Source organism: Brevundimonas naejangsanensis DSM 23858, from assembly GCF_000421705.1.
GTDB classification, from domain to species: Bacteria; Pseudomonadota; Alphaproteobacteria; order Caulobacterales; family Caulobacteraceae; genus Brevundimonas; species Brevundimonas naejangsanensis.
Map to the genome: position 1 here is coordinate 56,668 of NZ_ATXN01000006.1, position 56,814 is coordinate 113,481.

Annotated in this window: 52 protein-coding genes, 3 tRNA genes and 1 other RNA gene (2 of these 56 cut by a window edge); 21 read left to right on the forward strand and 35 right to left on the reverse strand. The window is 67.9% G+C overall.

The features are described from left to right. The 4 genes from H556_RS0112600 to H556_RS0112615 all read left to right on the forward strand — a co-directional run. Positions 1–1,515, forward strand: partial view of a catalase gene (locus H556_RS0112600; RefSeq protein WP_024354777.1) — the 3' portion only. The gene continues 567 nt to the left of window position 1, outside the view; the window shows 1,515 of its 2,082 coding nt (coding positions 568–2,082); its start codon lies beyond the left edge, outside the window; it ends in the stop codon at positions 1,513–1,515. Positions 1,516–1,639: 124 nt separating this feature from the next. Continuing rightward, positions 1,640–2,719: a site-specific DNA-methyltransferase gene (locus tag H556_RS0112605; RefSeq protein WP_024354778.1), complete on the forward strand. Its 1,080-nt coding sequence runs from the start codon at positions 1,640–1,642 to the stop codon at positions 2,717–2,719. Positions 2,720–2,819: 100 nt separating this feature from the next. Then, on the forward strand, positions 2,820–3,911 hold the full coding sequence (locus H556_RS0112610; protein ID WP_024354779.1) for a glycosyltransferase family 4 protein: 1,092 nt from the start codon (positions 2,820–2,822) through the stop codon (positions 3,909–3,911). Positions 3,912–4,002: 91 nt separating this feature from the next. Beyond that, complete coding sequence (locus H556_RS0112615) at positions 4,003–6,150, forward strand: amylo-alpha-1,6-glucosidase (RefSeq protein WP_024354780.1); 2,148 nt, start codon at positions 4,003–4,005, stop codon at positions 6,148–6,150. Here H556_RS0112615 and mutY read toward each other — a convergent pair. Further along, positions 6,147–7,169, reverse strand: coding sequence for an A/G-specific adenine glycosylase (mutY, locus tag H556_RS0112620; protein WP_024354781.1), 1,023 nt, complete (start codon positions 7,167–7,169; stop codon positions 6,147–6,149). The two genes, H556_RS0112615 and mutY, sit on opposite strands and share 4 nt — an antisense overlap. Positions 7,170–7,190: 21 nt before the next feature. Between mutY and H556_RS0112625 the strand changes: the two genes are divergently transcribed. The 4 genes from H556_RS0112625 (at position 7,191) to H556_RS0112640 (ending at position 12,701) form a co-directional block, all read left to right on the forward strand. After that, positions 7,191–7,748, forward strand: a complete 558-nt coding sequence (locus tag H556_RS0112625) for a DUF721 domain-containing protein (RefSeq protein ID WP_024354782.1) — start codon at positions 7,191–7,193, stop codon at positions 7,746–7,748. 104 nt (positions 7,749–7,852) lie between these two features. Then, entirely contained in the window at positions 7,853–8,488 is a 636-nt protein-coding gene (locus H556_RS0112630; protein ID WP_024354783.1) for a thioredoxin domain-containing protein, read from the forward strand. Between the two features lie 105 nt (positions 8,489–8,593). After that, the gene (locus H556_RS0112635) at positions 8,594–9,250 is read left to right on the forward strand and encodes a DsbA family protein (RefSeq protein ID WP_029673625.1); all 657 of its coding nucleotides are present in this window, start codon (positions 8,594–8,596) and stop codon (positions 9,248–9,250) included. A gap of 10 nt (positions 9,251–9,260) precedes the next feature. After that, the gene (locus H556_RS0112640; protein WP_024354785.1) at positions 9,261–12,701 is read left to right on the forward strand and encodes an AAA family ATPase; all 3,441 of its coding nucleotides are present in this window, start codon (positions 9,261–9,263) and stop codon (positions 12,699–12,701) included. A 143-nt stretch (positions 12,702–12,844) separates the two neighbouring features. Here H556_RS0112640 and H556_RS0112645 read toward each other — a convergent pair whose 3' ends face one another. Further along, positions 12,845–13,705, reverse strand: coding sequence for a WecB/TagA/CpsF family glycosyltransferase (locus tag H556_RS0112645; protein ID WP_024354786.1), 861 nt, complete (start codon positions 13,703–13,705; stop codon positions 12,845–12,847). 85 nt (positions 13,706–13,790) lie between these two features. Between H556_RS0112645 and H556_RS0112650 the strand changes: the two genes are divergently transcribed. Next, positions 13,791–14,237 carry a hypothetical protein gene (locus H556_RS0112650; RefSeq protein ID WP_029673626.1) on the forward strand — a complete coding sequence of 149 codons (447 nt, stop codon included), beginning with the start codon at positions 13,791–13,793 and terminating at the stop codon, positions 14,235–14,237. A gap of 16 nt (positions 14,238–14,253) precedes the next feature. Here the strand turns inward: H556_RS0112650 and H556_RS0112655 are convergent, their stop codons facing one another. From H556_RS0112655 to H556_RS0112725, 16 genes are all read right to left on the reverse strand, one after another. Then, positions 14,254–15,381: a mechanosensitive ion channel family protein gene (locus H556_RS0112655; RefSeq protein WP_024354787.1), complete on the reverse strand. Its 1,128-nt coding sequence runs from the start codon at positions 15,379–15,381 to the stop codon at positions 14,254–14,256. A 63-nt stretch (positions 15,382–15,444) separates the two neighbouring features. Then, positions 15,445–16,530, reverse strand: coding sequence for an undecaprenyldiphospho-muramoylpentapeptide beta-N-acetylglucosaminyltransferase (murG, locus tag H556_RS0112660; RefSeq protein WP_024354788.1), 1,086 nt, complete (start codon positions 16,528–16,530; stop codon positions 15,445–15,447). Between the two features lie 14 nt (positions 16,531–16,544). Beyond that, entirely contained in the window at positions 16,545–17,726 is a 1,182-nt protein-coding gene (gene ftsW / locus H556_RS0112665; protein ID WP_024354789.1) for a putative lipid II flippase FtsW, read from the reverse strand. Beyond that, complete coding sequence (locus H556_RS0112670; RefSeq protein WP_024354790.1) at positions 17,723–19,252, reverse strand: Mur ligase family protein; 1,530 nt, start codon at positions 19,250–19,252, stop codon at positions 17,723–17,725. The genes ftsW and H556_RS0112670 overlap by 4 nt, the downstream gene beginning before the upstream one ends. A gap of 4 nt (positions 19,253–19,256) precedes the next feature. Continuing rightward, positions 19,257–20,366, reverse strand: a complete 1,110-nt coding sequence (gene mraY / locus H556_RS0112675) for a phospho-N-acetylmuramoyl-pentapeptide-transferase (protein ID WP_024354791.1) — start codon at positions 20,364–20,366, stop codon at positions 19,257–19,259. Positions 20,367–20,378: 12 nt separating this feature from the next. Further along, positions 20,379–21,821 (reverse strand): UDP-N-acetylmuramoyl-tripeptide--D-alanyl-D-alanine ligase, encoded by a 1,443-nt coding sequence (locus tag H556_RS0112680; RefSeq protein WP_024354792.1) that lies wholly within the window; start codon positions 21,819–21,821, stop codon positions 20,379–20,381. Continuing rightward, a complete protein-coding gene (locus H556_RS0112685; RefSeq protein WP_024354793.1) occupies positions 21,814–23,283 on the reverse strand; it encodes a UDP-N-acetylmuramoyl-L-alanyl-D-glutamate--2,6-diaminopimelate ligase in 1,470 nt (489 codons plus the stop codon). Before H556_RS0112685 ends, H556_RS0112680 begins: the two co-directional genes overlap by 8 nt. Then, a complete protein-coding gene (locus H556_RS0112690) occupies positions 23,280–25,058 on the reverse strand; it encodes a peptidoglycan D,D-transpeptidase FtsI family protein (protein WP_024354794.1) in 1,779 nt (592 codons plus the stop codon). The genes H556_RS0112685 and H556_RS0112690 overlap by 4 nt, the downstream gene beginning before the upstream one ends. Next, positions 25,055–25,450 carry a cell division protein FtsL gene (ftsL, locus tag H556_RS0112695; RefSeq protein ID WP_024354795.1) on the reverse strand — a complete coding sequence of 132 codons (396 nt, stop codon included), beginning with the start codon at positions 25,448–25,450 and terminating at the stop codon, positions 25,055–25,057. Before ftsL ends, H556_RS0112690 begins: the two co-directional genes overlap by 4 nt. After that, on the reverse strand, positions 25,447–26,409 hold the full coding sequence (rsmH, locus tag H556_RS0112700) for a 16S rRNA (cytosine(1402)-N(4))-methyltransferase RsmH (RefSeq protein ID WP_024354796.1): 963 nt from the start codon (positions 26,407–26,409) through the stop codon (positions 25,447–25,449). Before rsmH ends, ftsL begins: the two co-directional genes overlap by 4 nt. Further along, positions 26,406–26,882, reverse strand: coding sequence for a division/cell wall cluster transcriptional repressor MraZ (locus tag H556_RS0112705; protein WP_024354797.1), 477 nt, complete (start codon positions 26,880–26,882; stop codon positions 26,406–26,408). Before H556_RS0112705 ends, rsmH begins: the two co-directional genes overlap by 4 nt. 487 nt (positions 26,883–27,369) lie before the next feature. Then, an RNA gene (gene rnpB / locus H556_RS15930) (RNase P RNA component class A) lies at positions 27,370–27,748 on the reverse strand. A 32-nt stretch (positions 27,749–27,780) separates the two neighbouring features. Beyond that, complete coding sequence (locus H556_RS0112710) at positions 27,781–28,542, reverse strand: N-acetylmuramoyl-L-alanine amidase (RefSeq protein ID WP_024354798.1); 762 nt, start codon at positions 28,540–28,542, stop codon at positions 27,781–27,783. 10 nt (positions 28,543–28,552) lie between these two features. Then, positions 28,553–28,876, reverse strand: a complete 324-nt coding sequence (locus tag H556_RS0112715; RefSeq protein WP_024354799.1) for a hypothetical protein — start codon at positions 28,874–28,876, stop codon at positions 28,553–28,555. A 119-nt stretch (positions 28,877–28,995) separates the two neighbouring features. After that, positions 28,996–30,795, reverse strand: a complete 1,800-nt coding sequence (sppA, locus tag H556_RS0112720) for a signal peptide peptidase SppA (protein WP_024354800.1) — start codon at positions 30,793–30,795, stop codon at positions 28,996–28,998. A gap of 147 nt (positions 30,796–30,942) precedes the next feature. Continuing rightward, on the reverse strand, positions 30,943–31,701 hold the full coding sequence (locus tag H556_RS0112725; protein ID WP_024354801.1) for an SIMPL domain-containing protein: 759 nt from the start codon (positions 31,699–31,701) through the stop codon (positions 30,943–30,945). A 190-nt stretch (positions 31,702–31,891) separates the two neighbouring features. Here H556_RS0112725 and H556_RS0112730 point away from each other — a divergent pair. Both H556_RS0112730 and H556_RS0112735 read left to right on the forward strand, forming a co-directional pair. After that, positions 31,892–31,967 (forward strand) — tRNA-Ile (locus H556_RS0112730). Positions 31,968–32,047: 80 nt separating this feature from the next. Then, on the forward strand, positions 32,048–32,713 hold the full coding sequence (locus tag H556_RS0112735; RefSeq protein ID WP_024354802.1) for a ribonuclease HII: 666 nt from the start codon (positions 32,048–32,050) through the stop codon (positions 32,711–32,713). Between the two features lie 18 nt (positions 32,714–32,731). On the opposite strand, the gene H556_RS16390 is transcribed toward H556_RS0112735, so the two are convergent. The 13 genes from H556_RS16390 to H556_RS0112800 all read right to left on the reverse strand — a co-directional run bounded on the left by H556_RS16390 (position 32,732) and on the right by H556_RS0112800 (position 45,169). Continuing rightward, positions 32,732–32,872, reverse strand: coding sequence for a hypothetical protein (locus H556_RS16390; RefSeq protein ID WP_155802485.1), 141 nt, complete (start codon positions 32,870–32,872; stop codon positions 32,732–32,734). 171 nt (positions 32,873–33,043) lie between these two features. Then, entirely contained in the window at positions 33,044–34,084 is a 1,041-nt protein-coding gene (locus tag H556_RS0112745; protein ID WP_024354803.1) for a DNA adenine methylase, read from the reverse strand. Positions 34,085–34,093: 9 nt separating this feature from the next. Then, positions 34,094–35,560, reverse strand: a complete 1,467-nt coding sequence (pyk, locus tag H556_RS0112750) for a pyruvate kinase (RefSeq protein WP_024354804.1) — start codon at positions 35,558–35,560, stop codon at positions 34,094–34,096. 138 nt (positions 35,561–35,698) lie between these two features. Continuing rightward, entirely contained in the window at positions 35,699–37,399 is a 1,701-nt protein-coding gene (locus tag H556_RS0112755) for an alkaline phosphatase family protein (RefSeq protein WP_035303063.1), read from the reverse strand. A 104-nt stretch (positions 37,400–37,503) separates the two neighbouring features. Beyond that, a complete protein-coding gene (locus tag H556_RS16570) occupies positions 37,504–37,635 on the reverse strand; it encodes a putative transporter small subunit (RefSeq protein ID WP_003169726.1) in 132 nt (43 codons plus the stop codon). A gap of 12 nt (positions 37,636–37,647) precedes the next feature. After that, complete coding sequence (locus H556_RS0112765; RefSeq protein WP_024354806.1) at positions 37,648–39,348, reverse strand: sodium:solute symporter family protein; 1,701 nt, start codon at positions 39,346–39,348, stop codon at positions 37,648–37,650. Between the two features lie 574 nt (positions 39,349–39,922). Next, a tRNA-Leu gene (locus H556_RS0112770) sits at positions 39,923–40,007 on the reverse strand. A gap of 10 nt (positions 40,008–40,017) precedes the next feature. Further along, a complete protein-coding gene (locus H556_RS0112775) occupies positions 40,018–41,424 on the reverse strand; it encodes a M20/M25/M40 family metallo-hydrolase (protein ID WP_029673630.1) in 1,407 nt (468 codons plus the stop codon). 123 nt (positions 41,425–41,547) lie between these two features. Beyond that, positions 41,548–41,787 (reverse strand): DUF3297 family protein, encoded by a 240-nt coding sequence (locus H556_RS0112780; protein WP_024354808.1) that lies wholly within the window; start codon positions 41,785–41,787, stop codon positions 41,548–41,550. Between the two features lie 99 nt (positions 41,788–41,886). Continuing rightward, the gene (locus H556_RS0112785; protein ID WP_024354809.1) at positions 41,887–42,747 is read right to left on the reverse strand and encodes a MotE family protein; all 861 of its coding nucleotides are present in this window, start codon (positions 42,745–42,747) and stop codon (positions 41,887–41,889) included. A 79-nt stretch (positions 42,748–42,826) separates the two neighbouring features. Beyond that, entirely contained in the window at positions 42,827–43,447 is a 621-nt protein-coding gene (locus H556_RS0112790; protein WP_024354810.1) for a DUF6468 domain-containing protein, read from the reverse strand. Between the two features lies 1 nt (position 43,448). Continuing rightward, positions 43,449–44,519, reverse strand: coding sequence for a flagellar motor switch protein FliM (gene fliM, locus H556_RS0112795; protein WP_024354811.1), 1,071 nt, complete (start codon positions 44,517–44,519; stop codon positions 43,449–43,451). Continuing rightward, complete coding sequence (locus tag H556_RS0112800) at positions 44,519–45,169, reverse strand: flagellar basal body-associated FliL family protein (RefSeq protein WP_024354812.1); 651 nt, start codon at positions 45,167–45,169, stop codon at positions 44,519–44,521. Before H556_RS0112800 ends, fliM begins: the two co-directional genes overlap by 1 nt. A 179-nt stretch (positions 45,170–45,348) precedes the next feature. Between H556_RS0112800 and flgF the strand changes: the two genes are divergently transcribed. The 8 genes from flgF (at position 45,349) to H556_RS0112840 (ending at position 51,911) form a co-directional block, all read left to right on the forward strand. Further along, the gene (gene flgF / locus H556_RS0112805) at positions 45,349–46,086 is read left to right on the forward strand and encodes a flagellar basal-body rod protein FlgF (protein WP_024354813.1); all 738 of its coding nucleotides are present in this window, start codon (positions 45,349–45,351) and stop codon (positions 46,084–46,086) included. A gap of 14 nt (positions 46,087–46,100) precedes the next feature. Further along, entirely contained in the window at positions 46,101–46,889 is a 789-nt protein-coding gene (gene flgG / locus H556_RS0112810) for a flagellar basal-body rod protein FlgG (RefSeq protein ID WP_024354814.1), read from the forward strand. Between the two features lie 3 nt (positions 46,890–46,892). Then, positions 46,893–47,675, forward strand: a complete 783-nt coding sequence (gene flgA / locus H556_RS0112815) for a flagellar basal body P-ring formation chaperone FlgA (RefSeq protein WP_024354815.1) — start codon at positions 46,893–46,895, stop codon at positions 47,673–47,675. Between the two features lie 14 nt (positions 47,676–47,689). Then, positions 47,690–48,412, forward strand: a complete 723-nt coding sequence (gene flgH, locus H556_RS0112820; RefSeq protein ID WP_024354816.1) for a flagellar basal body L-ring protein FlgH — start codon at positions 47,690–47,692, stop codon at positions 48,410–48,412. A gap of 124 nt (positions 48,413–48,536) precedes the next feature. Further along, positions 48,537–49,013, forward strand: coding sequence for a hypothetical protein (locus tag H556_RS0112825; RefSeq protein ID WP_024354817.1), 477 nt, complete (start codon positions 48,537–48,539; stop codon positions 49,011–49,013). A gap of 37 nt (positions 49,014–49,050) precedes the next feature. Continuing rightward, positions 49,051–49,554: a hypothetical protein gene (locus H556_RS0112830; protein WP_024354818.1), complete on the forward strand. Its 504-nt coding sequence runs from the start codon at positions 49,051–49,053 to the stop codon at positions 49,552–49,554. A gap of 8 nt (positions 49,555–49,562) precedes the next feature. Continuing rightward, positions 49,563–50,063 carry a hypothetical protein gene (locus tag H556_RS0112835; RefSeq protein ID WP_024354819.1) on the forward strand — a complete coding sequence of 167 codons (501 nt, stop codon included), beginning with the start codon at positions 49,563–49,565 and terminating at the stop codon, positions 50,061–50,063. Between the two features lie 63 nt (positions 50,064–50,126). Then, a complete protein-coding gene (locus tag H556_RS0112840) occupies positions 50,127–51,911 on the forward strand; it encodes a DUF885 domain-containing protein (RefSeq protein ID WP_024354820.1) in 1,785 nt (594 codons plus the stop codon). Between the two features lie 19 nt (positions 51,912–51,930). On the opposite strand, the gene H556_RS0112845 is transcribed toward H556_RS0112840, so the two are convergent. Together H556_RS0112845 and msrA are read right to left on the reverse strand one after the other, a co-directional pair. Next, positions 51,931–52,284, reverse strand: a complete 354-nt coding sequence (locus H556_RS0112845; protein ID WP_024354821.1) for an MmcQ/YjbR family DNA-binding protein — start codon at positions 52,282–52,284, stop codon at positions 51,931–51,933. A gap of 1 nt (position 52,285) precedes the next feature. Further along, a complete protein-coding gene (msrA, locus tag H556_RS0112850) occupies positions 52,286–52,936 on the reverse strand; it encodes a peptide-methionine (S)-S-oxide reductase MsrA (RefSeq protein WP_024354822.1) in 651 nt (216 codons plus the stop codon). A 146-nt stretch (positions 52,937–53,082) separates the two neighbouring features. Between msrA and H556_RS0112855 the strand changes: the two genes are divergently transcribed. Then, a tRNA-Ser gene (locus tag H556_RS0112855) sits at positions 53,083–53,172 on the forward strand. A gap of 28 nt (positions 53,173–53,200) precedes the next feature. Here the strand turns inward: H556_RS0112855 and H556_RS0112860 are convergent. Both H556_RS0112860 and H556_RS0112865 read right to left on the reverse strand, forming a co-directional pair. Further along, entirely contained in the window at positions 53,201–54,178 is a 978-nt protein-coding gene (locus tag H556_RS0112860; RefSeq protein ID WP_024354823.1) for a tyrosine-type recombinase/integrase, read from the reverse strand. A gap of 100 nt (positions 54,179–54,278) precedes the next feature. Then, a complete protein-coding gene (locus H556_RS0112865; protein WP_155802487.1) occupies positions 54,279–54,815 on the reverse strand; it encodes a recombinase family protein in 537 nt (178 codons plus the stop codon). Between the two features lie 879 nt (positions 54,816–55,694). Between H556_RS0112865 and H556_RS0112870 the strand changes: the two genes are divergently transcribed. After that, positions 55,695–56,814 carry the 5' portion of a TonB-dependent receptor gene (locus H556_RS0112870; protein WP_024354825.1) on the forward strand. The gene runs 1,049 nt beyond the window's last position, so the window shows 1,120 of its 2,169 coding nt (coding positions 1–1,120); it begins with the start codon at positions 55,695–55,697; its stop codon lies off the right edge, out of view.

Consider the following 56,814-nt stretch of genomic DNA (forward strand, 5'->3'; position numbering starts at 1 on the left):
TTCGTCGGCCTGATGCCCGAGACCACCCACACGGTGATGTGGGCCATGTCGGATAGGGCCATCCCGCGCTCCTTGCGCATGATGGAAGGTTTCGGCGTCAACACCTTCCGCCTGGTCAACGCCAAGGGCGAGTCGCACTTCGTCAAATTCCACTGGCGGCCCAAGCTGGGGACGCAGGCGACCTGCTGGGACGAGGCGGTGAAGATCGCAGGGGCGGATCCCGACTTCCACCGTCGCGACCTGTTCGACGCCATCGACCAGGGCGACTTCCCGCAGTGGGACTTCGCGGTGCAGGTGCTGACCCAGGCCGAAGCCGACGCCCTGCCCTTCGACATCCTGGATGCGACCAAGATCATCCCGGAGGAAATCCATCCGCTCAAGGTCATCGGGCGCATGACGTTGAACCGGAACCCCGACAACTTCTTTGCTGAAACGGAGCAGGCCGCCTTCCTGCCGACCAACATCGTGCCGGGCATCGACTTCTCGGACGACCCGCTGCTGCAGGGGCGGTTGTTCTCCTATCAGGACACCCAGCTGTCGCGGCTGGGCACGGTGAATTTCCACCAGATTCCGATCAACCAGGCCAAGGGCTGCCCCTTCCAGAACTTCCAGCGCGACGGCCATATGCAGACCCAGGTCCCGACCGGCCGCGCCAACTATGAGCCCAACAGCCTGGCTCAGGCGGGAGAGGACGGCGGCCCCCGCGCCGACGCCAAGGGCGGCTTCACCAGCTTCCGCGAGCCGGTGGAGAAGGAGAAGGTGCGACTGCGCTCCGAGACCTTCGCCGACCACTACAGCCAGCCTCGGCTGTTCTTCGCCAGCCTGGCGGCGCCGGAACAGGCCCACCTGGCTTCGGCCATCGTGTTCGAACTGTCGAAGGTCTCGCTGGAACACGTGCGGAACCGCGTGATGGGCAATCTGCGCAACGTCGATGAAGACCTCGCCAAACGAGTCGCCGAGGGCCTGGGCATGGCTCTGCCCGAAAAGACTCCAGCGACGGCCGAGCCGATCGACCTGGCCCCGTCGCCCGCCGTGCGTCTGATCGGCAAATACCCGGACAGCCTGAAGGGGCGGAAGGTCGGCGTCCTGGTCACCGACGGGGCCGACGGGGCCGTGATCAAGGCGGTGCAGGACGCGGCCAGGGCAGCCGGCGCGGCGGTGGAGATCATCGCGCCCAAGCGCGGAGGGGCCAAGCTGAAGGACGGCTCTACGCTGAAGGCGGATCATCAACTCGCGGGCGCGCCCTCAGTCCTGTTCGATGCGGTGGCCCTGGTGCTGTCGGCCAACGGCTGCAAGCAGTTGCTGACCGAAGGCGCGGCCATCGACTTCGCCAAGGACGCCTTCGCCCACTTGAAGGCCATCGGTCATACGCCCGAAGCCCAACCCCTGCTCGACAAGGCCGGAGTCGAGGGGGACGCCGGCGTGATCAACCTCTCGACCGGCGCCGACGCCTTCATCAAGCCCGCAGCCACACGCCAGTGGGACCGTGAGCCCAAGGTCCGCACCCTGGCTTGACGCCATGAAATGGGGCGGCCGCCGCGCGCCGCCCCATTTCCTTCGCCTCTTCTGAATCTTGGTTACTCTGCCTTAACCGTAAGGATTCACCATAAGCGCCTCATCTGTCCGGGGCCGCTTATCCATGTCCGAGTTGAAGACCGACGTCATCCTGCGTGGCGACTGCATTGAGGTGCTGAAGGGCCTGCCGGACAAGTCGGTGGACATGGTCTTCGCCGACCCGCCCTATAATCTGCAGTTGGGCGGCGACCTGCTGCGTCCCGACAACTCCAAGGTCGACGCGGTCGACGACGACTGGGACAAGTTCGACAGCTTCGCCGCCTATGACGCCTTCACCCGCGCCTGGCTGGGCGAGTGCCGCCGCGTGCTGAAGGACGAGGGCTCGCTCTGGGTCATCGGCAGCTATCACAACATCTTCCGCCTGGGCGCGGCGATGCAGGACCTGGGCTTCTGGGTGCTGAACGACATCATCTGGCGCAAGTCGAACCCGATGCCGAACTTCAAGGGCACGCGCTTCACCAACGCCCATGAGACCCTGATCTGGGCCGCCAAGTCGCGCGATCAGAAGCGCTACACCTTCAACTACGACGCGCTGAAGGCCTTCAATGAAGACACCCAGATGCGCTCGGACTGGACGCTGGCCCTTTGCACCGGCCACGAGCGGCTGAAGGACGACGACGGAAACAAGGCCCATCCGACCCAGAAGCCCGAGGCCCTGCTGCACCGCGTGCTGCTGTCGGCCAGCCGCGTCGGCGACGTGGTGCTGGATCCCTTCTTCGGCACCGGCACGACGGGGGCGGCGGCCAAGCGTCTGGGTCGCCATTTCATCGGCATCGAGCGCGACGAGACCTACGCCAGGCTGGCTGAAAAGCGCATCAAGGCGGTCATCCCCGCCGCGCCGGAAGACCTGGTCGTCACCGGCTCCAAGAAGGCCGAGCCCAAGGTGCCGTTCGGCGCCCTGGTCGAGGCAGGGCTGCTGGCGCCGGGCGACAAGCTGTATTGCCCCAAGGGCGAGCGCGAGGCGCGAGTGCGGGCCGATGGTTCGCTGGTGTCCGGCGCCCTGACCGGCTCGATCCACAAGTTGGGCGCCCTCCTGGAAAACGCTCCGGCGTGCAACGGCTGGACCTACTGGCGCTTCAAGACGGACACTGGCCTGCGCCCCATCGACGCCCTGCGCGCCGAGATCCGGGCCGGGATGCAGTAAGCGGGACTGGAGACTATCGTTCCAGCAACGCTGGAACCCCGGAGAACCTGGGCGGATTGAGGTTTCGGCGCCGCGTATCAACGCGGCGCAGGAGCCTGTCATGAAAATTGCTCAAGTCACGCCTTTGTATGAGGCCGTGCCGCCCCGGCTTTACGGCGGCACGGAGCGGGTGGTGGCCCACCTGACCGACGCCCTTGTCGACCTTGGCCACGACGTCACCCTGTTCGCCAGCGCCGATGCCCGCACCCGCGCCCGCCTCGTCCCTGTCCGCGATCAGGCCATCCGTCTTGACCCTGCGCCGCTGAAGTCAGATCTCGCGGCGCATATGGGTCAGTTGGCCGAAGTGCTGGACCGCGCCGACAACTTCGACATCATCCATTTCCATACCGACATGATCCACTTTCCCTTCTTCGAGGGCTGGGCGGACAAGACGGTGACAACCCTGCACGGACGGCTGGACCTGAAAGACCTGGCGCCTGTCTATGAGCGCTGGTCGGAGTTCGGCCTGGTGTCCATTTCCGACGATCAACGTCGCCCCCTGCCCCATGTGAACTGGCGCGCCACCGTGCATCACGGCATGCCCGGCGACCTCTATCGATTCTCGCCCCGTTCGCAGGGCTATCTGGCCTTCCTGGGCCGCATCTCGCCGGAAAAGCGGCCGGACCGCGCCATAGAAATCGCCGCCCGGCTGAACAAACCGCTGAAGATCGCAGCCAAGGTCGACGCGGCCGACCGCGTCTATTGGGAGACGGTGATCGAGCCGCTGGTGCGAGACAATCCTCTGGTCGAGTTCGTCGGCGAGATCGGCGATGCGGACAAATCGGCCTTCCTCGGCGGCGCCGAGGCCCTGCTGTTCCCCATCGACTGGCCCGAGCCCTTCGGCCTGGTGATGATCGAGGCCATGGCCTGCGGCACGCCGGTCGTGGCCTTCGCCTGTGGTTCAACGCCTGAAATCATCGAGGACGGCGTCACCGGCTTTCTGGTCTCGACAATGGAGGAGGCGGTCGCTGCAACCGCCAAGGCGTTTCAACTGAACCGCGAAGAAATCCGCAGCCGTTTCGACCTGCGCTTCTCGGCTACGGCGATGGCGCGTCGCTATCTGGACGTCTACGGCGGGATTCTGGCGCGGCGACCCTTTGCTGCGCCTATGCGGGTTCTGGAGGAAGAGAAGACCTTCGCCGCCCTGGCCTGACGAGCCTCGCCGTTTTCATCTGAACTGAATTGCGGCCCCGACCGTTCGCTTCGAACCAGGCGGGGGAGCTGAACCGCAAGCGGAGACGCTTATGGACGACGCCTATTCGGTCCAGGCCACGGCCGCCGACACCAATGATCAGGACGGGCTTGAGACCCTGATGGCCCTGAAGGACGGCGACGCCTTCCTGGTCGCCGATCACTGGGGGGATGTAAAGGCGGGCGCCGACGGCCTGTTCGAGCGGGACACGCGGCTGCTGTCGCGCTTCGTCCTGACGGTCGGACGGACGCGGCCGTCGCGGCTCAGTTCGGGCGTGACCAAGGACAATGTCTTCTTCACCTGCCACTCGACCAACCGGCCCCTGCCGCCGATGGGCGGGCGCTCGGCCCCGGCGGGGGTGCTGCATCTGGAACGGCGGCGCTTCATATGGGACCGGAGGCTGTTCGAACGGGTGCAGATGGTCAACCACGGCGTCGAGGACATCCTGCTGCCGTTGACGTTCGAGTTCGACGCCGACTTCGTCGACATCTTTCAGGTGCGCGGCACGCCGAGAAGCAAGCGCGGCGAAATCCATCCGCCGGTGATCGACGGCCGGCGCGTCACCTTCAGCTATACGGGGCTGGACGGGGTGAAGCGCACCAGCTGCCTGGCCTTTTCCGAGCCGCCCGCCCGCCTCAGCGCCAATCGGGCCGAGTTCATGTTCAGCCTGCCACGCGGGCGCAGCCTGGACCTGTTCATCGAATGCGGTCTGGACGCCTGCGACCAGCCGGACGAGACGCGCTGGCGCTGGCACGGCATTCTGGCGCGACTGGCCATGCGGCGGCGGCTGCGCAGGGGCGCGATCGTCGAGGGCGGACGCAACCAGGGCTTCAACGACTGGCTGCGGCAGTCGCGCGCCGATATCGCCCTTCTGGTCACCGACCTGCCGACCGGCCCCTATCCTTACGCCGGGACGCCGTGGTTCTCGACCCCGTTCGGCCGCGACGGCATCATCACCGCCTGGCAGATGCTGTGGATCGACCCCGGCCTGGCCAAGGGGGTGCTGACCTATCTGGCTTCGCGTCAGGCGACCGAGACCAACGCCTTCATGGACTCCGCCCCCGGCAAGATCATGCACGAGACGCGCGGCGGCGAGATGAGCGTGCTGGGAGAGGTTCCCTTCGGCCTCTACTACGGCGGGGTGGACACCACCTGCCTGTTCATCGCCCTGGCCGGCGCCTACGCCAGACGCACCAACGACTATGAGACGATCCGCGTCCTGTGGCCCAATCTGATCGCGGCGGCGGGCTGGATGAACGACTACGGCGACAGCAACGGCGACGGGTTGATCGACTACGCCCGCGCGGCCGACACCGGCCTGTCGAACCAGGGCTGGAAGGATTCCGAAGATTCCATCTTCCACGCCGACGGCCGCTTTCCCAAGGGGCCGATCGCCCTTCTGGAAGTCCAAGGCTACGCTTTCGCCGCCTGGAAGGCTCTGGCCGAAATGGGCGCCGTCCTCGGCGACGGCCGCGCCGACGAATGGGCGAACCGGGCCGAGGCGCTGCGCGCCCTGGTCGAGGAGCGCTACTGGATGGAGGACGAGGGCTTCTACGCCATCGCCCTGGACGGCGACGGCGAGCAGTGCCGGGCCATAGGCTCCAACGCCGGGCACCTGCTGTTCACGGGCCTGCCCTCGCACGAGCGGGCGCGGCGGGTGACGCGGCGGATGCTGACGGCCGAGTTCCGCTCAGGCTGGGGCCTGCGGACCCTGGCCAAGGGGCAGGCCCGCTTCAACCCGATGAGCTATCACAACGGCTCAGTCTGGCCGCACGACACGGCGCTGGCTGCGGCCGGCATGGCGCGTTACGGCGAGCGCCATGCCGTGGCCATGCTGCTGGGCGAGATCTACGGCTCGGCCGCCCATTTCCAGATGCGCCTGCCCGAACTGTTCTGCGGCTTCGTGCGCGAAACGGGCGAGCCGCCGATCGCCTATCCGGTCGCCTGCCTGCCGCAGGCCTGGGCGGCCGGGTCGGTCTTTCTGATGATGCAGTCGGTGCTGGGCCTGAGCATCGACGCCGCCGAGGGGCTGGTCGAGGTCAACAATCCCGCCCTGCCCGCCGGGCTGGACCGACTGTCGATCACGCGGCTGAAGGTCGGCGACGGGGTGATCGACCTGCACTTCCAACGCCTGAACGGCCATGTGGTGGTCATGCCGCGCGAACGCAGCGGGACGGTGAATCTGAGGGCGACGGGCTAGGCCGCGCCCAGAGCCCGCTCCAGCGCCTTCCTGAACACGGTCGGCAGGGCTTTGGCCGCCTCGTCCGCCGGGGTCCATGAGAAATCGCCCTCGCCCGTCGCCACATGCACCTCCAGCGTCAGGCTGAAGTGAGTGAAGACGTGCTCGACCGATCCGGCCGCGCGCCAGTCGCCCCCGGTCGGCGGGGCGAAATCCGGCGCCGCGCTCCAGTCCGAGGTCGGCAGGCCCGCCATGCCGCCCAGAAGCCCCCTGTCCGGCCGCCGCACCAGGGCGACTCGGCCCGCGCCATCCGTCAACACATAGGCGTAACCCCGCCGGTGCGGCCGCTCGGCCTTCTTCGTCTTCAGGGGATAGCGTTCGGGCGTCCCCGTCTTCAGCGCCTCGCAGCCGAAGGCGAGCGGACACTGATCGCACAGCGGCGACCGGGGCCGACATACGCCCGAGCCCAGATCCATCAGCGCCTGCGCCCAGTCGCCCGGCCGGTGCTCGTCCACGAACAGGGCCGCCAGCCGCCGCAGTTCGGGCCGGGCGGCGGGCAAAGGCGTCTCGACCGCGAACAGGCGGCTCATCACCCGCTCGACATTGCCATCGACGACATTGGCGGGCTGGTCGAAGGCGATGGCGGCCACGGCCGCGGCGGTATAGGCGCCGACTCCCGGCAGGGCCAGAAGCTCAGCCTCGGTCTGCGGAAAGACGCCGCCGTATTCGGCCGCCACGGCGCGGGCGCAGGCCAGAAGGTTTCGCGCCCGGGCGTAGTAGCCCAGCCCCGCCCAGGCGGCCATCAACTCCGCGTCTTCGACCGCAGCCAGGTCGGCCACCGTCGGCCAGCGCGTCGTGAAGCGCTCGAAATAGGGCGCGGCGTGCGGCACCGTCGTCTGCTGCAGCATCACCTCGGACAGCCAGACGCGATAGGGATCGGTCTTCGTCTTAGCCCCCGGCGGCGCGCGCCACGGCAGGCTGCGCGCATGGGCGTCGTACCAATCAAGCAGGGCGGCGCGGAGAGAGGGGACGTCGGTCATCGGTCACGCTATATAGGACGAATGCGTCGTCCCCTGCCCACCGAAAGCGAAGCGCGCGAAATCCTGGCTCGACGCCGGACGCGCCCGCCGTTGCGCCCGCCGCCCCCTGCGGGCCGGTCGCTGGCGCCGCTGATCAAGAAGCTGGACGCCCAGTTCGGGCGCGGCGCCTCGGCGCTGGAGCCGCGCTGGGTCGAGATCGTCGGCGAACGTCTGGCCCGCGTCACTCGCCCGCAGAAGCTGACCAAGGGACGCGGCAATGCGGGCGGAACGCTGGAGTTGCGCGTCGCTGGTCCCGCCGCCCTGCTGGTCCAGCACCAATCGGGTGATATCATCCAGCGGGTGAACCTGTTTCTGGGCGCAGGTTCGGTCGAGAAACTGCGCATCGCCCAAGGGCCGGTGAAGCCCCTGCCTGCCGAGGGCGCCAGGCCCCGCCCGCGCGGCCGCGCGGTCCTGCCGCCCCTGCCCGCCGCGATGGAAGCGGAGCTGAACGCCTCGGTCGAGGCGGCTCCCGACGGGCTGAAGGCGGCGCTGGGCAAGCTGGGGCGCGCCGTGCTGTCGCAGCCCCCGCGCAAAGAGTGACGTTGACAAACCTTCGCCACCGGCGTTCTCGACATTCAGACGTTTTCGCTCGCGCGCGAGAATCGCGCGACGGTTCCGCATCTCATTTCTGACAAGGACCTCCAATGGCCCCGACCTTCAAATACGCCGCCATGAGCCGCCGCGCCGCCCTGTCCGCCGCCGCCCTGGCCTCGATGGCCGTGCTGGCCGGTTGTTCGGGCGGCGGCGCCGGGGGCGAAGTCGCAGGCGACATGGCCCAGGGCGCGCCCGAAGGCGCCAAGGTCACCGTCGTGGAATACGCCTCGATCACCTGCGGCCACTGCGCCGTCTGGAATGAGGAGGTCTATCCCGAGTTCAAGACCAAATACATCGACACCAAGAAGGTCCGCTACGTCTTCCGCGAATTCCCGACGCCACCGCAAGACATCGCCGTCGCCGGCTTCCTGATCGCCCGCTGCGCCGGTCCGGACAAGTATTTCGACGTCGTTCACGACATCATGGCCAGCCAGAAGGAATGGCTGGCGGGCGTGGCGCCGCGCACCACCCTGTTCCGCGCCGGTCAGGCGGCAGGCCTCAGCGAGCAGCAGATCAACGACTGCATCCGCGACAAGGCCGCCATCGATGCGATGGAGAAGCGCATTCAGGCCGGCATCAGCGCCGGCGTGACCGGCACGCCCTACTTCACGGTCAACGGCGTGAACGTGGCCGACAGCTCCCTGTCCGGCCTCTCTGAGGCCATCGACGCGGCGCTGGCGAAGTAAACGGCAAGGCGGTGGGCGGCGTATGGCCTGCTCACCGCCAGCCGCCCAAGTGCCAGTCACCCAAAGGCCTGTCAGCCCACATCGATCCCCTGCTATAAAGCGCTCATGACCCGTCACATCCTGCCCCTGATTTCGGCCTTGGCGATTGTCGGCCTGAGCGCCGCTCCCGCCGTCGCGATGGACCTGGTCCGCAAGTCCGCCGCATCCTCGTCCTCCGCGCAGGCGGCGGTTCCGGCCGTGACGACGGCCGACCGGGTGATGGGCCGCGCCGACGCCCCCGTGACAGTGATCGAGTACGCCTCCTTCACCTGCAACCATTGCGCCGACTGGACCAATGAGGTGCTGCCCCAGTTCAAGGCCCGCTATATCGACACAGGCAAGGCAAGGCTGGTGTTCCGCGACATGCCCACGGCCCCGGCCCAGATCGCCTCGACGGCGGCGGGCATCGGGCGGTGCGCCGCGCCGGACCGCTTTTTCGACGTGGCCCGCGCCTTCATGAGCGGTCAGGCCGCCGCCTTCGAAAAAGGCGACGCCCGCGAATGGTTCATGAACGCCATCGCCGCCAGCGGCCGCACGCAGGAACAGATCGAGACCTGTCTGAAGGCCCCCGCCACCAGTCAGGCCCTGCAGGCCGAGGTAGAGGGCGCCGTGGCCGCAGGCGTGACGGGCACCCCCTCCTTCTTCGTCAACGGCAAGCGGGTCGAAGACCATTCGCTGGAGGCCCTGTCAGCGGCCATCGACCCGTTGATCCGGGCGCGCTGACGCCGACGCGATGCAGTTCCAGCGCCTCCGGCTCGTCGGCTTCAAATCCTTCGTCGACCCGGCCGAGGTGCAGATCGAGGCCGGGCTGACCGGCATCGTCGGGCCGAACGGCTGCGGCAAGTCGAACGTGCTGGAAAGCCTGCGCTGGGTCATGGGCGCCAACTCGGCCAAAGCCATGCGCGGCCAGGGCATGGAGGACGTGATCTTCGCCGGCGCCGCAGGCCGTCCGCCGCGCAACCACGCCGAAGTCCAGCTGACCATCGACAATGCCAGCAAGCGCGCGCCCCAACCCTTTACCGACAGCCCCATGCTGGAGGTCTCGCGCCGGATCGAGCGCGGTCGCGGCTCGACCTATCGCATCAACGGCAAGGAGGTGCGGGCGCGCGACGTGCAGCTGCTGTTCGCCGACGCCTCGACCGGCGCCAACAGCCCGGCCCTGGTGCGTCAGGGCCAGATCAGCGAACTGATCGCCGCCAAGCCGCAGAACCGCCGCCGCATCCTCGAAGAAGCCGGGGGCGTGGCGGGCCTGCACACGCGGCGCCATGAGGCGGAGCTGCGGCTGCGGGCCGCCGAGACCAACCTCGACCGGCTGGACGACATCGGCAAGGAGCTGGAGTCGACGCTGAACCGGCTGAAGCGCGAGGCGCGTCAGGCGGAGAAGTACAAGAAGATTTCGGCCGAGATCCGCGCGCTTCAGGCGGCCCTGCTCTACGTCCGCTGGACCGACGCCAAGGCGGCGGCCGAGACGGCGGCGGCCGAACTGCGCGAGGCGGATCGTCTCGTCGCCGAGACCACCACGGCGGCGGCGGCGGCCCAGACGGCGGCCCTGAACGCCCAGGAGGGGCTGAAGCCCGCGCGCGAGGAAGACGCGGTCGCCACCGCCCTGCTGAACCGCGCCATCATCGAGCGCGACCGACTGGACATGGCCGAACAGGCCGCCCGCGCCGAGGTCGACCGCCTGAAGGCCGAGGTCGCCCGCATCGAGGCCGACCGTGTGCGCGAGGACAGCATGGCCGCCGACGCCGGGCGCGAGCTGGAACGGCTGGGCCGCGAGCTTGAGAAGCTGAAGGCCGAGATCGCCGCCGCCCCCGAGCTCGGCCCCGAACTGGAACGCGCCCTGCTGGAAGCCGAGGACGCCCGCAAGGCCGCCGACGCCGAGGTCGAACGACTGGCCGGGACGCTGGCCGCCGTCGAGGCCCGCGCCAACGCTGAAAGCGCGAGGAAGCGCGACGCCGAGGCCCGACTGGCGCGCGTGAAGGGTCAGCACGAACAGGCCCGCCGCGAACGCGAGGCCCTCGGCCCTCTGGAAACGCCCGAGATCGAGACCGCGCGCACGGCGCTGGAAACCGCCCAGACCGAACTGGCCGCCGCGCGCGAGGCCGTCGAAGCCGCCGAGACAAAACGCAGCGACATCGCCCGCGCCGAGCAGGAGGCGCGCACCAACGCCCGCGCCGCCGAGGACCGGCTGGGGCGTCTGCAAACCGAGGCGCGCGGACTGGCCCAACTGCTGGTCACGGGCAAGCGCGAGCACCCTCCGGCGCTGGATCAGGTGTCGGCGGCCAAGGGGTATGAAGCCGCGCTGGCGGCCGCGCTGGGCGATGATCTCGACGCGGCGCTGGACACCCGCGCCCCTGCACACTGGGCGGGCGCCGAGGCATCGCCGCCCGACTGGCCGCAAGGGGTCGAGCCCCTGTCCGCCCATGTGCCCGCGCCGGATCAACTGGCGGCGCGTCTGGCTTTTTGCGGCGTGGCCCCGCGCGAACGGATCGCCGAACTGGCCCGCGCCCTGCCGCGCGGCGCGCGCCTGACGACGGTCGAGGGCGACCTCTATCGCTGGGACGGCTTCGTCAGCCGCGCCGAAGCGCCCCGCCCCGCCGCCGTGCGTCTGGCCCAGCGCACCCGCCTGTCGGAACTGGAAGCCGAGATCGACCTCGGCAAGCCCGCGCTGGAGACGGCGCAAGGCGCGCTGAAGGCAGCGGGCGAAGCTTTCCGCGCCGCCGAGGAGGAGGTGAAGGCCGCGCGCCTGCGCCCCTTCACCCTAGACAAACAGGTGGTCTCGGCGCGTGACCGGCTGGAATCCCTGATGCGCGATCAGGCCCGCAAGGAGGCCCGCGCCCAGTCGCTGGACGAGACGGTCGCCCGGCTGAACGGCGAGGTGCAAGAGGCCGAGGCCGCCTTCGCCGAGGCCAGTTCGGTGGAGTCGTCCTCCGACGTGGTCGTCGGCCTGCGTCAGGAGTTGACCGAGGCGCGCGGCGGCGCCGAGCGCGCCCGGCTGGCGGCGCAGGCCGCCCGCTCGACCCGCGACGAGGAAGCGCGCGACCGCGCCATGCGCGAGCAACGGCTGGGCAGCCTGACCCGCGCCCGCGAGGGCTGGGTCACGCGGTCCGGCGACAGCGCCGCCCGCCTCAAAACGCTGGAGCGCGATGCCGAGAAGGCGCAAGCCGCTCTGACGAAGGCGCAGGCCGCGCCCGCCGGTTTCGTCGAGCAGCGCAACGCCCTGATGGACTCTCTGGCCGAGGCCGAGAAGCGCAAGCAGGCGGCGACCGACGCCGTGGCTGTCGCCGAGGCGGGCGCTCAGGAAGCCGACCGCGCCGCCCGCGCCGCCGAAACCGCCGCCTCTCAGGCACGCGAGAGCCGGGCGGGCCTGTCCGCTCGCGCCGAGGCGGCGGCCGAAAAGCTGGCCGAGAGCGCGGCCAACATCCGCGAGACGGCGCAGATGTCGCCCGAGGAACTGGGCCGGAAACTGACCGACGACGCCATCGCCCGCCCGCCCGACGCGGCGGGGGCCGAGAGCCTGCTGTACGGTCTTGAGCGCGAGCGCGAGGCGCTGGGCGCCGTCAACCTCCGCGCCGAGGAAGAGGCGGCCGAATACGGCGACCGGCTCAGCGCCATGAAAACCGAGCGCATCGACCTGACGCAGGCGATCGCAAAACTCAGGGACGGCATCGACGAGCTGAACGCCGAGGGACGCGAGCGGCTGATCGCCGCCTTTGACGTCATCAACACCAACTTCAAGACCCTGTTCGAGGCCCTGTTCGGCGGCGGTCAGGCCGAACTGAAGCTGGTCGAAAGCGACGATCCGCTGGAGGCGGGGCTGGAAATCTACGCCTGCCCGCCCGGCAAGCGGCTGTCGGTCATGAGCCTGATGAGCGGCGGCGAGCAGGCGCTGACGGCGGCGGCGCTGATCTTCGGCGTCTTCCTGGCCAATCCGGCGCCGGTCTGCGTGCTGGACGAGGTGGACGCGCCGCTGGACGACGCCAACGTCGACCGCTTCTGCCGGATGCTGCACGAGATGCGCAGCCGCACCGACACCCGCTTCATCGTCATCACCCACAACCCCGTCACCATGAGCCGGATGGACCGCCTCTACGGCGTCACCATGCCCGAACGCGGCATGAGCCAGCTGGTCAGCGTCGACCTGCAACAGGCCGAAGAGATCGTGACTGCGTAAGGTAAGGGCGCCTCTCCTCCCCATGAAATGGGGAGGTGGATCGACGGCGCAGCCGACGAGACGGAGGGGCCGCTTGGTTCCGCTGTCGCAAAGCCCCTCCACCGCTTCGCGGTCCCCCTCCCCATTTCATGGGGAGGAAGAGTTCAGCGCTTTCGGCGCCGCATGGCTGCGCGCACGTCGGCCAGGGCGGGTCCGATCAGGAACCACGGCTCGATGCAGTAGCGCGCGAACAGCCGCTTGGGATCAGCGAACAGGCGGAACAACCATTCGACGCCCAGCCGCCCCATCCAGCGCGGGGCGGCCTTCTGCACCCCGGCCTCATAGTCGAAGGCGGCGCCCACCGGCAGGATCGGAACCGCTGGCAGGGAGGCCAGATTGTCCGCGATCCACAGCTCCTGACGCGGCATCCCCATGCCGACGAACAACACGTGGGGGGCGAAATCCTTGATCGCCGCCAGAACCGCCGCATTGCCCAAGGACCCCGGCGTCGCGTCGAAATAGCCGCTGAGCCCCTGCACCGTCACGCGCGGGTAGCGGGCCGTCAGGCGACCTGCCGCCTCTTCGGCCACGCCGTCGGCGCCGCCGACATAGAGGACGCGCCAGCCCCTGCGGTCGGCCAGGGTCCAGAAATGGTCGCGCCAGTCCAGATAGGTGCAGCGATGGTGCGGCCGCGCCGGATAGCCCAGCAGACGGGCGAAATGGATCAGGGGCGTGGAGTCCAGCTCGATCAGATCGGCCGCCTCATACAGACGCCGCATCCCCGGCGTGCGCCGGATCAGATAGAGACTGTGCAGATTGTGGTTGGCGACGATGGTCTGCACGCCCGCGTCCACGCTGCGCTCCAGATGCAGCAGCACCTCTTCGGGTCGGACCAGATCGACCGGCTCGCCCAGCAGGATGATCCGCTCGTCCGGACGGCGTGTCCGGCGAAACGGCGCCCGCTGCCGACGGCGGCGGTCAGGCGGGGGACCGGAGGGGTCAAAACCATGCGGCGCGTGATACATGACGGCTGTCTAGCCTGGCCGTTTCAACATCGGGTATGCGGACAGGGTTAATCCAAACCGAACACCGGCGCACCTCGGAGCAAGCATGCTGACCATCCCCCCGCCGCCGCCCGCCGTCGAAGCCGCGCCGCCGCCGCTGTTGGCCTTTACCAGCAGCAACCGGTTCGCCGTCTTCGCTGATCTGGCGTCGACCATGCCGGAGCCCGACGAGGGAGCCTCTGTCGTGCGGATGCGGTCGCTGCAGATCAGCCGCGAGGACATGCTGATCGGCGGCGTCGCCTATGTCGGCGGCTGGTCGTGGTGGCGGTTCGACTGCGCCGCCTGGACGGCCGACCGGCTGGATTTCGCGTCGCTGCGCGCGGACGGGACCGAAGGCCCTGTCACGCCCGAGAAGGCGCCGCCGGCCCCGATCACGCCGGGTCAGGATGCTGCGGCGCTGGCCGTTGCGGCGTGCGGAAAGGCTGTTCCGGCGGTGGAAGCGACATCGACAGCGGCGGCGGTGTGGATCGGCCGCGCGCGGCTGGCGCCCTAAGACCGCCCCCTGATCGTCATGGCGCTTCCGGCTTCAGGCGCAGGGCGCCGCGCTCCTCGCGATCCAGATCGACGCGGTCGCGCGGCAGGGCCTCGCGGCATTCGTCGCGCATGAAGGCCAGCATCTTCTCACGCACCTCGGCGCGCAGATCGAAGGCGACCGACGCGTTGCGCGCGCTGGTCAGGCAGCGGATCTGGGCCGTGCGTTCGGTGATGTCCGTCACCTGAAGGGCCACGACGTCGCCGTCCCAGTGCGGCGAGGCGTGGGCGATCTGCTCCAGCTTGACACGCAGCCGCTCGATCGGCGCCTCATAGTCGACGTAGAGGAAGACCACGCCGATGAGGCGCGAATCCTCGCGCGTCCAGTTCTGGAACGGCTTCTGGATGAAATAGGTCAGCGGCAGCACCATGCGCCGCCAGTCCCAAAGCTTGACCACTACATAGGTCGAGGTGATTTCCTCGACCCGGCCCCACTCGCCCTCGACGATCACGGCGTCGTCCAGCCGGATCGGCTGGGAGGTGGCGATCTGGATGCCCGCGATCAGATTGGTCAGGAAGGGCTGCAGCGCCAGACCGGCGACGATGCCGACCACCCCGGCCGAGGCCAGCAGCGACAGCCCCCACTGCTTGACCCCCGGAATGGTCAGCAGCGCCAGCCCCAGCGTCACCAGGCCGATCAATATGGCGGCGACCCGTTGCAGGATGCGCGTCTGGGTGACGTGCTTGCGGGCGTAGAGGTTGTCCTCCGCCTCCATGTTGAACTTCTTCAGGTGGACGATGGCGCCCATGTCTACCGCGCCGGCCAGCATCCAACCGGACACCAGGATGAAGCAGAACAGCAGGGTCCGGCGTATGAACAGCGACGGTTCGGGCGCCAGGGGCGACACCGTGACCGCCAGCGCCAGGGCGATGATCATCACCGCCAGCCGCACCTTCAGCCGAGCGCGCTTCAGCATCCCCTTCCAGAAGGCGTCGCGGTTGCGCACCGCCAGCCTCAGCAGGGCGAAGACAACCTGATTGGCGGCCCAGCCGATGAAGACGAATACGACCGTGATGATCGAGATCACCGCCCACTTCGGCAGCCAGTGAAACTGACGCCAGAGGGCGAAGACGGTGTTGGTCAGGTCGATGACGAACTGGGGCATGGAGGAAGGTTAGACGCGCGAAACAGCTACGTCACCCGCTTCCCTCTCCCGATGGGAGAGGGTTCAGGCCGCCGCCTGCTCCACCAGATCGGCCAGCCGCTGCGCGGCGTCGGGGATAGCCACCGAACGAGCCGCAGCCGACATGGCCGCCAGCGCCGCAGGATCGGACAGAATGGCGGTCAGGGCGGTCGTCAGACCATCGACGGTCAGGTCGTCTTCGGCGATCACCTTCGCCGCGCCCGCCTCGGCCAACGCGCGCGCATTCAGCGTCTGATGGTCGTCCATCGCGATCTTCAGCGGGATGAGCACCGACGGCAGGGCCGCCACGGCCAGTTCCGAACAGGTCGAAGCCCCTGCCCGCCCGATCACCAGATGCGCCTTGGACAGCCGGTCGGCCATGTCGCGGAAGAAGGGGGCGACCTCGGCCTCGATCCCGGCGTCGAGGTAGATCTGGCGTGCGGCCTCCAGCGTCTCGGGCCGCGACTGCTGCTGCACCTTCAGCCGGTTGCGGATGGCCTCGGGCAGGGCCGCCAGCGCGCGCGGCGTTGTCTCTGACAGGATGCGGGCGCCCTGGCTGCCGCCTGTCACCAGCACATGGATCGGCCCGCCCTCGACCGGCGCGGCGTAGGCCCGGTCGAACAGGGCGCGGATGTCCGGTCGCACCGGGTTGCCGACAAGGCGCGCGCGGGCGCCGACCCTGGCCGGGGCGCGCCACAGCGTCGGAAAGGCCGCCGCCACCGTGCCGACGGTCGAGGCCAGCATCCGGTTGGTGCGGCCCAGGACGGCGTTCTGTTCATGGATAACCGTCGGCCGCCGCGTCGCCACCGCCGCGACCAGGGCGGGCGCCGAGGGATAGCCGCCGAACCCGACCACCACATCCGCCCCCAGTTGGTCGAAGGCGGCCTTGGCCTGCCCCACGCCTTTCAGGATAGCGACGCCCGCCTTCAGCAGGCCGATCGGCCCGCGCCCCGTCGCCGCGTCCAGCGCCAGCCGCGCCTCGGCGGGAAAGGCGTGGGCGTACTGCTCGCCGCGCTTGTCGGTGGCCAGCACCACGCGCCAGCCGCGCGCCGCCATCTCGCGGGCCAGCGCCTCTGCGGGGAACATATGGCCGCCGGTGCCCCCGGCGGCGACGACGCAGACCTTGGTCATGGGATGATGCTCTCTTACGGCAGCAGGCGACGGCGCGGGGCCACGTTCGACCCCAGTTCATAGGCGCCTGGACGACGCCGGGTCAGGGCCAGCGCAAACCCCATCGTCAGCCCCATGGCCATCATGGACGACCCGCCATAGCTGATGAAGGGCAGCGTCATCCCCTTGGTCGGGATCAGGTTCAGGTTCACCGCCACATTGATGCAGGCCTGAAGCCCGATCAGCATGAACAGCCCCGCCGCCGCCGTCTGTTCGAAGGAATCGTTCAGCTTCATCGCCTTGCGCATCCCGCGAATGACGATGAAGGCGTACAGGCCGATCATGATCAGCGACAGCACCAGGCCGAACTCCTCAGCCCCCACCGAATAGATGAAGTCGGTGTGCAGGTCGGGGACGTGGCGCTTCATCACCCCTTCGCCAATGCCGCGCCCGACCAGGCCGCCGGCGCGGATCGCCTCGGAGGCGCGGTCGATCTGGTGGGTATCGGTCGTCTCGGGCGACAGGAAACGGCTCAGGCGGTCGCGCATGTGGCTGAACATGAAATACAGCGACACCACCCCGCCGGCTCCGACCGCCGCCAGCGCCGCCACCCACTTCAGCGGCACCCCGGCCATGAAGAAGACGGCCATGAAGGTGGTGGTGACCAACAGGGTCTGGCCGATGTCCGGCTGGATCAGCAGCAGGCCGACCGTCAGCGCCCACATGCCGAAGGCGATGCTGACGCCCGGCACGCCCTCGCCCTTCTGAGCCTCGGCGAACATCCAGGCGGCGAAGACGATCAGGCCGGGCTTGGCGAACTCGGACGGCTGAAGACTGAACGGCCCCAGATTGATCCAGCGCGCCGCTCCCTTCACCGTATCGCCGATGAACGGCAGGGCCGCCATGACCACGATGGCGCAGAACAGGGCCAGCACCGCAATCCGCCGCACCCCGCGCGGCGACAGCAGCGACGCGCCCAGCATCACGCACAGCCCCATGGTCGAAAAGACCATCATCCGCCACGAGTAGTGGAAGGGATCGCGGATCGATTCATCAGCCAGAATGGCCGCCGGGCTTGAGGCGAAACTCAGCGCCACCCCCAGCGCCATCAGCGTCAGCGCCGCGCCCAGCAGGCCGCGATCGACCGTCCAGAACCAGCGCGCCACCATGCTCTGGTCGTTGCGCGAGAAGGGGTGGCTGTAGCTGTTATGGGTCATGCGGCAGGCTCCGGCCGTGCGCCCAGGGCCAGGACGGCGGCGCGGAACGCCTCGCCCCGGACCTCGAAATCAGGGAACTGATCAAAGCTGGCGCAGGCGGGCGACAGCAGGACGACCTGCTCGCCTCCAGCCGCAGCGGCGTCGGCGGCGGCCAGTTCGACGGCCCGCTCCATCGTATGGGCGACGACGTGTGGGGTATCGGCCAGGGTGACGGAGAAGGCGTCGGCCGCCTCGCCGATCAGATAGGCCCTGGTCACGCGCGGGAAGAGGTCGCGCAAGGCGTCGATGCCGCCCTCCTTGGCCCTCCCGCCCGCAATCCAGAAAACGGCAGGGTAGGAGGCCAGCGCCTGACGCGCGGCGTCCGCGTTGGTGGCCTTGGAGTCGTTGATGAAACGCACGTCGCCGAGGCGGCCCACGGCCTCCATCCGGTGCGACAGGCCGGGGAAGGTCAGCAGCCCCTCAACCGCCGCTTCGTGTGGCACGCCCAGCGCTCGCGCTGTGGCGTAGGCGAAGGCAGCGTTCTGGGCGTTGTGGCGGCCGGGCAAGGACCGGGCGGCAGAGAGGTCGGCCAGCATTTCGCTACCAGCCATCAACACACCCGCCGCCGCCGAATACCCTTCTCCCCTCGGGGGAGAAGGTGGGCCGCGAAGCGGCTCGGATGAGGGGGATGTCAGATACGACGGCGCCTCTTCGGCATGAGATGCGACAGGGGATACGCCCCCCTCATCCGTCTTGCTCTGCAAGCCACCTTCTCCCCCGAGGGGAGAAGGAAGGGACACGACCGTCTCTACGCGCCGCCCCTGCGCCCGCAGGTCCGTCGCAGCCTTCCGGCCCCACTCCTCGTCCACGCCGACCAGCGCCAGCGTCTCTCCATCCTGCGCCTGGAAGATGCGGCGCTTGGCAGCGACGTAGCCTTCCATACCGCCGTGACGGTCCAGATGGTCCGGCGACACATTGGTCAGGATCGCCACGTCCGGCGCGAAGCCCGTCGTCAGGTCCAGCTGATAGGACGACACCTCGATCACATAGACCGCATCCGCCATCGGCTCGGGCAGGGCCAGAACCCCGATGCCGATATTGCCGCCGATGTGGACGCGGAGGCCCGCCTGCTTCAGCACCCAGCCGATCAGGGCCGTGGTCGTCGACTTGCCGTTGGTGCCGGTGATGGCGACCACGCGCGGCCGCTGCCCCTGCGGCAGGGCGGCCAGCGCCCGCGCGAACAGCTCCACATCGCCGATGACCGGCACGCTCGCCTCATGGGCGCGTTCGACGCTCCAGTGCGGCTTGGGGTGGGTCAGCGGCGCGCCGGGCGACAGCACCAGGGCGGCGAACCCGGACCAGTCGGCGCGCGTCAGATCCTCTACGAGGAAGCCCTCGGCCTCGGCCTGCATCCGGCCTGAGACGCCGTCGTCCCACAGCACGGGGATCGCGCCCCCGGCCTGAAGCGCGCGCGCCGCCGTGATCCCCGACCGCCCCAGGCCGAAGACCGCAACGCGACGCCCCTCGAAGCCGGGAACGGGGATCATCGGATCAACGCAGCTTCAGCGTGGCCAGACCGGCCAGGGCCAGCATGGCGGCGACGATCCAGAAGCGGATCACCACGGTGGATTCCGGCCAGCCCATCTTCTCGAAATGGTGGTGAATCGGCGCCATCAGGAAGATGCGCTTGCCCGTCAGCTTGAAGTAGCCGACCTGGATCATCACCGAGGCGGCCTCGACCACGAACAGGCCGCCGACGATGCCCAGCACCAGCTCGTGCTTGGTCGCCACGGCCATCGAGCCGAGGGCGCCGCCCAGAGCCAGAGAGCCGGTGTCGCCCATGAAGATCTTGGCCGGCGGCGCATTGTACCACAGGAAGCCCATGCCCCCGCCGATGATGGCCGCGCAGAAGATGGCCAGCTCGCCCGCGCCGGGCACATGGTGGACCTGCAGATAGTCCGCGAACAGGAAGTTGCCGACCAGATAGGAGATGATGCCGAAGGCGCCGGCCGCCATCATCACCGGCACGATGGCCAGTCCGTCCAGCCCGTCCGTCAGGTTCACCGCGTTCGAGAAGCCGATGATGGTGAAGGCCGCAAACGCCACATAGAACCAGCCGATGTTCAGCAGCACCGCCTTCAGAAAGGGGAAGGCGATCGAGGTCTCAAGCCCCGGCGAGGTCGGCGACTGGGTCATCCACAGCACGGTCAGCACGCCGGCGATCACAGCCACGACGGTCTGGGCCAGCAGCTTCTGCTTGGACGTCAGCCCGGCCGAGGTCTGCTTCGTCACCTTGGCGTAGTCGTCGATGAAACCCAGCACCCCGAAGGCCGCCGTCACGCCCGAGACGATCCAGATATAGGGGTTGGTCAGGTCGCCCCACAGCAGCACGGCCACGCCGATGCCCGCCAGGATCATCAGTCCGCCCATGGTAGGGGTGCCGACCTTGGACAGGTGCGACACCGGGCCGTCGTCGCGGATCGGCTGGCCCCGGCCCTGCTTGGCGCGGATCCAGTTGATGAAGCGGCTGCCCATCGCGACCGCCACGATCATCGAGGTCGCCATCGCCAGCGCCACGCGCACCGTCTGATACTGGATCAGGTGCAGCAGCGGATATTCCTGAGCGACGTCCGCGTAATAGAGATAGAGCAGATAGAACATTCTTGGGTGACCCTATCGCGTCGCGTGCGGCGCGCCGCTGCCTGAGGGGTTGTTGCCTTGTTCGGTCACGCCGAGATTTGCAAGCGCTGCAGCAACCAGCGACGCCTTCGAACCATTCGAGCCCTTGACCATGACCACGTCGCCGGGCTGGATCAGGGCCGCGGCCTCAGCGGCCAGTTCGGCGGCGGTCTCGCGCCATTGCCCGCGCAGCGCAGGCGGCAGGGCCTCATGCAGCAGGCGCATCTGCGGCCCTGCCGTATGCACCACGTCCAGACCAGCGGCGACGATGGCGGGGGCAAGCCCTTCGTGAAGAGCCCGGCTGTGCTCGCCCAGCTCCAGCATGTCGGTCAGCACGACGACGCGGCGCCCGCCCGGCTCCACCGACCGCGCGCCCAGACTGACGAAGCCCGCCTTCATCGACAGCGGATTGGCGTTGTAGCTCTCGTCGATCAGGGTGAAGACGCCGCCGGGGACGGCCACCGTCCGCTCCTGCCCGCGCCCGGCCAGAGGCTGGAAGCCTGCCAGCGCCTGCAACGCCGTCTCCAGCGACACGTCCAGCGCCTGCAGCATCAGGATGACGCACAGGCTGTTCAGCCCCCAGTGCACGCCCGATTGCGCGAGGCGATATTCGATGCGCCGTCCGTCCAGCTCAGCCGTGACGGTCGCGCCCTCGCTATCAGCCACAAACTCCAGCAGGCGCGCGTCACAGCCTGCATCATGGCCGAAGGTCCGCACCACGGCCCCAGCCTTTTCCGCCCCCTGCCGCACGATGTCGGCATGGGCGTCGGCGGCGTTGACCACGGCGATCCCGCCCGGCGCCAGCCCCTCGAAGATGGCGGCCTTCTCGCGCGCCACGCCCGCCTCGCCGTCGGCGAAGGCTTCGATATGCACCGGCCCGACCGTGGTGACGCAGGCGGCGTGCGGGCGCACAAAGGCCGACAGCGGCCCGATCTCGCCCGGATGGTTCATGCCGATCTCGAACACGGCGCGGTCCGTGCCCTGAGGCATGCGCGCCAGCGTCAACGGCACGCCGATATGGTTGTTGTAGCTCTTGATCGAGGCGTGGCTTGATCCGGCCAGATCAAGGCCCGCCTTGATCGCCTGGGTCACGCTGGTCTTGCCGACGCTGCCGGTGACGGCGCCGCGCAGACGAGCGCGATCACGTGCGGCGACGCCCAGCGCCTCCAGCGCCTTCAGCGTGTCGAGAACCAGAACGTAAGGCCCGCCCTCGACCGGCCGGTCGACCAGCGCCACCGTCGCGCCCGCCGCAAAGGCGGCCTCGGCGAACTCATGCCCGTCGCGCGCGCCGTGCAGGGCCAGGAACAGGTCGCCCGGCGCGATTTCGCGGCTGTTGTAGGTCAGGCCCGAGATCGAGGCGTCGGGTCCATGAAGCCGTCCTCCGGTCGCCGAGGCGATCGCTTCGGCGGTCCAGAGCGGCGTGCGTGCGTCAGGCATGGTCTTTCAGGGCTTCGGTCGCTTCGGCGGCGTCGTCGAAGGGATGCACGACCCCGCCGACGATCTGACCCTGTTCATGCCCTTTTCCGGCGATCACGACCACATCTCCTTCGCGCATCAGGGAGACGGCGTGGCGGATGGCCTCGCGGCGGTCGCCGATCTCCAGCGCGTCGGGGCAGCCGGCACGGACCTGGGCGCGGATGGCGGCGGGGTCTTCGGAGCGCGGGTTGTCGTCGGTGACGATGGCCGTATCAGCCAGACGCCCGGCGATCTCGCCCATCAGCGGACGCTTGGCCCGGTCGCGGTCGCCGCCCGCGCCGAAGACGACGATCAGCTTGCCCGTCGCGTGCGGACGCAGGGCGTTCAGCACCGTCTCCAGCCCATCAGGGGTGTGGGCGTAGTCGACATAGACCTCGCCGCCGCGCGCGCCGCCGGGGATGCGTTGCAGACGGCCTTGCGCGCCCTGGATCAGTTCCAGCGCCGGGATCACGCGATCAGGGTCTTCGCCGCCCGCGATGCACAGGCCCGCTGCCACCAACGCATTCGACGCCTGGAACGCCCCGGCCAGCGGCAGCAGAATGTCATGTACCCGGCCGCGCACGTCAATGCTCAGGCGCTGGCCCTCCGGCGTCGCCCGACGCGCCAGCAGGGTCAGGTCGCGGCCGCGCTCGCCCACGCCCATCACGCCCAGCCCCGCCATGATCGAGGCCGAGGCGAAGGCCGAATAGGCGTCGGAATCCGCGTTCAGAACCGCCGTGCGACCGCGCGGCAGCAGGGCCTCGAACAGGCGCATCTTGGCGGCGCGGTACTCGTCCATCGTGCCGTGATAGTCGAGGTGATCCTGCGTCAGATTGGTGAAGCCCGCCGCCTTGATCGCCACCCCGTCCAGACGCCGCTGGTCGATGCCGTGGGACGAGGCCTCCAGCGCAAGGTGCGTGACCTCCTTGCGGGCCAGTTCGGCCAACAGGCGGGCGGCCTCGGCGGCGTCGGGGCTGGTCAGGCCGGGGCCGGTCAGGGCGTAGGTTTTGTCGCCCTTCTGGCCGACGACGCCCAGGGTTCCCATGCTGGCCGACTTCAGGCCCATCCCCGCCCATATCTGGCGACAGAAGTTGGCGACCGAGGTCTTGCCGTTGGTGCCCGTCACCGCGACGCAGGTGCGCGGCTGGGCGCCGTAGAAGGCGCGCGCGGCGATGGCGTAGGCCCGGTGCACGTCGCCCGATCCGACCAGAACCGGCGCCGCGCCCTCTGGCGTGTCGGACGGCGCCAGCACGGCGGCGGCGCCTTTCGCCAGCGCCTGCGGAATGAAGGCGCGGCCGTCGGCCTGCGTCCCCGGGAGGGCGACGAACAGGGCGCCGGGCACGACCTGACGGCTGTCGGCGGTGACGGCGGTGATCTCGGGATCCGAGGTCACGTCGCGGCGCAGCAGTTCGGAAAGGCGCAGGTGGGCGCTGGGAAGGCTCATCGGCCGTCGCCCTCCACGTCCTGGAACTCGGGGATCTTTTCGCCCAGCGCGGTGGACCAGCGGTCGGCCTTGCGCTCGACGCCCAGGAAGCCCGCGATGCGGTTGGCGATGCGACCCACGGCGGGCGCGGCGACATAGCCGCCGGTGCGCGGATAGACGCCCGGCTCATCCATCAGGACGAAGACGGTGTACCGCTTGGCGTCCACCGGCCCGTCGGCGGGGAAGACCCCGGCGAAGGAGCCGACGGCCACCGCCGGATTATAGCGGCCGTTGACCAGCTTGTTGGCCGAACCCGTCTTGCCGCCCATGCGCAGACCCGGCGCATCGGCGAACCGGCCCGAACCCCGCGTCACGTTGCGGCGCATCAGGTCCAGCATGGTCGCCGAGGTCTCGGGCGAGACGACCTGATGCGTCTGGGCGTTCGGACGGCCGCCCTTGCGCAGGGTCGGCGCCACATAGCGCCCGCCGTTGCTCAGCGCCCCATAGGCCGCCACATACTGAATCGGCGTGACCATGACGCCATAGCCGAAGGACAGCGACGCCAGCGTGCTGTCGTCCCACTTGCGCACCTTGGGCGGGGCGGCCGATTCCTTCAGTTCGATCGGCGCGGCGTCCAGCAGGCCCAGACGGCGGAAATAGTCGCGCATCACATCGCCGCCCATCTCGACCGCCAGTCGCGAGGTGCCGATGTTGGACGAATGCAGATAGACCTCCTCCAGCGTCAGCACCTTGTTGGTGGCGTGGAAGTCGGTGATGCGGCGCTTGCCGATCTGCAGCGCCTGAGAGGCGTCGAACAGGGTGTTCATGTCGGCCCGGCCGGTGTCGATCCCGGCGGCGACGGTGAAGCTCTTGAACACCGAACCCATCTCATAGTGGGCCGAGACGACGCGGTTCAGCGTGGCCTCTTCCGGCGCGGCGTTGCGGCGGTTGGCGTCATAGGTCGGCCACGAGGCCATCGCCAGGATCTCGCCCGTCTGCACGTCGGCGACCACGGCGACGGCGCCCTTGACCTTGTGCTCCTCGGCGGCGATCGCCAGCTCGTTCTCAACCACGCCCTGAACCCGCAGGTCGATCGACAGAGGGAAGTCCTCGCCCGCGACGCCCGCCGCGCGGATTTCCTGATTGAAGGCCAGTTCGGCGCCCGCAACGCCCTCGCCGCCCGTATCCGAACGACCGATCAGATGCACGGCCGAGCTGCCCAGCGGATAGACGCGGCGATCCTCCGGCTCGAACGTCACCCCGCCCAGCGCCAGCGCATGGACCGCGCGGCGCTCCGACGGCGTCAGGCCGGTCAGCACGATCAGGCGGCGCTCGCCGCTCATCACCTTGTCCAGACGCTTGGCCGGGATGCGTGGCAGGGCGCGGCGCAGCTGCGCCTTGGCGGCCGGTATGTCCCAGACCTCGCGCGGGTCGATATAGAGGCCGTAGTGGGTGATGTTGGTCGCCAGCAGCTGGCCGTTGCGGTCCACCAGATCGGCGCGCGTCAGGGCGCCGGGATGGAAACCCGCCCCCGCCCCGCCGCGCGGCGTCAGCAGCGCCGCGTGCGCAGCGCCCACGGCCAGACAGGCGAACACGCCGCAGAAGGCCGCCATGATCAGGAAGATGCGGACGCGGGTGTCTTCTTCCGGGCGCGCGTCGGCGCGAGCGCGCTCGAACGAATGCTCCAGGTTCCACACCAGGGAGGCGACCCAGCGCCCCCAGGCCGAGACGGCCCCGCCGAAGGTCGCCTGCGGGCGGCCGCGATAGCCCATGCCGTGATGGTCATGCACGCTCATTGCACGGCCTCCACGGCGGCGGCGGCCGCGGCAGACGCCGGTTCGACCGGCTTCTCGACCGGCGGCGGCGCGATTTCGGGCAAGGTCGCCTCGCCCGCCTGCTTCTTCACATCGACGGGCCCCAGACCGATCTCGCGCGACAGGGCCTCCAGACGGGCGGGCTGCTCCAGCCGCGTGACTTCGGCGCGCAGCAGGCGGACCCGCTCGCGGTTTTCGCGGATGTCGCGCTCGATGCGGCTGATCTCGGCGCTCTCGCGGGCGGCGGCCGCCTTGGCGATATAGACCGAGAAGACCAGCGCCAGCACGCAGGCCACGCCGATGATCTCGACACAGCGCACGCCGCGCACCTTCCACTCGAACAGGCGTTTGACGGGGGCGGGCATGGCGATCATGCGCTCCTCCCCTTCACCGCGCCCCAGGCCGGGGCGGTGGTGCGAACGCCTGCGCGCAGCTTGGCCGAGCGGGCGCGAGGGTTGGCGGCCAGTTCGGCCTCGCCCGCCTCGCGCGCGCCCTTGAACATCAGGTCGAAGCTGGGCTTGCGCATCTCGACCGCCACCGGCGCATGGCGCGATCCGCCCGGCGCATTGCCGGTGCGCTCGGTCAGGAAAGCCTTGACGATGCGGTCTTCCAGCGAGTGGAAGGTCACGACGACCAGCCGGCCGCCCGGCGCCAGCGTCGCCTCGGCCGCCTCCAGCCCGCGCTCCAGCTCGCCCAACTCATCGTTGACGGCGATGCGCAGGGCCTGAAACACGCGGGTGGCCGGATGGATGGCGGCGCCGCGGCGCCCGCCCAGAGCCTTCTCCACCACCTCGGCCAGATCGAGCGTGCGGGTGAACGGCTGCTCGACCCGGCGACGCAGGATGGCGGTGGCGACCCGGCCCGACTGGCGCTCGTCGCCGTACAGCTTGAATATATGGGCCAGCGGCCCGTGGTCCCAGGTGTTGACGATGTCGGCGGCGGTGACGCCCTCATCGCTCATCCGCATGTCCAGCGGCCCGTCGCGCATGAAGGAAAAGCCGCGCTCGGCCTGATCCAACTGCATGGACGAGACGCCGATGTCGAAGACGGCGCCGTCCAGCTTCGCCTTGCCGCTCTCCTCGAACGCCTCGGCCAGACCGGAGAACGGCGTGCGGATCAGCTGAAAGCGATCAGGGAAGTCACGCGCCACGGCCTCGGCGAAAAGCTGCACCGTCGGGTCGCGATCCAGCGCCACCACATCCGCGCCGCGCTCCAGAATGGCGCGCGTATAGCCGCCCGCGCCAAAGGTCGCGTCGATGACGACGTCGCCCGCCTTGGGCGCCAGCGCCTCGATCACTTCAGCCAGCAGGACAGGCGCGTGCGGAGAGGTCATGCCGCCCCCCCCGCCTTCGCCGCAGCAGCCTGGCGACGCATCTCGCCGAACTGCTTCAGGCCCTCGCGCGCCATGCGTCGCTGCTCGGCGCGGTGCGCGGCCCACTTGTCCTTGTTCCAGATCTGAAAGCGTTCGCCGACGCCGTAGATGACGACCGTGTCGGACAGGTCGACCTCGGCGCACAGATGTTCCGGCAGGGTGATGCGCCCGCCCGAGTCATAGGCCAGCGGCTTTTGCTCGCCGAAGATCGAGGCTTCCAGCGCCGAGCGGTAGGGATCGCCAAAAGGCAGGCTTTCGATCACTGCGCGGTACTCGGCGAACAGCTTGTCCCCGCCCGCTTCCAGACAGTCGGCTTCGATGGAGGGGAAGCAGAATACGCCATGCTCGGCGCCGTTCTCAGCCGTGCGGAATTCCTGAGGGATCAGGAGACGGCGCTTGCCGTCCAGCTGCTTCTCGTAGGTCGAGAGAAACACGCCCTGCCCAATCGAACCCTGCGGCCCGTCCCTGAAATCCGTTGAAGAAAACCCACGCGTCGGGCGTTCGGCCCCTACTCATGAGCCATTGGGATAGCATGGGACAGAATGGGCCTCAATGGGATTAGTTGACGCCCTTTAACCTAATTTGCGGTTCGTTCGTCGCGTCGAGGACTGTAAAATCAGAACATACATAGAACAAAATGAGTATTCACAGGCTGTGGACGGGTTCTAACGCCTTGATTTCAACGGAATGGTTAACGAGTAACCCTCTCCCGATGGGAGAGGGCTTGAGCCTCCAAGAGCGAAGCGATTGGTGAAGGCGAAAGGGTGAGGGTTCGCGGGTGACGTCGGCCAAAGGCCGTGGCGCGACGGCTTACGCCGACTGACAGGACAAGCCCCTCACCCTTTCGCTTGGCGGATCGCCTTCGGCTCTCCGAAGCTCAAGCCCTCTCCCGCCGGGAGAGGGTCAGTTGTCCCTGAAATAAACACCAGACGGCCTGTAAGCCGGGTTCTGTTCCGCCCGAAAGCGGCGACGATCATTCCTCTGGGCCGCCCATTGCTGGACAGCTCTCGCGACCTACCCGGACATCTGGGGCGGTGAACCCTGCGGAGCGAGCCCCGCGCGATGTCCCTATTTGGTCTTGCTCCAGGCGGGGCTTGCCATGCCGTCGACGTTGCCGCCGACGCGGTGGGCTCTTACCCCACCCTTTCACCCTTGCCTGAGCCGAAGCCCAGGCGGTTTGCTTTCTGTGGCGCTGTCCCTCGGGTCACCCCGGGCGGGCGTTACCCGCCGCCTTTTCACCGTGGAGCCCGGACTTTCCTCGACAGGAGCAAGCCCCCGCCGCGACCGCCCGGCCGTCTGGCGAGCGCTAGATGCGCGCGATAGGGCGCCGCGTCAATCCAGAACCCCCGTCACGCTCTCAACCGAGGCCAGTTGGAGCAACCCCACCAGACGCGCGCGCGTCTCGCCATCGGCGACGCCATCCACCCGATCCGGCCGCCAGTGGCGCTGGAAGGCCTCGACCGTCAGGCGTGTCTCGTCGTCATAGGCGCCGCCGGGCTGAACCCCATAGCCCAGCCGGTGCAGGCCCGAACGCAGGACAATGACGCCCAGCCCCTCGTCGCCCGGCGACAGGGGCGCGCCCAGGGCGCCGATACGCTCGGGCGCCGGATCAAACCACAGGCCGTGCCCGGCCTCGGCCAGACGCTTCCAGGGGAAGAGCTCGCCGGGATCCTGTTTGCGCTCGGGCGCCATGTCGGAGTGGCCGATGATGCGAGCGTCAGGGATGGACCAGCGGGTGCGGATGTCCGCCACGAGAGCGATCACCGCCTCGATCTGCGGTTCGGGAAACAGGCGATAGCCGAACTCATGGCCCGGATTGACGATCTCGATGCCGATGGAGGCGGCGTTGACGTCGGTCTCGCCCTGCCAGGCGCCGCGCCCGGCGTGCCAGGCCCGGCGCTCTTCGGCCACCAGACGCAGGATGGAGCCGTCCTCATCGACGACATAGTGGGCCGAGACCTTGGCCTCGGCGTCGCGCAGGCGCGCGATCGCCGCCTCGGCTGTCTGCATGCCGGTATAGTGCAGCACCAGCATGTCCGGCGGGCCGCGCCGGGCGTCGAAGTTTGGAGAAGGCGCGTCGGTGTAGGCGGTCATGAGGGGCCGATCAGCGCCCTTCCTTTTCCCAGCCGTAGGTCACCCAGGTGTCGCCGACTTTACGCGCGTCGATGACGCCATCGTCGCGACGGCGACGAGCGGTCATGGCGCGGCGGGCGCGCAGGGCGAAACCGGCGAAGAAGACCAGAACCCCGCCGACAATGGCGATCATGGCGACGGCGGCGGCGGTGAAGACGGCCAGCAGGGCGCCCACGGTCACGGCCAACGCCGTGGCGACCAGCCCCGCCGCCCAGACGAAGGGCGCCAGCAGGCCGGAACCGGGCCGACGGCGCGCGTTGAAACCCAGCGGGCCCATCGGGTCGGAGTTGATCATGAACTCAAAGCCTCTCTCAGCGTCCTGATGAACGCCTGAAGCGCAATGTCGGTCCATCGACCTGAACGGTCAATGCACTGCGACATCACGCGTCAGTCACATTCGCGATCGCCAGACCGTCAGAAGGCCGGTTGATCCGCCAGAACCACGGCGCCGCGGCTGCGCATCCGGTCGACCTCGACGCGGTTCAGCATGGCCTGGGCGGCCGGATCGCCCATCACCTGACCGACCTTGACCATGGCGTCTGCCGCCTGGCCCGAGGCGCCGAAGGCCGTGGCGATGGCCTCCCACGGCGACTGAGGCTGCGGGAAGCGCTTGAAGCGGACGCTTTCAGCTGCCGGAATCTTGGCCAGTTCACGCGCCTTGGCCACAGCCTCTTCCAGACCGCCGAGTTGATCGACCAGACCCAGGCCGTGCGCCTGGGCACCGGTCCAGACGCGGCCCTTGGCGATCTCGCGCACCCGCTCGACCGGCAGTTTGCGGCCCTTGGCCACGCGAGCGACGAACTCTTCGTAGATGCGGTCCATCGAGGCGGCGAAGGCCGCGCGCTGGCCCTGATCGAAACCCTGCGTCGGCGAGAAGGCGTCGGCGTAGTCGCCGCCGACCGACAGGCCGCGCATGTCGACGCCGAAACGGCCCAGCGCATCGGCCAGCACGAACTTGCCGCCGAAGACGCCGATCGAGCCGGTCAGGGTCGAGGGCTGGGCCACGATCCAGTCGGCCTCGGAGCTGATCCAGTAGCCGCCGGACGCCGCATAGGCGCCCATCGACACCACCACCGGCTTGCCCGCCGCCTTGGCCGCGCGCACGGCGGCCAGAACCTGCTCCGACGCTTCCGGCGAGCCGCCCGGTGAAGAGACGCGGAAGACGATGGCCTTCACGTCCTTGTCCTCGATCGCCTGATAGATGGCCTTGGCGGTGTCGTCCGAGCGGATGCTGGTCCCGCCGCCGAAGGGCGAATCGTTGGAGCCGCGACCGGTCATGATGGCGCCTTCGCCGCCGACGATGGCGATGGCCGACTTGCCCGAGCCCGAGCCCGAAGTCGTGCGCGCGCCCTTCATCGAGGCGTATTCGCCGAATTTGACGATCTTGGCGTTCTTGCCCGCCTTTTCCTTGGCGGCGGCCTCGGCTTCCTCGACCTGGCCGATCTTGTCGACCAGCTTCAGCGACAGGGCCTGATCGGCCGAATAGGGACCGGCCTCAATAGCAGCCTTCAGGGCCTCGGGTGTGGTCTTGCGGTCGCGGGCGACATTGGCGACGGCGCTGTCGTAGATGGAGCCCATCCAGGCCAGCATGGCCTCGCGGTGCGGGGCGGTGAAGTCGCTCTGCGTATATTCGTTGACGGCGTTCTTATACTCATAGCGCTGTTCGAAGTCGGCCTTGACGCCATACTTCTGGAAGGCGCGGCCCAGGAAGACGCTGTCCGCCGCCAGACCCACGGCCTGGAAGTTCGCTGTGTTCTGCAACCACAGCTGATCGGCGCTGGAGGCGACCATATAGCTGGACATGACCGCGCCCACCGGCATGAAGCCCTGGCTGTGTGCGATCACCGTCTTGCCCGAAGCGCGGAAGCGGGCGATCGCCTGACGCACCTCATCGGCCGAGGCGGGCGTCATGCCGGCTTCGGGCGCGCGCAGCAGCAGCACCTTGACGTTGTCGTCGGCCGCCGCCTGAGCCAGCACGTCCACGACCTGAACCACCGACAGGCTGGGGCCGCTGAAGGCCGCGAAGGGGTTGGTCGGCGTCTGGTCGGTCAGGCCGCTGCGCAGGTCCAGTTCCAGCACAGTGTGCGCGGGCGTCGAAGGCTTGGACGCGCCGGCCGCCATGGCGAAGAAGATCAGCGCCACCACGGGCAGGACGACGAAGAAGGCCACAAGCCCGGCGAAGACGCCCAGCATGGTGAGGAAGAACTGCTTCATGGGAAGGCGTGCGTCCAGGATCGCGGCCAGAGGCGGCCAAGCGTGAGGATAGAGGCCGCGCCCGCCGCGTCAAATGAACGGACGGTAATGAAGCCAAACAAAAACCCTCTCCCGCCGGGAGAGGGTTCAAGTCATATCGAAGTGACATCACCGCCCGATATCATAGGTCCCGCTGATGTCGATGCGGACCGACAGTTCTCCGGCCGAAACCGGGGTCGAGGCGCCGGCGTCCATCGAGGCGGCGCGGGCGTACATGGCCTGCGGGCGCACTTCGGGCACATAGCCGCCGCCTTCGGTCAGTGAGCGCACCTGACCCAGTTGCACGCCCATGGCGTCGGCGTACAGACGCGCCTTGTCCTGCAGGGCGCGCACGGCCAGCACGCGGGCCTGATCCTCGGCCGCCTTAGGATCCTTCAGGCCGAAGCTGATGCCGTCGATCTGGTTGACGCCCGCGCCGACCACGGCGTCGGCGGTCGCGCCGACCTTGGTCAGGTCGTTGATGACCACGGTGACGCGGTTCGAGGCCTGATAGCCGCGCAGTTTGGGCGATTCGTTCTGCTGATAATCATATTGCGCCGACAGGTTCAGGCCCGAGGTCTGGATGTCGCGCTCGGCGATCCCGGCGCGGCGCAGGGCGGCGATGACCCGCGTCATCTGCTGGGCGTTCTGGGCCATGGCCTCCTGGGCCGTCGGCGCCTCGGTCACCACGCCGAAGTTGATCGTCGCCTGATCCGGCGCGACCTTGACCTCGCCATAGGCCGAAAGGTTCAGGGCGGGTTGTTGAGCCATGGCGTGCACCTGGATCGGAGAAGCGCCGCCGGGCTGGGATTGAGCAGATACGACGGCCGGCGCCGCCAAGGTCATCAGGGCCGTGCCCAACATCAAGGCGCGTGCGGTGCGGGTCATGGGGAGGTCTCCGTCGAAATCGTTCGGGCGGGCGTGTTCGCCAGCCACGGCACAACTTGGCCGTTTCAAGCTGAACAAACGCAAAAGGCCCCTGTGCAGGTTCCATTCATCGGCGTGAAAAGCGTGACAGGTCCAAGGCGGCTTTGCAGCCGACGCGCCGCCTGCTAGGCACGGCTTGCGCGCGTTTCGGGGGCGTGTAGCTCAATGGTTAGAGCCGACCGCTCATAACGGTCTGGTTGGGGGTTCGAGTCCCTCCACGCCCACCATTCTCCATGAGGCGCCGCCGCGACCGGCCCTCTGTTTCACAGGCCTTCCGTCCGGCCGGGGTTCGTGGCAGTGGGGCGTGATGACGTCGCCTAAAGCCCCTGCCTCAAAAGCTCCCGGCAAGCCTGATCGCCCCTTCCCCACCCTGTTGCTGGAGCTGGAGGCGCGGGCGACCTGGGACGGTCATGTCTGCGGGGTTGATGAAGCGGGTCGCGGACCGTGGGCCGGGCCGGTGTCGGCGGCGGCGGTGATCCTGAACCCCGACGACCTGCCGCCGGGTATCGACGATTCCAAGGCCCTGACCGAAAAGCGCCGCACGGTGCTGGAGATCGACATCAAGGCGCGCGCCCTGGCCTGGGGCGTCGGCTTCGCCTCGGTCGAGGAGATCGACGAACTGAATATCCTGCATGCGACGGGTCTTGCCATGCGCCGAGCGGTCGAGGCCCTGGCCCATCCGCCGGTCCACGCCCTGGTGGACGGCAACTACCGCTTTCCGCTGCCCTGTGCGGTGACCCCGGTGGTCAAGGGCGACAGCCTGTCCCTGTCGATCGCGGCGGCCTCGATCCTGGCCAAGACGGCGCGGGATCGGCTGATGATCGAGATGGATGCGACCTATCCGGGCTACGGCTTCGCCAGCCACAAGGGCTACAACGCGCCCATCCATCAGAAGGCTCTGCAGACGCTGGGCCCCTGCCCCGCGCACCGCCGCAGCTGGACGCCAATCCGGGCCTTGCTGGAAGCCGCCTGATAGAGCTTCGCTTGCGCTCTAGACTGACAGGGCGCCGCCCAGCATCATCCCCATGAGCCCCGCCACAAGGGCGCCGAGCAGGAAGATGGTCCATCCATCGAGCCCGCGATCGACGCTGTTGGTCCGCGGAGCCTGAACCGCAGGCGTAATCCTGGACACAGGCGTCCTTCGGCCGAACCTGGCGACGGCTTCCTGTTCTTCAACAGGGCGGCGAGAGATGTCGAAATCACTCTGGGCACGGGGAGAAGCAAACGAACGCATGACAGCAAGAACGACAAGCCACCGCCTTCGTTCCTTGGGCCTCGACTGAAGAATCTATCCGGCTTCAGGCTACGCTGCGACCGGCAGAACCACCGGCCGGTCGGTGACGACGAACAGGTGTTCGACGTTCTGCAGCCGCCCGACCGCCCCGACCTTCTCGCCCTTCAGATTATGAATGCCGATGCGGGCGCCGACATAGCGGGGATAGGGGATGTCGACCACCTGAACGTGCCCGCGCGAGGCCAGCATAGCCACCAGATCCTCGCGGCTCAGATAGCCCTCGTCGTTGAAGCTGACGATCAGGTTCGGCGCCTTCAGCCGCTCGATCACCGCCTGCATGGCCGGGCCGATGCCGGGGCGGCTGTTGAAGGCGCTCTTGCGGGTCTTCACGTCGACCCGCTTGCGGGCCACGCCATAGGTCTCGGGCTTGTCCCACAGGACCAGGCTTTCCCAGCAATGGTAGTTGGCCAGATAGGAGTGCTGATTGTACGGCGGGTCCAGATAAACCAGATCGGCCTCAACCTCGGCCGCGACCTCGACGGCGTCGCCGCGCGTCGCAACGCAAGGCCCGGCCGTCACGCCGGGCAGAAGGTCGGGCAGGCGCAGCTCAAGCGGCTTCAGCGCGCGCGGCGCCCATTGCTTCATATAGGCCATCTGCAGGCCCGCCGTGGAATCCACGCGGTCGGCCGCCTCCATCAGGGCGACCAGGACGACGGCCTTCAGGGCCGGCTCCAGTTCCATCGTCTCGATGCGCTCGCGCATGGCGTCGATGCGGGCGCCGTTGTCGGGATGGAAGAAGCGCGCCTCTTCGCAGAAGGTGCGGGTGAACCAGCCGGCCTCGGGTTTCACCATGCGCAGCTCGGCCAGCACGGCCTCAGCCCGCTCGGCCCAGATCTCGCGGTCGGCCTGCACATAGGCTGTGGCCAGGGCGTGGGCATAGGCGTTGTGGTCGTTCGACCAGACGCGGAAACCGTCGCGCTTCAGCCGGTGCCCGACGCGCGCCGTGCCCGAGAACAGGTCGCAGACCATGCCCCCATCAGGCAGGGCGGCCCTCACCGCCCCCGCCACATGGCCCAGAAGCGCCCGCTTTGAGCCGATGTATTTGATCATTCCGTCCCGTCAGGTTCCGCGGGCGCGCCTCGCCCCTTTTACGCCGCGAGGGGCAGAATGGGCCGGAGCATGGGCCAGACGCAACAGATTCGCCGCGCCCGGCGCGCCAAAGGGGGTTCCCGCCAGGATCAGGATGCGCTGACCCGGCTCGGCCAGGCCGTAGAGCATGGCGGCTTCGACCGCGTCGTCTGTCAGGCCTTCCAGAGAAATCGGCTGATCGCCCAGCCGCGGCTCCAGCCCCCAGACCAGGGCCAACCTGCGCGCCGTCTCGGGCTTGGGCGTCAGGGCCAGCACCGGTTGCAGCGGCCGCTCGCGCGACATGCGCCGCGCCGTGCCGCCCAGCGTCGTGAACACCACCATACAGGCGGTCGAGGACGCCTCGGCCGCCTTCCTCGCCGCCGCGACCAGGGCGTCGACATCGTCAATGTCCATGCCCGCGTGATCGGCGTCCATCAGTCCCGGCCACAGGGGGTCGCGCTCCACCCGCTCCATGATGCGGTTCATGATGGTCACCGCTTCCAGCGGATAGTCGCCCGCCGCTGTCTCGGCCGACAGCATCAGGGCGTCGGCGCCCTCATAGACGGCGTTGGCCACGTCGGAGGCCTCGGCCCGCGTCGGGGCGGGCGAACTGGTCATGGATTCCAGCATCTGGGTGGCGACGATGGCGGGCACGCCGCGCTGACGGGCGGCGCGCAGGATCTTCTTCTGGGCGACCGGCACCTCTTCCGGCTCCATCTCGACGCCCAGATCGCCGCGCGCGACCATGACGCCGTCGCAATAGTCGAGGATGCTCTCCAGATCGTTCAGGGCCTGAGGCTTCTCGATCTTGGCCAGACACGCGGCCTGACCGTTCACGATGCTCTTCAGCTCGGCCATATCCTCGGCCTTCTGCACGAAGCTGAGGGCCACCCAGTCGACGCCGAGACGTAGCGCAAAGGCCAGGTCTTCGCGGTCCTTGGGCGTCAGGGCCGAGACCGGCACCACCGCCTCGGGCACGGCCACCCCCTTGCGGTCCGACAGTTTGGATCCGCTCTCGACCGTGACGTCGCACCATTCGTCGGTGCGCTCGCCCACGCGCAGGCGCACCCGGCCGTCGTCGATCAGCAGCAGCATGCCGGGGCGCAGGGCGCGGAAAATCTCCGGATGCGGCATCTGCACCCGCGTCTCGTCGCCCAGCGCCGGGTTCAGGTCGAAACGCATCCTGTGCCCCGGCCTCACCTCGATCTCGACGTCGGCGAAACGGCCCAGCCGCAGCTTGGGACCCTGCAGGTCGGCCAGCACGCCCAGCGGCCGCTTCAGCGCCATCTCGGCCCCCCGCACGGCCTTCAGGGCGGCCGCGTGGTCGTCGTGCGAGCCGTGGCTGAAGTTCAGGCGAAAGACGTCCACCCCCGCCTGGGCCAGCGCCTTGACGGTTCCCGGCGCGCGGCTGGCGGGTCCGAGTGTCGCGACGATGCGCGCGCGGCGGGCTCTTTGCATGAACGGGTTTCCTCGTATGGCTCTGACGGCCGACGCCTCCCCTCAGAAGCGCTTCTCAAGCCCTTGTGCCAATGAAACGCGAGAGGCGTAAGAGCGCCTCCCGCCGTGGAAACACGAGTTTATGTCGACCCGTACGGTCTATTTCGTCTCGCAGCGGCCCTTGGCGAACTGGGGCAGGTCCATGCAGCGGCCGTCGATCGGGGCGTCGGGCTGGACGCCGATCAGATTGGCCAGGGTCGGGGCGATGTCGATGGTGCGCATGGGCAGGAAACGCTCCTGGCCCTGCGCGCCCGGCCACCAGAAGACGATGGGCACGCGACGGTCGTAGTCCCAGGGCGAACCGTGGCTGGAGATGGCCCCGCCGACGCGGCCCTGGCCGGTCAGGCCCGGCTGCCAGGCGCGCAGGATGTCGGGCGAACGGCTCGCCACGGCCGACAGGCGCAGGCGCTCGCGCACCGTCAGCTCTTCGGGGTTGTCGGAGGCGGGGATCGGCTCGGCCAGAAGTTCGTCGCGCGAGACCGCCATCGCCACCTGCGGCTCGGCGTTCAGCAGTTCGATCGCGGCGGCCAGCACCTGCGAACGCAGCGGCTCGGCCAGCGACCTGCGATCCTTGTCGACGATGACGAAGCCGCCCGCCGAGGACACGACCGGGTCCGCGTCCAGACCGAAACGGGCCTTCAGCGCCGCATTGACGCGCGGTTGCAGGGCGCGGTCGACCCGGCCCGCATTGGGATAGCCCTCGACCGCCGACCGTTCGGGGAAGTCCGAACCGCCGTGGTCAGCCGTCAGCGCCACGATCACCCCGCCGGGGATGGTCGACAGCCGGTCGAGGAAGGCGCCCAGCGCGGCATCCAGACGCAGCATCTGCTCGCACATTTCAGGGCCCTGCGTGCCGAAGCCGTGGCCGATCCGGTCGGTGGCCGACAGGCTGACGCCCAGCATGTCGGTGACGCCGCGTCGGCCCAGTTGCTGCGTCTCCAGCAGTTCGATCGCGCCTTCCAGAGTCAGCTCGTCCAGCACCGGCGAGTTGTCGAAGCGGTCGTTCACCGGCGGCAGTTTGGAGTCGAAGGTCTGGCCCGCAATGGTCCATTGCCCTTCCAGACGGCGGCAGGCCTCGTTGGTATAGGTCCAGTTGGGCGTGGCGCGGCTGAAACGCTCGACCATGCGGGCGTTGATCGCCGCCACCGGGGCCAGCCGCGCCTGCGCGGACTGGCCCGGCTCGACATAGGTGGTGAAGCCAAAGCCGTCGGTGAGCCAGAAGGCGCCGTCCGCCCTGTGCCCGGCCAGGTTGATGGCGCCGCGATCCTTGCCCGACACGCCATAGACGCGGCTTTCCGGGCTGACCGCCTTCAGCCAGTCGCCCAGGGTTGAGGCGCTCAACTGCGCCGGGCCGACCGGGCCGTTGTCGGTGTTCTTGCCGTGAGCCAGGGTGTTCTGCGGCGCGGCGAGGCAGTAGGTCTCCTGCCCCGTGGTGGTGTCGATCCAGTCGTTGGCCGGAATGCCGCTATGGGTCGGATGCATCCCGGTCAGGACGGTCGAGTGACCGGCGCAGGTCACCGTCACGCCGTGGGTCTGATAGCCGTTGATCGAGACCATGCCCTGATCGGCCAGGGTCTTGAGCCCGCCGGTGAACTGGCTGCGATACTGGTTGAACAGATTGGCGCTGAGCTGGTCCACGACGATGGTGACGATCAACGAGGGCGAGGCCCGCTCCCCAGCGGAGGCCGCCGCCTGGGGTGGCGTCGGCTGGGGCGCCTCGGCCGCCTGTGCAGTTCCGCTTATGGCGACAAGCCCGAGAGTCAGGCCAAGGGCGGAGGCGAGAAGGCGGCTGCGGATCATCAGGAACTCCAGGCGAAGCAGAATGTCTTCCACCCCTAGCCGTCTGCAATGACGGGTCCAAGACAGCCAGGGCATGAAAAAGGGGGCCGCAGCCCCCTTCGACATCAGATCATCGGCTCGCCGCGCCGGTGCGCGTCCAGCCATTCCTTGAAGAAGGCGCGGGCGATGAAGGCCAGCACGCCCGCGACGATGACGGGCCACATCAGGACATAGGCCGTCAGCCAGAAAGGGGTCATTGCGATCTCCTGTTAGCGGGTTTGAGGGATTTGCGAGCCCGAGCGGGCGGGGGCGGCCGCAGATGCGGCGGCGGGTTCGGCTTCCTCCACATCGAAGTCGCCGGTCATTCGGGCGATGCGCGAGAAGTCGAAGCCGTCCTGATTGGACAGCGACATGGCGGTGCAGACCACGGTGCTGACGGCATAGGCGATCAGCGAGCCGCTCAGCACAGCGTAGTCATGCAGGAAGCCGATGGCGAAGGGCGCCACGGCCACGGCGGCGATGAAGCCCACGATCCGCGCCGCGCGCGCGCCGAAGAAGCCGAAGGTCATCAGACCCGCGACCACGCCGACCCCGACCACGGCGATGACGTCGAAGACATAGCCGACAGCGCCGTCCATCGGGATCCAGCCGAACCGCACCGGGAAGAAGATCGCCAGCGCCGCCAGCACCGAGACGGTGAAAGCCTTGTTGGTCACCTTTTCCCAATAGAAGCTGGCGATGACGGGGAAGACCAGCGCGCCCCAGATGGCGCCGACCAGGACCAGCAGGTCCAGGATGTTCATCCGCGCTCCGGCGAAATACAGCGCCGCGCCGGTGGCGATGACCATCGTCGCGCGGCCGATGGTCAGCATCAGGCGCGGATCCGCCTTGCGCTTGCCCGCACGGCCGTAAATGTCGGCCATCATGATCGACGACAGGGCCGACAGATCGGAATCCGCTGTCGAGGCCAGCGAGCCGATGATCATGATGAAGAAGACGCTGAGCAGCACCGGTCCGAAATAGGTCCCGGCCAGTTGCGGGATCAGGTTGTTGAGGTCCCCCTCCATGGGGTTGATCCCGGCGTAGAGGGCCACGACGCCCAGCATGCCGATGCCGATGATGGTGGCGCCGTAACCGACCGTGGCGGTGATGAAGGTCGGCTTGATCAGGTCCTCGCGCACGGCGAACAGGCGCTGGGCGATGGTCTGGTTGCCGATGGCGTAGGCCAGAACGGCGGCGATATATGGCGCGCCCTGGTTCAGGAAGGCGTCGGACGAGAAGAAGCTGGTCTGCTGCGGCGTCAGGTTGGACGCGCCTTCGATGAAGACGCTCGGCCCGCCCATGGCGAAGAAGATGGCCGGAATGACCACGACCACGGCGCCGAGCATGGCGCAGACCTGAATGAAGTCAGTCAGCACCGAAGCGCGGAACCCTGACCACAGCGTGTAAAGCAGCACCCCGCCGGCGATGACGACGATGCCCTGGCTGAAGCTGAAGGGCGACAGCATGGAGATCAGGGCGCCCCCGGCGATGAAGTTGGAGGTCAGACTGATGACGCTGCCCAGGACGTTGGACCCCGCCAGCATCAGCTGGCTGGAGCGGCCGTGCCGGGCGTACATGACCTCAGCCAGCGTATGGGCGCGCGGCGCCACAGCGCGGATGCGGCGGCCGTAGGGGTAGATGAACAGGATCATCAGCGCCCCCCACAGCCCATAATGGATCGGCCCCGATATGCCGTAGACGTAGCCTGAGGTGGCCGAGGCGTACATCGACGCGGCCCAGATCCATGTCGCCGTCATCGAGGCCGCCGAGACGCCCAGACCGATGCCGTTCCCGGCCGTCATATAGGCGTCGGCGTTTTCCTTGCGTCGGCTGATCCGCAAGGAGATCAGCATGGTCAGGCCGAAGAACAGCACCAGCAGGCCGATCGTCAGCGGCCCGCCCAATTGTTGAAGTTGTAAGTCGTCCACGCGCGCCTGCGCTCCTGTCTCTTTATCGCTTCCGGCGAGCCCCCGGCCCGCCTTACGCGCAGCCGCAAAGACGCCGCCGCGCCCCAGGCGCAGGCAGACGGGATGTCACGGTTGCGTTCGCGCCCGACGGAACGCCAGGCGCAATGTTCAGCGCGTCCAACGCGCTAGCGCGGCTCGATGCTCCGAACCACGATCAAACGACCATAGTACATTAACAGCTAAGCCGAGATAAAGTTTTTGTGCAATGCGGTAGACTTGACAGGATTTCGGCCGAAATGAAGCCAGCGGCAAGGATTCTTTGAATCACGAATGAGCAAGTTGATTTGCGAATTAGAACCGGATTTACAAGACTTACTAGCGTGAAACTTATAAAGAAAAAGACAGTATTAGCTTTAGGTTTGCCTGAACTGATGCATCAACATTCATGTATTTATTGCAATCGAAATCTTTTGTTCTCGAACGGAACGTGAGGAAGCGGCCGCCCAAACAAAAAACGCCTGCGTTTGGAAACGCAGGCGCTGCAGCCGTCCAGAGACCCCAATCCCGGGGTCGCCGGATCAGGACCGGCCATTGATGGTGCGAGCGGCGGGAATCGAACCCGCACGACCGAGGTCGAGCGATTTTAAGTCGCTTGCGTCTACCAGTTCCGCCACGCTCGCAGGGCGCGCCTCAGCGCTTCGCCTCCTGTGCCGCACGAGCGGCCCGGAAGTCCACATCTGAATCAGCGATCAGGCGCACCAACGCCGCCCAGGCGGCGACGTTCTGGGTCATCTGGGCCGGGTCGATCTTGTCCAGCGTATCGTCGGCGGTGTGGTGCAGGTCGAAATAGCGCGTGCCGTCCTGGCGCAGGCCGAAGACCGGAACGCCCGCCTTGGCCAACGGGCCGATATCGACGCCGCCATACAGTTCCGGCTCGCCCGGCAGCACGCCCAGCGGGCGCAGGATCCGCTCGGCGATGCGGGCGAAGTCGGATCCCTGCGATCCGGGCGGCAGACCCAGGGCGTAGACGCGGTCGGCGCCGAAGTCGCTTTCGCCGGCGATGACGTGCTTCTCGACGCCCGCGCCGATGTTGCGGGCATAGGCGCCGCCGCCGTTGCCGTGGTCGATCGGCTGGGCGACCTCTTCAGAGCCGTACAGGACCACGCGGACGGTGCGCTCCGGACGGCCCTGTTCGGCGATCAGCTTGGCCGCCGCCAGAGTGATGGCGCCGCCCGCCGCGTCGTCGATGGCCCCGGTGCCCAGGTCCCAGCTGTCCATGTGCGAACCCAGGACGATGATCTCGTCCTGACGCGAGGCGCCGACGATGTCGCCGATGACGTTCTGGCTGACCGTCTCATAGGTATGGGCGGTGGATTTCAGGCGCAGACGCACCGTCTCGCCCATGCCGACCAGACGCGCCACCTGATCGGCGTCCGGCGCGCTGAGGGCGAAGGACGGCAGCGGCACCTTGCCCTCGACATAGCGGGTGGTGCCGGTGTGCGGCATCCGGTGTTCATCCGACCCGGCCGAGCGCATCACGAAGGCGACCGCGCCGCGCTTGGCCGCCTCAGTCGGCCCCTGGCTGCGCAGCCGCGACAGGGGGCCGTAGCCCGAGCCGTCCTGCATCCGCACCATCTGGCCGCCGTCGACCACGGCGATCTTGCCGTTCAGCGATCCGGCGGGCGCGGCCGCCAATGCGTCCAGGCCGTCGAAGAAGACGATGTCCGCCTCGACGCCCTCGGCGGGGGTGGCGATGGAGTGGCCGAGCGCCGCCACGACCAGCTTCTGCGGACGGGCGCCCAGAATCTCGGCGCTTTCCTCGCCCCGCTCCCAGCCGATCAGGGGGAAGGTCTCGATGCGGACGTTCTGGAAGCCGTGGGCCCGCATGTAGTCGGCGGCCCAGGCGGCGGCGTCCTGCTCGGCGCGCGAGCCCGCCGGGCGCGGGCCGAAACGGGTGGTGATCTGGGTGACGTAGTCTAGGGCGATATTGCCCTTCAACGCCTGGTCGCGCACCTGCTCAGCGGCGCGGATGGTGCGGGCGTCCTGCGCCAGAACCGGCGTGGCGATCAGGCCGAGCGCCACAGCGCTGGCGGCCATAAGACGAGCATTGAACGACAAGTGCGCCTCCCCAACTCAACAATGAGGCGCGGACCCTAGCGGGCGAAGCCTGCGACCGAAAGTCTCAGCTTCGCCGTCAGAGCGGAAATCGAAGACTCTCGATCACTCGCCCTTGATGAAGGGCTCGACCGGGCCTTGCAGTTTGACGGTCAGGGCCTTGCCGCGGCGATCGACGCGGTTGCCGACAGCCAGACGCACCCAGCCTTCCGAGACGCAGTATTCCTCGACATTGGTCTTTTCCTCGCCCTTGAAGCGGATGCCCACGCCGCGCGCCAAGAGTTCGGCGTCGTGGAAGGGGCTGTCGGGATCGACCGAAAGGCGGTCAGGCAGGGCGTCGGACATGGCAGGTCTCATGAAAAGGCGAAGCGGGCTGAATAGCCGCGCGGACGGGTCGCGACAACCATTCTCCCCCTCCCCTCAATAGCGGAGGAGCCAGGCCGCTTACTGCACCGACTGGCGCGGACCGGTCGGGGCGTCAGCCGCCGCCGCATAGGGGCGCGGACCAGTTTCGGCGAGCGCAGCCGCCTTTTGTGCAGGCGGGGCGGCGGGCCGGGCCGCTGGGCGACGCGGCGTCGTCTGGGTCGCCTGAGCGGGCGCAGGCGCGGCTGCGGCGGGTTGAGCGGCTGGGGTCAGAGCCGGAGCGGCAGCGGCGGGCGCGGCCACGGCGGCGGCGCGGGCGGCGTACTGCTCGGCCTGGAAGCGTTTGGCCAGCTTCTCGGTCAATTCACGCGCGGCGGCGGGCGGCATCTGAGCCATGATGGCGGCCAAGGTCCGGGGGCGCATGGCCGAGGCGACCGGCAGGCGCACCCCGTCGTCCAGGGTGGCGAAGACCGCCGCCGCCTCCTTGGGCCGCATGGCGGAGTAGACGGCGACCAGGCGGTCCTCTTCCGCCTTTTCCTTTTCGTCGACCTGACCGACCAGGGCGCCGATCTCGCTCTTGAGGGCCTCCAGAGCCTGCAGTTTGGCGTCCAGCTTCTGCTCTGCGGCCACCATCAGCGGCAGGGTGGTGGCGAAGTCGGCGTCGCGTGCATCCAAGGCGTCGCGGCGTTTGGACAGGGACTGGATGATGCGCAGCTCGGCCGGAGAAATCCCCGCCTGCTGGGCCAGTTGTTCGGGCGTCAGAGCGCAGACGGCGGCGGGCTTGGGCTCGGGCTTGGCCCCCTCGCCTTCCTTGACGACGGCTTCCTGAGCCCATGCGGTCGCGCCCTGAAACAGATCCGGCGCCACGCCCGCAGCGCGCACGGCCACGACGCCGCCGATGGCGACGGCGATCAGGGGCAGAAGGCGGGGCAGCTTGCTCATCGGTCAGACTCAGGAAAAAAGCGCATCATCATTGCCCCTCAAGTCGTCCGAGGCCGCGCCTCGGACATAGGGGCCAACATCAAGCAGCGAACAGGTCGTCATCCAGACTACGGCGGGCGCGGTTTAGGCTCTGTTGCGCAGCATGGTTAGCGGCCAGGGCCTGCATCACCGGCGAGGCGCGCTCAAGCGCAGGCGCGGGCTTGGGGGACGACTTGGGCGATGGGGCCTTCATGACCGCGCGAGCGCCTTCGATGCGTTCCATCAGGGCGGCCATTCGACGGGCGCGGGTCTCGTCATCCAGCAGGGGCGAGACCGCAGAGGCGCGGGCCGGTTCAGCCTCGGCCGTCGCCTCGATCTCGGCCAGAGCCCTGGCGGAGGCGCGGCGCTCGTCCTCGCGCGTTTCGATGCGGCTGTCGGCCGGGCGGGCCGGGGCGCGGGCGATCAGCACCTCCAGTTCCTGCTTCACGGCGCGGGCCTTGATGATGCGGTCGTGCAGCAGGTCCGTCTCCTGGCCCGAGGCGCGCAGGGTGGCCAGGGCCTGTTCGGCGCGTCCGGCGGCGCTGTTCAGCTCGGTCACGGCGGAGGCGAAGGCCAGTTGGCCCTCGCGCAGGGTCTTCAGCTTGCGCTCCAGCTTGATGCCGTAGCCGATGGCCGCGACCAACAGCAGCATGAGGATGGAGTCGAGAATGATGCCGATCATGTCAGCTGTTCTCCCTGGCGAGGCGGGCGGCGGCGTCGGTGCTGATGGGGCCCTCGACGCGGACGGCGATGTGCTGGCCCTTGCGGCCCATCTTGCCTGTCGTCAGCGGGATGGATCCCGCGCGCACCGAGACTTCGGACTCAGGCGTCACGTTCAGCATCAGGGTGTCGCCGACCTTCAGGTCCAGCACCTTGGACAGGGGCATCTGCTGCTCGTCCAGCACGCAGCGCACCTCGGTTTCGGTGGTCCAGAGTTCGGTGGCCAGGTGGCCTTCCCAAATGTTGTCGCGGCCGAACTTCTCGCCCATGAACTGCTGCAGCAGCATCTTGCGGATCGGCTCCAGCGTCGAATAGGGCAGCAGCAGTTCGACCCGGCCGCCGCGATCTTCCATGTCGATGCGCAGCTTGACCAGAATGGCGGCGTTGGCCGGGCGCGCGATGGCGGCGAAGCGGGGGTTCGTCTCCAGCCGGTCCAGATTGAAGTGGACGGGGGTCAGCGGCTCGAACGCCTGACGCGCGTCGTTCAGGATGACCTCGACCATGCGCTGCACCAGCACTCGCTCGATGGTGGTGTAGGGCCGCCCCTCGATCCGCAGGGCCGCCGTGCCGCGACGCCCGCCCAGCAAGACGTCGACGATGGAGTAGATCAGGTTGGAGTCGACCGTCAGCAGGCCGTAGTTGTCCAGTTCCTCCGCCCGGAACACCGCCAGAATGGCCGGAAGCGGGATGGAGTTCAGATAGTCGCCGAAGCGGATGGAGCTGATGGTGTCGAGGCTGACCTCGACGTTGTCGGAGGTGAAGTTGCGAAGGCTGGTCGTCATCAGCCGCACCAGGCGGTCGAAGACGATTTCGAGCATCGGCAGGCGCTCATAGGAGACCAGGGCCGAGTTGATGATGGCGCGGATGCCGCTGCGCTCATCATCGTCGCCGACGCCCATGTCGAAGCCCAGCAGGCTGTCGATCTCATCCTGGTTCAGCACGCGCTCGGACAGACCCGCGCCCAGATCGGCGCCCAGGTCGGCTTCGCCGCCGAAGGGATCCAGTTCGTTGTCGGGGGCCAGGGTGTCGCTCATTACTGCACGAGCATTTCTTCGATCAGCACGGCGTCGACCTTGCCGGGAGCGGCGATCAGGTTAACCCGGCGCAGGATCTCGGCGCGCAGCTGATACGACCCGGCCGACCCGGCCAGATCCTCGGGGCGCAGTTCGCGCAGGAAGCCCTGGAACATGTCCTGCATCCGCGGCGCCTCGGCCTGAAGGTGCGAGGCGACCGAGGCGTCCTTCATCTCCAGCGTCAGCCGCAGCTTCAGATAGGTCGGGCGCCCGTCCACGGACTGAATGTTCACGATCATGTCCGGCAGGGTGTAGAAGGTCACGCCGTCAGGACCGGCCGCCACCTTGCCTGCCCCGGCGGGCGCCTCGCCCTCCTTGCCGCCGCCGTGACCGCCGCCCTTCTTCTCTTCCTTGGCCGGAGCCGCGTGCCCGCCCGCCGCCTCGGCGGACTTGGGCTTCATCAGCATGAAGGCGGTCGCGCCGCCCCCGCCCAGCACCACCAGCGCGGCAGGAATGATGATGAACAGCAGCGGGATCTTCTTCTTGCCCGAGGCCTCGGCGGCGCCGTCTTCGCCCTCGGCGGCGGACGCGGCCTCGCTTACGGCGGGCAGGTTGGCGTCGTCGCCGACCGGCGCCTCGCTCTTCTTCTTGCCCAGCTTCAGTTTCAGCATGCCCAAGCCGCCCCGATCCTCACATGCCGGGTGTGGCCCTGTTTTGGTTAACGAGGCGTTTACAATCGGCAAATCCTGCCGGGCGCCGCACGGCTCAGAACCGCTCAAACCCCCATTCTACGGGCGTTAACCCTGTTGGCACGGTCGTTGCGACGGGAAAGGGCGAAAGGAGCCCGCTCGTGGAAAACGCCGCCTATATCGGATTGTCACGCCAGATGACGCTTCGCCGCGAGCTGGACATCGTGGCCAACAACGTCGCCAACGCCGACACCACCGGCTTCAAGGTCGAGCAGTTGATGGTCGGGACCGAGATCGGCGAGCGCGCCCGCAACGACGCCATCCGCCCCTCAGCCAGCTTCGTCCTGGACAAGGGCGTCGGCCGCGACTTCGGCCAGGGCGCGCTGAAGCAGACCGGCCGCGACCTGGACTTCGCCATCGAGGGCGAAGGCGCTTTCTTCACGGTGCAGACTCCGACCGGCCCCGCCTATACCCGCGACGGCTCCTTCGTCACCGATCCCGAGGGACGGCTGACGACCAAACAGGGCCTGTTGGTCATGGCCGACGGCGCCGAGCTGGACCTGGACCCGCAGCGCGGCCCCGTCAGCGTCGCCCACGACGGCACGGTCAGCCAGCAGGGCCAGCCGATCGGCCGCCTGACCGTGGTGCGTTTCGACGACCTGTCGGTGCTGCAGAAATCGGGCGACGGCCTTTACCGCAACACGTCCGGCGCCGAGCCGATGGAGGCGACAGACGCCCAGGTGCGTCAGGGGACGCTCGAAGGGTCGAACGTCAACACCCTGATGGAAATCACCAACCTCATCGAGATCAACCGCGCCTATGAGCGCGTGACCAAGATGATCGAAAACACCAACGACCTGTCGCGCCGCTCGATCGAGCGGCTGGGCCGGGTTTCGTAAGGGAGAGCTGAGACATGCGCGCGCTTCGCACCGCCGCCACCGGCATGGCCGCCCAGCAGCTGAACGTGGAGGTCATCTCCAACAATATCGCCAACATGAACACGGTCGGCTTCAAGCGTCAGCGGGCCGAGTTCCAGGACCTGCTGTACCAGAACGTCGAGCGCATGGGGGCCCAGTCCTCGTCGCAGGGAACCGTGGTGCCGACCGGCATCCAGATCGGTTCGGGCGTGAAGGCGGGCAGCGTCTACCGCATCACCGAACAGGGCAGCCCCAACCGCACCGGCAACACCTACGACATCGCCATTCAGGGCAAGGGCTATTTCCAGATCACCCTGCCCTCGGGCGAGCTGGCCTATACCCGCGCGGGGAACTTCACCATCAACGGCGAAGGCCAGCTGGTGACGGACGACGGCTATGCCGTCGAGCCCGCCATCGCCATTCCGCAGGATGCGCTGGACGTCACCATCTCCAAGTCGGGCCAGGTCCAGGTGACCACCCAGGGCGAGCCTGAGCCGCAGGTCGTGGGCCAGCTGGAGCTGGCGACCTTCTTCAACGAAGCGGGTCTGGAAGCCATCGGCGACAACCTGCTGCTGGAGACGGCGGCCTCGGGCCCCGCCACGGTCGGCGTGCCGGGAGAGGTCGGCTACGGCAATCTGCTGCAGCACTATACCGAAGCCTCCAACGTCGACGCGGTCAGCGAAATCACCGCCCTGATCGTGGCCCAGCGCGCGTATGAGATGAACTCCAAGGTCATCACCACCGCCGACGACATGCTGGCCGTCACAGCCCAGGTGAAGAGCTAAGCCATGAAGCGCGCCCTGATCCTCGTCCCCTTCCTGACAATCGCCCTCGCCGGCCCTGCGCTGGCCGGGCCGGTCAATCTGCTGCCCGATCCGGTCGACGACGACGGCCGCATCACCCTGGGCGAGTTGTTCGACAACGCGGGCGAGGCGGCCAGTGTCGTGGTCGGCCGCCGCGTCGGCCCCACCGCCGTGCTGGAAGCCTCTCAGGTACAGATCGCGGCGCGCCGCGCTGGGCTGGAATGGAACAACCCCAACGGCCTGCGTCGCATCGTGGTGCGTGAAGGCGGCGCCGCTGCGGCCGAAACCTCTGCCCGTCCCGCCGCCGCCAGCGTGGGCGCGTCCTCGCGAGCGAGCGCCAGCGTCGAGGTCCTGACCTACGCCCGCAGTCTGGCCGCCGGCGAGGTGGTGCAGCCCGAAGACGTGATCTGGGCCTCGGTCCAGTCGCACCTGGCCCCGACGGGCGCGCCCCAGGACGCCGAAGTCGTGATCGGGCTTCAGACCAAACGCGCCCTGCGCGCCGGTTCGCCCGTGGCCCAGCGCGACCTGGCCTCGCCCCAGGTCATCGCGCGCAACGACATGGTCGAAGTGGCCTATCTGAGCGACGGCGTCGAACTGACCGTCACCGGCAAGGCGACGCGCAACGCCTCGGCGGGCGAGGCCGTGCCGATCCTGAACGTCCAGTCCAACCGCACCATCGACGCCGTGGCCGTCGCGCCCGGCCGGGCCGTCGCCGGTCCCGCCGCCCAGATGGCTCGCCGCAACCCACAACAGTTCGCCTCCCGTTGAGCGAGAGAGACATCATGCGCACCCTGCCCCTCATCGCCCTGTCCGTGTCGGCCCTGTCGCTGGCCGCCTGCTCCACCGCCATCGAGGCGGTGAAGGGCCCGGAACTGGCGCCCATCGGCTATCCGGCCGCCCTGGTCCCGGTCGAGCAGGCCTATCTGCCCGAGCCGACCTCGGCCAGCGCCAACAGCCTGTGGCGCACCGGCGCGCGCAGCTTCTTCGGCGACCAGCGGGCCCGCCGCGTCGGCGACATCCTGACCGTCGCCATCGACATCAACGACCGCGCCCAGACCCAGAACTCGACCCAGCGCAACCGCACCAACAGCGCCTCGGGCGGCGTCACCAACTTCTTCGGGCTGGAGAACAGCCTGGGCCGCGCCTTCCCCGGCGGCTTCGACGCCGCCAACATGATCGGCACGCAAGGCGCGGCGAACGCCAACGGCTCGGGCAGCGTCAACCGCTCGGAGCGGGTCAACCTGACGGTGGCCGCCGTCGTCACCGCCGTCATGCCCAACGGCAATCTGGTCATCCAGGGTCGGCAAGAAGTGCGCACCAACCGTGAAGTGCGCGAACTGACCGTCGCCGGCATCGTCCGGCCCGAGGACATCTCCAGCGCCAACACCATCCGCCACAGCCAGATCGCCGAGGCGCGCATCAGCTATGGCGGGCGCGGCGACATCAGCCGGATGCAGGCGACGCCCGCCGCCCAGTCCCTGGTCGAGCGTTTCAGCCCGTTCTGACCTGCGTTCACCGAAACGTGTGATTCCAGCCGCACCGCATCACTGAATCGCGCGCGGCCCAGCGGAGCCGTGAACTCTTAACAAGCGACCCGCGTTTGCTCTGTCGAACGCGAGTGAGCTTGTCATGCGTAAGAGCCTCTTTCCGATCCTGGCCGCCGTGGGCCTGGCCGCCGTTGCGGCCCATGCGGCGACCCATGCGCCTTCGGCGCCGCGCGGGGGAACCGAGCCCGCGGCCGGCTGGCATATGCTGCGCGAGGGCGCGATGGCGAAACTGGCCTATGGCCTGCCGGATTCGGACCAGTTGGCCCTGATGCTGACCTGTGCGCCGGGCGAGAACTCGGCCGTGGTCTACGGCGACGTTCAGCCGCGAAGCGCAGGCTTGGTCCTGGCCTCGCACGGGCCGGAGCTCATCGATCCCCTGTCGAACGGAGAGGCCTTTGAAGCGCGCCTGCCGCTGGGCGATGCGGCCCTGACGGGACTGGCGCGCGGCGGGCGTATGACCGTGCAGACCGAGGCCGGCGACCGTCAGCTGACCGCCACTCGCGCCGAGCGGCGTCTGGTTCAGGGGTTTCTTAGCTATTGCGCTTCGGGACACGCGTGATCACAGTCCCCCGGTTTTCCTCAGCGGGGGCTGAAACATGACCTCACTGCTCGGCCTGTCCCAGGCCATGCTCTTCGCCCTGGCCGTGCAGACGGCGCCTCAGAGCGGAGTCCAGCCGCCGGCCGAACGGCCTCAGGCAGCGACGCCCGCACGAACGCCGCGCCCGTCGGAGGGGTGGACCTGGACCCTCTACAGCGGCGACGGCCCTCTGGTCCTGGCCAATGAGATCCCGGATACGCCGCGTCTGCGGACGACGCTGGAATGCGCGCCGGGCTCAAGCATCGTGCGGCTGGCCTTCCATGACGCGCCGGGAGCCGACGGTTTCGCGGTCATCCGCTCAGGCGCCGCTTCGGCCGAGGTCGAGGCCCGCGCGCGACGCGGCCGACTGGAGGCGGTGCTGCGCGCCGATCACCCGGTCTTCGCCGCCTTCCTGGCCTCCGGGCGGCTGACGCTCACGCTGGGCGATCAGGCCGAGACCATAGAGATCGATCGGGCGAATCTGCCCAAGCTGCGCCGCTTCGCCGAACTGTGCACCGGATAGGGATCAGGATGCGCCTCTCTTTCTGGCTGACCGCCGCAGCTGTCGCCTCCGTGTCCGCCCTCGGCGCCTGCGCGCCCACAGTCGCGCCTATGGCGACCAGCGCCGCACCCCTGCCTGTGGCCGGTTACGACTGGTTCCTGAACGAGGATCCGGACGAGCCCCGCCTGTCCTATGGACTGGCCCAGTCCGACGACGTGCCGCTCAGCCTCATGTGCGCCCCCGGATCGGGCAAGATCGGCCTGTCGCTGGCCGCCGACCGGACGCCGCAGCGCCTCGCCGTGACGCTGGAATCGGGCGGCGACACCGAGACCTTCCCCGCCCGCGTCGAAGAAGCGGTCATCCACGACGGCGTTCATCTGGTCGCTACGGCGCCCGCATCCCATCCGGTGTTTCAGCGCTTTTATCGCCTCGGATGGCTGGCCGTATGGAACGGCGACCAGCGGTCGATGATGGCCGCCCAGCCGGGATCGGAAGGACGCGCCGCCCGCTTTCTGGAGCGGTGCCGCTAAAGACTTGACCGCAGCGGCGTCGTCCGCTCCCTTCCCCGCCTGCTCGTGGGAGGGCTTCAAGTCATGCGTCATCTTCTTCTCGTCGCCGGTATCGGCCTGTCCGGCCTTGCAGCCGCAACCGCCCTGCCTGCGCAGGCGGCCGTTGTTCAAAGCCAATCCAGCGCCGCCGCGCTCGACGCCCTGCTGGTCGATTACGAGGCCTACCTGCGTCAGAACGACCCGATCGGCTCGGGCATGGACGGCGACCGCGCCGCCCTGTCGCGCCTGCCCGACGCCAGCCGCGCGGGCGAACTGGCCCGCCGCGCCCCGCTGAACGCCCTGAAGGCGCGGCTGGACGCCATCGACCCGGCCGCGCTGGACGAAGCACACCGCCTGAACCACGCCTTCGTCGGCTATCTGATCGGCCGCGAGCTGGAACAGATCGAACTGGATCTGCACCGTCTGGCCTTCGATTCCGAAGGCGGCCCCGGCCAGCTCATGGCCTATCTGGCCCCCGCTGCGCGCATCGCCACGGCCGCCGACGCCGAGGCCTGGCTGAAGCGCCTGGAAGCAGCGCCCGCCTATTACGACGCCGGGATCGCCAACACCCGGCGCGGGCTGGAGACCGGCCTGATCCAGGCTCGTTCGGTCGTCGACAGCGCCCTGGCCCAGGCCGAGCGCGACCTGACGCCGGGCGAGGCGGGCGACGTCCTGCTGCGCCCGTTCAACGCCCTGCCCGCCTCCATCCCCGCCGCGCAGCAGGACCAGTTCCGCGCCCGCGCCCGCGCCCTGGTCGAGGGGCCGATCACCGCCCGCCGCACCGCCTGGCGCGACCTGCTGCGCGACGAATATGCGCCCAAGGCTCCTCAGGAGCCGGGTCTGGTCCACCGCCCCGGCGGCCGAGACATCTACGCCTTCCTGGTACGCAGCAATACGACCACCGACCTGACGCCCGATCAGGTGCACCAGATCGGCGTTGAGGAAGTCGCCCGCATCCGCGCCCGCATGGAGACTGAGATGCGCGCCGCGGGTTGGACCGGCGACTTCGCCGGTTTCCTGAACTTCCTGCGCACTGACCCGCAATTCTACGCCCAGTCGCGCGAGGAACTGCTGGAGAAGGCGTCGGAGATCGCCAAACGCTCGGACGACCGCCTGCCGTCCTTGTTCGCGACCCTGCCGCGCCTGCCTTACGGCGTGCGTCCGGTTCCGATCGAGATGGAGGAGACCTACACCACCGGCCGCTACAACGCCGGTTCGATGGCGATGGGCGTTGCGGGCGGCTACATCGTCAACACCGGCAAGCTGGACCAACGGCCCCTGTATGAACTGCCCGCCCTGACGGTGCACGAGGCCGTGCCGGGCCACCACCTGCAGATCGCGCTGCAGCAGGAAGCCGCCGACCAGCCCTATTACCGCCGCGACGCCGCGGTCACCGCCTTCAGCGAAGGATGGGGCCTGTATTCCGAGTTCCTGGGCGAGGAAATGGGCATCTATCGTACGCCCTATGAGCGGTTCGGCCGCCTCAGCTATGAGATGTGGCGCGCCTGCCGGCTGGTGGCCGACACCGGCCTGCACTGGCTGGGCTGGAGCGAGGAACAGGCCCGCGCCTGCTTCCGCGACAACTCCGCCCTGTCGCCGCACAACATCGAAACCGAACTGCAGCGCTACATCGGCGATCCCGGTCAGGCCACGGCCTATAAAATCGGCGAGATCCGCCTGCGCGAGATCCGCAGCCGGGCCGAGCGCGAATTGGGCGACCGCTTCGACGTGCGGACCTTCCACGACGCCCTGCTGGTCGACGGCGCCCTGCCGCTGGCCCTGCTGGACGTCCGCATGGACCGCTGGATCGCCGAACAGAGGGCGAAGTAACGCCCGCCTCTCCTCCCCATCACATGGGGAGGAGAAGACCCAACTCTGCCCGGGCCTTCTTCGTCAGCCTGGCGGCGATCAGGGCGTGGGCCGATTTCAGATGGTCGGCAAGCTCGTCGTCCGGCCAGTCGCCCGGATCGGCCAGATGCACCCATTTCGCCCGCGCCAGATAGGGCGCCGGCGCCGCCCGCCCCTCCTCGGTCAACACCTCATAGGCGATGTCCGAGACCTTGAACGACAGCCCGCCTTCGGCCCCGATCAGGGCGAACATCTTGCCGCCGACCTTATAGGCGTCATGACCCGGCCCGAACGGATGATCCATCGTCGCCCCCGGCATCGCCAGGCAGACCTTGCCGACGCCCGCGCGGTCCATCCTAGGCCCCGACGCCTAGGCCGATGGGACAAACCACGCCCGTCCCGCCGATGCCGCAATAGCCCGCCGGATTCTTGGCCAGATAACCCTGATGATAATCCTCGGCGAAATAATACGGCCCTGCCGGTTCGATCTCGGTCGTGATGGCGCCGCGCCCCGCCGCGCTGAGCGCCGCCTGATAGGCGTCACGCGAAGCTTCCGCCTCCGCCTGCTGCTCATCATTCAGCGTATAGATGGCCGAGCGATACTGGGTGCCCAGATCGTTGCCCTGACGCATGCCCTGCGTCGGGTCATGGTTCTCCCAGAAGGCCTTCAGCAGATCGCCGTAGGTGATCTTGGTCGGATCAAAGACCACCTGCACCACCTCCGTATGGCCGGTGCGGCCCGAACAGACCTCTTCATAGGTCGGATTAGGCGTGATGCCGCCCGCATAGCCCGCCGACGTGACCCATACGCCCGGTAACTGCCAGAACACCCGCTCCACGCCCCAGAAACAGCCCATGCCGAACACGGCCGTCTGCATCCCCGCGGGGTGCGGCCCCTTCAGCGCCTGGCCGAGAACGAAGTGAGTCTCATCCGTCGTCAGCGCCTCGGCCCGGCCCGGCAAAGCGGTCTCAGGCGTGGGCAGTTCAGCATTCTTCTTCAACAACATGGCGAGAACTCCGCGAAAACATCGTCTGCGCCTATATGGAGGCTTCAAGAGCGCTTGCCCATGGGGAGATCATGCTCTAATCAGCCCCTCCCGTCGGTCCGCTCCCGACGGTTCCGCCCCGGACGCATCCGGGCTTCAGGTGGAATGGACAGGTGGCCGAGTGGTTGAAGGCGCACGCCTGGAACGCGTGTATAGGGGCAACTCTATCGAGGGTTCGAATCCCTCTCTGTCCGCCACCACCATCGCAATTTCCTTTATTTTCAGTCAGTTACCGTTCGATTTGGCTAACTTCCCTGCCGGGTTAGCCAAAGTTTGTTCGCGTTGCGTCCCGCCGATCATGGCGAAGGCGTCCTGCGCCAACAGCCGCTGATCCCGTGCCTTCGTATAGCGCTCGACCTCCTTCGAGGTCTGATGGCCCGTCACGGCCTTGATCTGCGCTTCCGTGCAGCCCGCGTCGGCCAGGCGCGTCGCGGCCGACTTCCGCAAGCCATGCGCGGATCGATCCGGTATCCCGGCTTGCCTGCACGCCCCTCTGAACCAGTTGCCGAAACCGCCTGCCGTAAAGCCGACCTGCGACTGTGTGACCAGAAAGAGCATCTGACCTGCTGGAACGGTGTCGAGCGACGCCTTGAGGCGTGGATGGATCGGAATCTCTAAACAGGCCTCAGTTTTCTCCTGCTGCACAAGAATGGCGCGGCCTTGGACGTGCTGGCGGCCCATCTGACGCACGTCGCCTGACCGCTGGGCGGTGTAGAGCAGAAGATCAAATGCCAAGCGCTCGCGGGAGCCCACGGGCCAATGCTCCTCAAATTTCGCGATGTCCGCCTCATTCCACACGGGGAAACCGCCAGAAGGGATCTTTAGCGGGCTGATGCCGGTGGCTGGATTGTCCACCCGCCATTGCCGGGCGACGGCAAAGGCCAGCATCCAACGCATGATCTTGACCAGCTTATTGGCCGCCGTTGGAAAGCCAGCCTTGCGGTCGCGCATTTTGAGGATGTGCTGCGTCTGCAGACCCCGCACAGGCTGCCCGCCATACTCCGTCCGCAACCGCTCAATGATGCCGCGATATGTTGTTTGAGTAGGCTTTCTTAGCTGCTTCCATTCCGCCGACCCGTAGATTGCTATCGCCAAGGCGTTGATGGTGCCTGGAACCGTGCGGCCGGAGCCAGCAATGATCGTGGTGGTATGGCCCGCGCGGGCGGCATCGTATGCCGCGCGAAATTCTGGAGAGCCAAACACGCCATGCAGGTAAACGGTTGCTCGGCCAGTCTGCCGATACCGGTACCGTAGCTTTCCATGCCGATCTTTGAAGACGTTCAGGTAGGGGTAGCCGAGGGCCTTAGCTTCGTCTCGGCATCGTGTGCACCAGTTCAAGACTCTTGCGCAGTGCGAGAGGCAGTCGATCCGCCATCAGGATGATCCTGACTTCATCCATCAGCAGATCGATCCGTTTGACCGACCCCAACATCGCGGCCAGGGGGACAGCATCATCGTGTCCCAGTCGCCCGACCAGAGCCCCTTCGATCACCTCATGGATGGCTTCCGCGCGAACCCGCCGCAGCACGCCAGCACCTGTCGAGCATTTCCGGCCCTGTTGCAGCGGGGCCGAGACATAATATCGATAGACTTTACCGCCTCGCCCATAGCCGAATGACGGGCTCATCCTGTGACCTTCGCCATCGTGCAGCAGGCCTTTCAGCGGCAGCTCGGCAGCACGCATCGGCCGCTCGGCGTACTGCACGGTATTGGCCTTTAATTGCCGCTGGACCCGATCGAACAGGTCCGCATCAACAATGGCCGGATGTCGCCCCGGCATGGAGAGATCGCCATGGACGATTTCTCCGAGATAGATGCGGTTCTTGAACAAATGAAACAGGGCGCCGCGACTGTAAAGGACACCTTACCGCTTTGGTCCGCTTTGTTGGCGGTATAGAGGGTGTCGAATGCGTCTCGGTTCTTAGCGCTGAAGCCCACGCCGTTGTCGGATACGGAAAACCCATCCACTGCCCTCAATTTGTCGACGAAATCGAGTTGCCCGGCACGGAGAACATGAACGCGAATCTCGCCTTTCTCGACACCGGCCTCAGCGATGGCACTGAATGGCGTTGACCACAAGTTCGATCACGGGAGTATACACGGTTGTCTGGACCGAATATTCTGAACGACACGCTGAATATGGATGTTGCTCAAAGGAATCGATCCGATAAAAGCCAGTCGCGGTTCCGATTCACCATAGAAAAATAGCGGTAAGTCGCAACCTAGTAGGCGTTGGATTAAGAGAAGCGCGTCCGCTTTGGACGTACCAAGTCGCCTCACATCGGCCGCCAGATGGGGCACCGGGATGGCGGTGCGCGGCGCGCGGCGTTTTCCACCTCAGCACAGAGCTCCTGCCCACCTCTGAGTCAAACCTATGCGTGCGCGGATGATCGACGCCTTAGCGGACGTCGCCAATGACCGCGTAGAGTCAGGCCCGGCTATTCGTCCGCCGCCTTTGTCCACGTTTTGCGCCTAAGGGCCATTCCCAGAAGCGCCCCGGGGTTTCCAAGTCTCACCCTCACAGAAAGGCAACTAACGCGCATACTGGACCGGTTGATTATCGACCAAACGAACCGGCCGAGGGCGAGGCGGTGCAATGCAGTCTGTCGCCAAAACGTCAAATTGGTTTCTATTTTTTGTCAGATAGTTTGACAAAATATCCAACTACTGCGCCAATCCCCTCATCTCGCATTCAGAACGAGAACAACGGAGGGATAGGATGAAATTCTCACACTGGCTCAAGTGCGGCGCGGCCCTGGCCATCGTCGGCGCCTCGCCCGTCATGGCGCAGGAGGCCCCGGCCTCCGCACCCCAGGCCGCCGCCGTCGCCGACATCGTCGTCACGGCTCAGCGCCGGGAACAGCGGCTGCAGGACGTGCCCCTGGCGGTCAGCGCCTTCAGCATGGAATCGCTTGAGGACGGCAAGGTCGAGAGCCTGCTGAACCTGGACGGCAAGGTGCCCAACGTGGTCCTGGCCCCGGTCGGCGCCTATCCCTTCGCCAGCGCCTTCTACATCCGCGGCCTCGGCTACGCCGACGTCGAATCCAGCTTCGAACCGTCGGTCGGCGTGGAGTTGGATGGCGTCTATCTGTCGCGCAACGTCGGCGCGGTGCAGGACTTCTTCGACATCGGCGGCGTAACCATACTGCGCGGGCCGCAGGGAACCCTGTACGGCCGCAACACAATCGGCGGCGTGGTCAGCGTCCAGTCGCGACGCCCCTCCTTCGACTTCGGCGCCCGCGCCCAGGCGACGTTCGGCTCCAACGGCCGCCAGGAACTGCGCGCCGGCGTGGAAGGCGCCCTGGTCGAGGATCAATTGGCCGGGAAATTCTCGTTCCTGACCAAGACCTACGACGGCTACATCAAGAATTACGACGGCCGCGACATGGGCGCCCAGGACGTCACCTCTATGCGCGGCGCCCTGTTGTGGACCCCGACGGCGAGCTTCGACGCCACCCTGATTGTCGACTACACCAAGGACAAGGGCACCGGCACGGCGTTCGAGAACGCCAGTCTGCCGTCCATGGTCCTGCCGGGGTTCGGCGAGCCGGCCGATACGGACGGCGATCCCTTCCTCAGCCACGTCGGCGACGACATCTTCTCAGACCTGGAGGCCCTAGGCGTCACTCTGAACGCCAATTGGGATCTCGGCCCGGTCAAGCTGACCTCCATCACCGGCTACCGCAAGACCGACACCGAGGTGCTGAGCGACTTCGACGGCACGCCTACGCCGTTCATGACCGTGCACCGTGACGAGACGCACGACCAGTTCAGCCAGGAACTGCGCCTCGCGTCCAACACCGACGGTCCCCTGACCTATGTGGTCGGCGCCTATTACA

Bases quoted from the DNA above. Each gene is read 5' to 3' on its own strand.
- H556_RS0112605 (WP_024354778.1), top strand. From the start codon at position 1,640: ATGTCCGAGTTGAAGACCGACGTCATCCTGCGTGGCGACTGCATTGAG.
- H556_RS0112610 (WP_024354779.1), top strand. From the start codon at position 2,820: ATGAAAATTGCTCAAGTCACGCCTTTGTATGAGGCCGTGCCGCCCCGG.
- H556_RS0112615 (WP_024354780.1), top strand. From the start codon at position 4,003: ATGGACGACGCCTATTCGGTCCAGGCCACGGCCGCCGACACCAATGAT.
- mutY (WP_024354781.1), bottom strand. From the start codon at position 7,169: ATGACCGACGTCCCCTCTCTCCGCGCCGCCCTGCTTGATTGGTACGAC.
- H556_RS0112625 (WP_024354782.1), top strand. From the start codon at position 7,191: ATGCGTCGTCCCCTGCCCACCGAAAGCGAAGCGCGCGAAATCCTGGCT.
- H556_RS0112630 (WP_024354783.1), top strand. From the start codon at position 7,853: ATGGCCCCGACCTTCAAATACGCCGCCATGAGCCGCCGCGCCGCCCTG.
- H556_RS0112635 (WP_029673625.1), top strand. From the start codon at position 8,594: ATGACCCGTCACATCCTGCCCCTGATTTCGGCCTTGGCGATTGTCGGC.
- H556_RS0112640 (WP_024354785.1), top strand. From the start codon at position 9,261: ATGCAGTTCCAGCGCCTCCGGCTCGTCGGCTTCAAATCCTTCGTCGAC.
- H556_RS0112645 (WP_024354786.1), bottom strand. From the start codon at position 13,705: ATGTATCACGCGCCGCATGGTTTTGACCCCTCCGGTCCCCCGCCTGAC.
- H556_RS0112650 (WP_029673626.1), top strand. From the start codon at position 13,791: ATGCTGACCATCCCCCCGCCGCCGCCCGCCGTCGAAGCCGCGCCGCCG.
- H556_RS0112655 (WP_024354787.1), bottom strand. From the start codon at position 15,381: ATGCCCCAGTTCGTCATCGACCTGACCAACACCGTCTTCGCCCTCTGG.
- murG (WP_024354788.1), bottom strand. From the start codon at position 16,530: ATGACCAAGGTCTGCGTCGTCGCCGCCGGGGGCACCGGCGGCCATATG.
- ftsW (WP_024354789.1), bottom strand. From the start codon at position 17,726: ATGACCCATAACAGCTACAGCCACCCCTTCTCGCGCAACGACCAGAGC.
- H556_RS0112670 (WP_024354790.1), bottom strand. From the start codon at position 19,252: ATGATCCCCGTTCCCGGCTTCGAGGGGCGTCGCGTTGCGGTCTTCGGC.
- mraY (WP_024354791.1), bottom strand. From the start codon at position 20,366: ATGTTCTATCTGCTCTATCTCTATTACGCGGACGTCGCTCAGGAATAT.
- H556_RS0112680 (WP_024354792.1), bottom strand. From the start codon at position 21,821: ATGCCTGACGCACGCACGCCGCTCTGGACCGCCGAAGCGATCGCCTCG.
- H556_RS0112685 (WP_024354793.1), bottom strand. From the start codon at position 23,283: ATGAGCCTTCCCAGCGCCCACCTGCGCCTTTCCGAACTGCTGCGCCGC.
- H556_RS0112690 (WP_024354794.1), bottom strand. From the start codon at position 25,058: ATGAGCGTGCATGACCATCACGGCATGGGCTATCGCGGCCGCCCGCAG.
- ftsL (WP_024354795.1), bottom strand. From the start codon at position 25,450: ATGATCGCCATGCCCGCCCCCGTCAAACGCCTGTTCGAGTGGAAGGTG.
- rsmH (WP_024354796.1), bottom strand. From the start codon at position 26,409: ATGACCTCTCCGCACGCGCCTGTCCTGCTGGCTGAAGTGATCGAGGCG.
- H556_RS0112710 (WP_024354798.1), bottom strand. From the start codon at position 28,542: ATGACCGCCTACACCGACGCGCCTTCTCCAAACTTCGACGCCCGGCGC.
- H556_RS0112715 (WP_024354799.1), bottom strand. From the start codon at position 28,876: ATGATCAACTCCGACCCGATGGGCCCGCTGGGTTTCAACGCGCGCCGT.
- sppA (WP_024354800.1), bottom strand. From the start codon at position 30,795: ATGAAGCAGTTCTTCCTCACCATGCTGGGCGTCTTCGCCGGGCTTGTG.
- H556_RS0112725 (WP_024354801.1), bottom strand. From the start codon at position 31,701: ATGACCCGCACCGCACGCGCCTTGATGTTGGGCACGGCCCTGATGACC.
- H556_RS0112735 (WP_024354802.1), top strand. From the start codon at position 32,048: ATGACGTCGCCTAAAGCCCCTGCCTCAAAAGCTCCCGGCAAGCCTGAT.
- H556_RS0112745 (WP_024354803.1), bottom strand. From the start codon at position 34,084: ATGATCAAATACATCGGCTCAAAGCGGGCGCTTCTGGGCCATGTGGCG.
- pyk (WP_024354804.1), bottom strand. From the start codon at position 35,560: ATGCAAAGAGCCCGCCGCGCGCGCATCGTCGCGACACTCGGACCCGCC.
- H556_RS0112755 (WP_035303063.1), bottom strand. From the start codon at position 37,399: ATGATCCGCAGCCGCCTTCTCGCCTCCGCCCTTGGCCTGACTCTCGGG.
- H556_RS16570 (WP_003169726.1), bottom strand. From the start codon at position 37,635: ATGACCCCTTTCTGGCTGACGGCCTATGTCCTGATGTGGCCCGTCATC.
- H556_RS0112775 (WP_029673630.1), bottom strand. From the start codon at position 41,424: ATGGCCGCCAGCGCTGTGGCGCTCGGCCTGATCGCCACGCCGGTTCTG.
- H556_RS0112780 (WP_024354808.1), bottom strand. From the start codon at position 41,787: ATGTCCGACGCCCTGCCTGACCGCCTTTCGGTCGATCCCGACAGCCCC.
- H556_RS0112785 (WP_024354809.1), bottom strand. From the start codon at position 42,747: ATGAGCAAGCTGCCCCGCCTTCTGCCCCTGATCGCCGTCGCCATCGGC.
- H556_RS0112790 (WP_024354810.1), bottom strand. From the start codon at position 43,447: ATGATCGGCATCATTCTCGACTCCATCCTCATGCTGCTGTTGGTCGCG.
- fliM (WP_024354811.1), bottom strand. From the start codon at position 44,519: ATGAGCGACACCCTGGCCCCCGACAACGAACTGGATCCCTTCGGCGGC.
- H556_RS0112800 (WP_024354812.1), bottom strand. From the start codon at position 45,169: ATGCTGAAACTGAAGCTGGGCAAGAAGAAGAGCGAGGCGCCGGTCGGC.
- flgG (WP_024354814.1), top strand. From the start codon at position 46,101: ATGCGCGCGCTTCGCACCGCCGCCACCGGCATGGCCGCCCAGCAGCTG.
- flgA (WP_024354815.1), top strand. From the start codon at position 46,893: ATGAAGCGCGCCCTGATCCTCGTCCCCTTCCTGACAATCGCCCTCGCC.
- flgH (WP_024354816.1), top strand. From the start codon at position 47,690: ATGCGCACCCTGCCCCTCATCGCCCTGTCCGTGTCGGCCCTGTCGCTG.
- H556_RS0112825 (WP_024354817.1), top strand. From the start codon at position 48,537: ATGCGTAAGAGCCTCTTTCCGATCCTGGCCGCCGTGGGCCTGGCCGCC.
- H556_RS0112830 (WP_024354818.1), top strand. From the start codon at position 49,051: ATGACCTCACTGCTCGGCCTGTCCCAGGCCATGCTCTTCGCCCTGGCC.
- H556_RS0112835 (WP_024354819.1), top strand. From the start codon at position 49,563: ATGCGCCTCTCTTTCTGGCTGACCGCCGCAGCTGTCGCCTCCGTGTCC.
- H556_RS0112840 (WP_024354820.1), top strand. From the start codon at position 50,127: ATGCGTCATCTTCTTCTCGTCGCCGGTATCGGCCTGTCCGGCCTTGCA.
- H556_RS0112845 (WP_024354821.1), bottom strand. From the start codon at position 52,284: ATGGACCGCGCGGGCGTCGGCAAGGTCTGCCTGGCGATGCCGGGGGCG.
- msrA (WP_024354822.1), bottom strand. From the start codon at position 52,936: ATGTTGTTGAAGAAGAATGCTGAACTGCCCACGCCTGAGACCGCTTTG.